Origin of the sequence: Streptomyces sp. (assembly GCF_019510245.1) — a bacterium.
GTDB lineage: Bacteria > Actinomycetota > Actinomycetes > Streptomycetales > Streptomycetaceae > Streptomyces.
Genome location: NZ_JAEKKT010000114.1, coordinates 112,635 through 168,247, shown reverse-complemented (window position 1 = coordinate 168,247; position 55,613 = coordinate 112,635). Strand labels below are relative to the sequence as shown.

The window sequence follows — 55,613 nt, the reverse complement described above, 5'->3', positions numbered from 1 at the left end:
CCGCGAGACCCTCGACCTGACCGAGCCGGTCGCCCTCACGGTGATCGCGATCGTCCACTTCGTCCTGGACGAGGACGACGCGGTGGGCATCGTCCGCCGTCTCCTCGACCCTCTTCCCTCGGGCAGCTACCTGGCGATGTCCATCGGCACCGCCGAGTTCGCGCCCGACGAGGTGGGCCGGGTCGCCCGCGAGTACGCGGCCCGCAACATGCCGATGCGGCTGCGCACCATCGACGAGGCCCACGAGTTCTTCGAGGGCCTGGAGCTGGTCGAGCCGGGCATCGTCCAGGTCCACAAGTGGCACCCGGACGGCACCGGCGAGCAGGGCATCCGCGACGAGGACATCGCGATGTACGGAGCGGTCGCCCGCAAGCCGTAGCACGGGTTCCGTGCCGGGGCCCGGCTCACCTTCCCGGCCCCGGCACGGTCGCTGCGCGGGTACTGTCGGATCCATGCACAGCACGCGTGTCAGCAGACGGGTACAGGCGCCCCCGGCCGCCGTCTACCGGGCCCTGCTCGACCCGGAGGCGGTCGCCGCCTGGCGGGTCCCGGACGGCATGACCGCCCGGGTGCTCGCATTCGACGCCCGGGAGGGCGGTGAGTTCCGGGTGTCACTGGACTACGACGACCCGGGCCGCGCCGGGAAGTCCGGCGGGCGCACCGACACCTACCGGGGGCACTTCGCCCGGCTGGTCCCGGACGAACTGGTCGTCGAGGTCGTCGAGTTCGAGACCGGCGACGAGACCGTGCGCGGCACCATGAGGATGACGACCACGCTCACCGGGGCGGACGGTGCCACGGATGTCGAGGTCCTGCACGAGGATCTCCCCGAAGGCATCCGCCCCGAGGACAACGAGCTGGGTACGCGGATGGCCCTCGACAGGCTGGCCCGGCTGGTCGAGGGCCCCGCCTGAGTCAGGCGTTCGGGTCGAACGAGATCCCGGACGGCATGGAGTAGCCCAGGTTGGCGTTGAACGAGCCGTCCTTGATCTTGATGGTGGCGTCGCCGAAGTCCGCGTTCATCAGCTTGTCGCGGTAGCCCGCCGGGTAGCCGTCCCAGCCCACCAGACGCGGGAAGAACCAGCCGCCGGTCACGTTCTCCGGCGGGTCGTCGTTGGAGTTGGCGAACCGGAAGTCGTGGGTGGACAGGCCGTCCTTGTGGTAGACGATCTTCGGGTGGGTGCCGTCGAACCGGATCGCCGAGGCCGGCTGCACCAGGTAGCTGCTGTGCTGGGACACCGAGACGTACTGCACCTGGTTGTTCTGGATCCACACGATCACGTGTTCCCAGTCGTGCCGGTGCCCGATGGCCAACGGCCCGTACGTCGCCTGGTCCTTCTCGAAGTAGCTGGCGTACATCACCGCGCACCAGCCGTTGTTGCACTTCTCGCGCGAGTAGGTGTTGGCGTTGGCGAGCTGCGCGTAGTCGTGGCAGTGGCCGTTGACGTCACCGCCGAGCTTCAGACCGGGGTTGATGGTGCCGTCCGCGCCGATGGCCGCGGTGGCGTAGCAGCCGTCACCGTCGTAGTCGTAGGCCGGGGAGAACGTCTGCTCCAGACCGTCGGCGTTCTGCGGCAGCAGGGTCAGGACGTCGGCGTGCGCGGTGGCGGGCACGGCGACGACCAGCGCGAGCGCACCGAGAGCGGCGGCGAGGGCCTTGCGGAGCGGCCGTCTGCGGGTGGGGGGTTGCAGTTCGGTCATGGGGACTCCCTGTCGGTGAAAGGCGAAGCGGAGTCTCGCAGTCGGCTCCCGCCGACGACCACCCTTACGACTTAACTTTGACCCAAAGACAATTGAACAGCTCGCCCAACCCGGTTGCTCTCGGAGGCTGTTGACCTGCTGTGAGTCCCGCGGATGCGGTTGCCGCGGGGCGTGGCCGGGGCCAGGCTGCTCGTCGGTCGTCCCGCCCCCCACCACCCGAGAGGGAACCTCGTGAGCGACACAGACAAGCCCTCGGCCCCGTTGAACCGGCGCGGCTTCCTCGGCGCCGCCGCGGCGGCCGGGCTGCTCGGCACGCTGCCCACACCGGCCGAGGCCAGGACGGCGGCCGCCACGGCGGTGTCCACGGAGTCCGGCCAGGTCACCGGAGTCCAGGGCAGCCTGCGCGGCGTCACCGTCTACAAGGGCATCCCGTACGCCGACACCACCGCCGGCGCCAACCGCTGGCGCCCGCCGCAGCCGGCCCCCGCCTGGGACGGGGTCCGCGCCGCCGACTCCTGGGGCCCCGCCTGCCCGCAGCCGGTCACGGGCATCCCCGGTGACCAGGTGCCCGAGTTCGGCGAGGACTGCCTGAACCTCAACGTCTGGACGGCGGCCACGGGTTCGGGGGACAGCCGCCCCGTCCTGGTCTGGCTGTACGGCGGTGACCGGGCCCTGTGGTCGGGGCAGGAGATCTACAACGGCTCCCTGCTCGCGTCCAAGGGCCTGGTCGTCGTCACCCCCGACTACCGCGTCGGCCCGCTCGGCGGTCTCGCCCACCCCGAGCTGACCGCCGAGTCCGCGTACGGCGGCTCCGGCAACTGGGGGGTCCTGGACGTCGTGGCGGCGCTGGAATGGGTCCAGCGGAACATCGCCGCGTTCGGCGGCGATCCCGACCGGGTCACCCTGGCGGGCTGGTCACTGGGCGCGTCCATCGCGCACATCCTGCTCGCGTCCCGGCAGGCCGGCGGCCTCTACCACCGCGCGCTGCTCTCCTCGGGCGTCCGGTACACGAAGGACCCGGCCCTCGCCCGGGGGCCCGGCCGCTACCGGACCCTCGCCGCCGCCGAGGCCGACGGCACCGGCTTCGCCGCCCGGCTGGGCGCAGCCGACCTCGCCGGCCTGCGCGCGCTGGACGCCGCCGACATCGTCGCCGCAGCGGCCGCCGACACCGCCGCCGACTTCGGTCACGTCCTCGACGGGCACGTCCTGCCCGACACCTACACCGCCGTCCTGAAGGCCCGCGCCGAGACCGACGTGCCCGTGCTGACCGGCGTCTGCAAGGACGCGAACGGCGCCTCGCCCGACCTGAAGCCGACCCTCGACGCGTTCCAGGCCTACGCCCGCTCCGAGTTCGGCCCGCTGGGGCTCGCGGACACCTTCCTGAGCCTGTACCCGGCGGACGGCGACACGGCGGCCGCCCGGCAGTTGAGCGCCTACGCCCGCGACGAGGAACGCGTCTCCACCTTCCTGTGGGCGACCCAGTTCAAGGACACGGCCGCCGACTCCAGCGCCGTCCACACCTACTTCTGGACCCGCGTCCCGCCCGGGTACGACGACACCAACCCCGTCATCGGCACCGCCGCGACCGGCGCCTTCGAGGGCTCGGACGTCTACTACCTGCTCGGCCACCTCTACAACACCGACCGCCCCTGGACCTCCAAGGACTACGACACCGCCGACACCACCACCTCCTACGTCGCCCGCTTCGCCGCCACCGGCGACCCGAACGGCGGCTCCCTGGCCGACTGGCCCGCCCTCGCCACCGACACCCCGCAGACCATGGAACTCGGCGCGGACTCCCGCACGCTCGCGGTGGCCGACAGCGACGCGAAGCTCGCCTTCCTGAAGACGTATCTGGAGTCGCAGACCACGGAGTTCTGAAGTCCGCTACGCCCGGGCCGAGTCGTGGCCGGGGACGCCGTGGTGGTGACGGCGGTGCACGGCCGGGGTGCGGTGCAGGGCGATCAGGGCCGCGTCGTCGCCGAGTCGGCCGCCGGCGTGCGCCAGCAGGTCCCGCCGGATGCGGTGCATCAGCGCCTCCGGAGCGGCGTCCGTCCACTGCGCGACCCGCTCCGCGAGCGGGTAGAAGCGGCCCTGCGCGTCCCGGGCCTCGACGACACCGTCGGTGTACAGCAGCAGGGTGTCACCGGGTTCGAACGAGAACACGTCCAGGGTGTGCTCGCTGCCGTCCGCCCCGGGCACACCGAGCGGCGGCGACGGGTGCAGGCTCGGCACGGTGACCACGTGCCCCGGGCTCAGCAGCAGGGGCGGCGGATGACCGGCGCTGGTCATGCGGGTCACCGGGTCCTGGTCGGGGATCTCGACCAGCAGCGCCGTGGCGAACCGCTCGCCGGCCTCCTCCCGGGGCTCCAGGTCCGCCGCGTACCGCTGCACGCTCTGCTCCAGGGCGGTGGCGAGGTCCGGCAGGGTGACATGCCGGTGGGCGGACTCCCGGAAGGCGCTCAGCAGCAGCGCCGCCTCGCCGATCGCGGACAGGCCCTTGCCCCGGACGTCGCCGATCAGGACCCGGACCTCCTTTTCGCAGCGGGTGGCCGCGTACAGGTCACCGCCGATCTGCGCCTCGTCCTCGGCCGCCAGGTACAGCGAGGCGATCCGCAGCGGGCCGATGTGCTCGGGCAGCGGCCACATCAGGACGTGCTGCGCGGCCTCGGCCACCGAGCGGACCTGCGCCAGCTGGGCACGGCGCCGCTCACGGACCGCGCTGTAGACAACCGTGATCACCGACAGCAGTACCAGAGTGACGATCTGCACGACGTGGTTGGCGGTGGTCAGCCCGCCGTGGAAGACCGCGACCAGCACCTGGGCGGCCACCGCCAGTGCCCCGACCAGCGCGGTCGACCGGGGCCCTGCGAAGGACGGGGTGAGCGCCGGGGCGATGACCAGGGCGGGGCCCAGATGGATGTCCTCCGGCGAGCGGAGGTCCGCCACCGTGATCACCACGATGAGCAGGACAGGGAGCAGCAGCAGCGCGTGCGACGACTGCCACGAGCGCCGCAGCCCCGTCGCACAGATCTGCAGCTTGCCCATGCCACCAGCGTGCGCCACCGCCGGTCGACCGGCCACCGCGAGCCGCACGGCTCCCCGGAGGCCGCACGGCATCCGGGGAGGTGTCCGGCCCCCTAGAGGTTCACGGAACGCATCCCCGCCTCGTCGTAGCGCTCGCCCGCCGCCCGGGGCACCTCGGCCTCGATCCTGGCCAGGTCCTCCTTGGTGAGCTCCACGTCGACCGCGCCCGCGTTCTGCTCCAGGTAGCCGACGCGCTTGGTGCCCGGGATCGGCACGATGTCCTCGCCCTGGGCCAGCACCCAGGCGAGGGCCAGCTGGGCCGGGGTCACGCCCTTCTCGGCGGCGATCTCCTTCACCTTGGCGGCCAGCCGCTGGTTGGCCTCCAGGTTGTCGCCGGTGAAGCGGGGACCGGTACGGCGCCAGTCGTTCGCGTCGAGGTCGTCCGGGGAGGTGAACCGGCCGGCGAGGAAGCCTCGGCCCAGCGGCGAGTACGGCACGAAACCGATGCCCAGCTCCCGGCAGGCGGGCAGCACCTCGTCCTCCGGGTCCCGGGTCCACAGCGAGTACTCGGTCTGCACGGCCGCGATCGGGTGCACGGCGTTGGCGCGCCGAATCGTCTCGGCGCTCGCCTCGCTCAGCCCGATGTGCCGCACCTTGCCCTCGGCGACCAGCTCGGCCAGGGCGCCCACGGTCTCCTCGATCGGCACGTTCGGGTCGACGCGGTGCTGGTAGTACAGGTCGATGTAATCGGTGCCAAGACGCTCCAGCGAGCCGTGGATGGAGCTGCGGACGTGCTCGGCCGAGCCGTCCTGCGGGCCGATGCTGCTCATGTCGCCGGGGACGGCGTTGTCCATCCGGTAGTTGAACTTCGTGGCGATCACGTACTCGTCCCGGTGCCCCCGGATCGCCTCGCCGACCAGCGACTCGTTGGTGAGCGGTCCGTAGAGCTGCGCGGTGTCGAGGAAGGTGACGCCGAGCTCCAGCGCGCGGTGGATGGTCCGCACGCCCTCGTCCCCGTCGGCGGTGCCGTAGAAGGCGGACATGCCCATGCAGCCGAGGCCGATGCTGCTCACCTGAAGATCCCGCAGATTGCGCTGTCGCATGTGACTCCCAGCCTTTCCCGCTGACTCGTTCTCTTCACGGACGCTACGACTTCAAGAGCACTCGAAGTCAAACGGGCGCCGCCGATCCAGTACACCTGGACCCGGACCCGAACGCCGTACACCTCGCCGAGACCTCTGCGGAGGCCGCATGCTGCTGCGCCAGCTCGAATACCTCGTCGCGCTCGCCCGGGAGCGGCACTTCGCCGGGGCGGCAGCCGCCTGCCATGTCTCGCAGCCTTCGCTGGAGGGCATGCACGTCGGGACCGTGGCCGCCGGCCGGATCGGGCTCGCGGTGCTGCGCCGCCTCGCGCCCTTCGACGCGAAGCTCCACTGCACCGACCGCACCCGGCTGCCCGAGTCCGTCGAGCGCGAGCTGAACGTGACCTTTCACGAGAGCGCGGCCGCCATGGCTCCGCACTGCGACGTCGTGACGGTCAACGCGCCCCTGCACCCGGAGACCGAGGGCCTGTGCGGCGACGAGCTGCTCGGCACGATGAAGCGCGGCGCGTGCCTCGTCAACACCGCGCGGGCCCAGATCGCCGACCGGGACGCCGTCGGCCGGGCGCTGCGCAGCGGGCGGCCGGCCGGGTACGCGGGCGACGTCCGGTACCCGCAGCCCGCACCCGCCGACCACCCCTGGCGCACCATGCCGCACCAGGGGATGACCCCGCACATCTCCGGCTCCAGCCTCTCCGCGCAGGCCCGTTACGCGGCCGGTACCCGGGAGATCCTGGAGTCCCGGCCGGCCGGCCGATCCGCGACGAGTACCTGATCGTCGACGGCGGCAGGCTGGCCGGCACGGGCGCCAGGTCGTACTGCGTCGGCACCCGTCAGGGGTTCAGCCGGACGGGCAGCTCGAAGAGGTCGTTCTGGGTGACCACCGGCTTGTTGCGGAGTTCGGACGCCGGTACCGCGAGGTCCAGGCCGGGGAAGCGGTCGTACAGCGCGGGCAGCGCCACGCCCGCTTCCAGCCGGGAGAGCGCCGCACCCGGGCAGACGTGCGGGCCGTGCCCGAAGGAGATGTGCCGGTTCGGCGACTCCCGCGTGATGTCGAACTCCCCGGCGCTCGGCCCGTGCGCCTCCTCGTCCCGGCCGATCGCGGCGTACGACACGATGAGCGCGTCGCCCGCCGGGAGCACCCTGTCGCCGACCGGCACGTCCTCGGTGGCGAACCGGATCAGCACGTGCGAGGTCGGGGTGGACCAGCGCAGGGTCTCCTCGACCACCGCCGGCCAGTCCACCTCCCCGGAGAGCACCTTGGCGCGCTGCCCGGGGTGGGTGGAGAGGTTGACCACCGCGTTGACGATCAGGGAGATCGTCGTCTCGTGGCCGGCCGCCACCATCAGCTGGAGGGTGGAGACGATCTCCTCGTCGGTGAGGTGGTCGCCGTCCTCGGAGGCCAGGATCAGTGCGCTGGTGAGGTCGTCGCCGGGCTCGGCCCGTTTGGCGGCGACCGTCGCCGCCATGATCCCGGCCAGTTCGGTCAGCGTCGCGATGACCTCCGCGGGCGGGGTCTGGGTGGAGAAGAACTTCTCGAACAGCACCTTCAGACGGGGCAGTTCGGCCTCGTCGATGCCCATCAGGTCGGCGACCACGTACATGGGCAGCGGGTAGGCGAAGGCCGCCTTGAGGTCGACGGTCCCGCCGTCCGCGGGGAGCGCGTCCAGCAGGTCCTGGGTGAGCTTCTGGATCCGCTCCCGCATCTGCTCCACCCGGCGCGGGGTGAGCGCCTGCGCGACCAGCGTGCGCATCCTGCGGTGGTCGGCCCCGTCGACGGTCAGCATCGAACGGCCGGGGTTGGCGAGGCCGATCAGCGGCCAGTCCGGCGCGATCTCCCCGCGCTGCCAGGCACCCCACACGTTGATGTCCTTGACCAGACGCGGGTCGGTGAGCAGCGCCTTGGCCTCGGCATGCCGGGTGACCGCCCAGACGGGCACCCCGCCGGGCAGCTCCACGGCCGCGAGCGGACCGGCGGCGCGCAGCCGCGCGCTCTCGCCGTCGAGGTCGGTGACGAAGGGGTCGAGGGCGATCCGGGCTTGTCCGGTACCGGTCGTCATCGTGACGTGCCTCCCAGGGCAGGGTCGGGTAACTGCGCCATTCGGTGTGCTGCGCCGGTCTGTCGATGCGGAGGTGCGGATCAGAGGGCGGGTACGGGCGTGAACCTGACGGGCAGTTCGGTCAGCCCCCGCAGCCACGGCGAGGGCCGCCGGGTGAGGGAGTCGGCGGGCACCGCGAGGTCGATGTCCGGGAGCCGGTCGAGGACGACCTCGATACCGGTCCGCGCGACCACCTCGGCGACCTCCTGGGCGGGGAACGGGCAGCGGTGCTCGCCGTGCCCGAAGGAGAAGTGCGCGTTGTTGCCGCCGGTCAGCGCGGCCGCGTCGGTGCGCACCTGCGGATCGGAGTTGGCGCCCTGCAGACCCAGGATCAGCAGGTCACCGGCGCGGATCCGGCGGCCGCCCAGCTGGGTGTCGCGGGACGCCCAGCGGCCGGCGATGTTCTGGCTGGGGGTGTCCTCCCACAGCACCTCGTTCATCGCCTCGGCGACACTGTTGCGGCCGCCGAACAGGGAGGCGGCGAACCGGTCGTCGGTGAGCATCAGGCGCAGCGAGTTGCCGATCCAGTCGGCGGTCGGCTGGTGCCCGGCCGCCATCATGACCATCAGGTCCTGCATGATCTCTTCGTCGGTGAAGCCGCTCTCGTTCCGGAGCATCCGCGACACGACGTCGTCGGCCGGGTCCGCCTTCCGGTCGGCCAGCAACTGCGCCATGGACGAGCCCAGATGCTGCTGCCCGGCGATCGCCCGCTCGCGCCCGTCGATCATGTCGTTGAGCGCGGTGACCAGGCCGGGACCCTCCTCGTCGGGGAACCCGTACAGCCTGGCCAGGACCCGCACCGGCAGCAGCATCGCGTACTGGCCGATCAGGTCCGCCTCGCCGCTGGTGCACAGGCCGTCGATCAGCTCGTCCGCGAACCGCTCGGCGTGACCGCGCAGTTCGAACGGGTCGACGGCCTCCAGCGCGTCGCTGATCATCCCGGCCCGCTCACGGTGCCGCTCGCCGACCGTGTAGAGGATCGAGGGCTGCTTGCGGCCGATCATCGGCAGCAGCGGCCAGTCGTCGGGGATCACGTCCCACTGGTTCCACAGCTCCGAGTCCCGGCTGAACAGCACCGGGTCCCCGGTCACCTGGTGCAGCTCGCGGTAGCCGACCACCAGCCAGGCCGGCACGTCCCCGTCGAGCACGACGGGGGTGACGGCGCCGTGGTCGCGCCGCATCTCGCGGTACAGGCGCGCCGGTTCGGTCTGGAACCGGGGGCCGCCGAGCGGCACGGCATCGGGGGTCACACGAACTCCTGTCGGGGCAGGTCCGCCGGCGCGGACGGGCCGGCGTACCGGTTCTTGACGTGCTGGACGAGAGTGATCAGCACCTGCTTGCCGGACTCCCGGGAGCGGGCGTCGCAGTTGACCAGCGGGACGTGCGGGTCCAGGTCGAGGGCGTGCCGGACGTCCCGCGGCGTGTGCACGGGGCCGCCGAAGTCGTTGCAGGCCACGATGAACGGGGTGCCGTGCCTCTCCAGCCGGTCGATGGCGTACCAGGAGTCGCCGATCCGCCGGGTGTCGACGAGCACGACCGCGCCGAGGGTGCCGGAGAACAGCCGGTCCCACAGGAACCAGAACCGCTCCTGGCCAGGCGCCCCGAACAGGTACAGCACGTTGCGCGCGTCCAGGGTGATCCGGCCGAAGTCGAAGGCGACGGTGGTCGCGGACTTGCCGCGCACCTCCCGGATGTCGTCGACCCCCTCGCCGGCCTGGGTCATCGTCTCCTCGGTGTTGAGGGGACGGATCTCGCTGACCGAGCGGACCAGGGTGGTCTTGCCGACGCCGAAGCCGCCCACGACCACGATCTTGAAACCGTGGTCGGCGGAGGCACCCAAGGGGGTGCGCACGTCAGAGGTTGCGGAGTCCAACGAGCACCTGCTCCAGGATGTCGGGGTCGGTGATGGCCGGCCGGTAGGGGTGGCGGGCGCTGACCCGGCCGGCCGCCTGCAGGTCGCCCAGCAGGATCTTGGTGATGCTCACCGGCAGCTTCAGCTCCGCGGCGAGCTCCACCACCGAGGTCGGGAACTCGGCCAGGCGCAGGATCGCCACGTGCTCCGACTGCATGCCGGGCGTCGGCTCCGACTCGGCGACGACCAGGGTGACCAGGTCGAAGGGGCTGTCGGGGCCGGTGCCGCTGCGGCCGCCGGTGATGGTGTACAGGCGGTCGGGCGCGTCGTCCCTGCCCGGGCGGCTCATGACGTACGGGGCTGCGCGGTCAGGTGCTCGCCGAGCTGCTCGACCAGTTCGCTCATGTTGTGCCCGACCAGCCCGGGGTCGGCGTCCTCGCTGGTCACCACGGCCAGATGGGCGCCCTCGCCGGCCTCCACGATGAACAGCACGCCCCCGTAGAACTCGGTCATCGCGGACCGCACGCCGCCGGTGCCGTCGCCGAACTCGACGGACGCCCCGTGCGACAGCGACTGGATGCCGGCGGCGATCGCCGCGAGCTGGTCGGCCTGGTCGACGGAGAGCTCCGGGGTACGGCACAGCTTCAGTCCGTCGCGGGACAGCACGAGGGCGTGCCGCGCGCCCGGGGTGCGCTCCAGAAGGCCTTCGATGAGCCAGGTGAGCTTGGAGTCGGCGGTGGTCCTGCCGGTCATGAAGTGGGGTCGCCTTCCGGGTACGCGTGCGGGTGGGACGTGAGCTCTGGACCGGACTCCGGGTGGGGTGCGGGGACCGGGTCGTGCGCGGGGGTGGGGGCGTGCGGGGCGGCCGGTACGTCGGCCGCGGCGGAGTCCGAGTCGTGCGCGGCCGGGCGGACGGCCTGCCGGAAGCTGTTGAAGCGGGCGGCACGGACCCGGGCGTCCGCGGCGGCGGGCGCAGGGCGCGGCTCCGCGGGCTGGGGCGCCGACCGGCGCTCGGCCTCGGCGAGGGTCCGGCCGCGGCGCCGCCGGGGCAGCCCGGTGGGCCCGTCCTCGTCCTCGTCCGGCTCGGCGGCGGACTCGTGCACCGGTACGGGGTCCGCGGCGGCCGGCACCGGCTGGGCCGGCTCCGTCGCCGGCTCCGCAGCGGCCGCGGGTTCGTCGGCGACCGGGCGGGTCAGGAGGTCCTGCGGGACCAGCATGAGCACCCCGGTGCCACCGCGCGCCGACGGCCGGAAGGACACCTTCAGACCGTGCTTGCGGGCCAGCCGGCCCACCACTGCGAGCCCCAGCCGGGTGCCGGTCAGACCGCCGAGCTCGGTGCTGTCACCGGCGACCGCCCGCTCGGCACGGCGCAGCTGCACGTCGCCCATCACCAGCCCGCTGTCCTCCACGGAGACGATGACCCCGGCCGGCACCTCCTCCACGTACACGTGGACCTCGGCCGTGGGGGGCGAGAAGTTGGCCGCGTTGTCGAGGAGTTCGGCCAGCGCGTGCATGACGCCCTCGGCGGCGTGGCCGGCGACGGCCGTCTCGCTCACCGAGTGCACGCGCACCCGGCGGTAGCCGCTGATGCGGCCCATCGCGCCGCGCAGGATCGACTCCATGCTGATCGGACGCGCCCAGCGGCGGCCGGAACGCGCCCCGGTGAGCACGGCGATGGAATCGGCGAGCCGGCCCGCCTGGGCGGTGCGGTGGTCGAGCTGGAGCAGGTCGGCGAGCACGTCCTCGTCGGTGTGCCGGTCCTCCATGGCCCGCAGGTCGGCGAGGGTGGCGGTGGCCAGGGCCTGCATCCGCCCGGCCGCGTTGCCGGCGGCGGCGATCGCGGCGGCGCGTTCCCGCAGGGCGCGCGCCAGTTCGGTGGTGAGCCGGGCGTTCTCCTGCTGGTACCAGTCCAGTTCCTGGCCGCTGTCCTGGTGGACGCGCGCCCGCTCCTGCTCGAGGGACTCGGCGAACTCGCTGCGTTGCTGCGCCAGTTCGTCGATCAGCCGCTGCTGCTCCTGGCGCGCCTCCTCGGTGGTCCGGGCCTGCTGCTGGAGCAGTCGCCCGATGTCCTGGCTCACCGTCTCCAGCCGGCGCCGGGCGGCGCGGGCGGCCCGCGCCGCGTGCACGGCCCAGGTCACCGCCGCGCACAGCAGCAGGGCGGCCGCACTCGCGCCGAGGGTGAGGGGCGCGCGTACCGAGGCCGGGGCGGCGGTCGCCGCGGCGACGACCGCGAGGGCCGACACCACCGCGGTCAGCGCGAAGGTGGGAACGAGCGTACGGAGGGCAGGTCGTTCGCCGGGATGCGTGGGCGCGGTCATCGGTCCGGTCTGGTCCTCGGAGCAGGTAGGGATGTGAGTCCGGTGAAGGAGTTGTGACGCACGGTGCTGAACTGGGCGTCACTATACGAGAGTTCGTGATCGAAACAGAACGGTTCCGGTCTCATCGCGGAAAACCCGCTGCCGGGAAGGTGACTTGCTGTGTTCCGGCTGTGAACGATCTTATGCGCCGCCCCGCCCGAAGGCGTCCGCCACGATCGCTGCGGCCTTCCTGACCAGCGCGGAGTCGGCCTCGGCGGCGGCGTCGGCGTGGGTGGAGAGGACGGCCACGACGAGCGGCGCGCGGCCCGGCGGCCAGGCGATCGCGACATCGTTGGCGGTGCCGTAGCCGCCCGTTCCGGTTTTGTCGCCGACCGTCCAGTCGCCGGGCAGCCCGGCGCGGATCCGTTCGCCGCCCGTGGTGTTGGCGAGCAGCCGGCCGGTGAGCCGCCGCCGGTCGCCACCGTTCAGGGCGTGACCGACCGTCAGCTTCGCGTAGGTCGTGGCGATGGCCAGGGGAGTGGTGGTGTCGGTGACCCGCCCCGGCTCCGCCGAGTTCAGCTCCGGCTCCCACCGGTCCAGGCGCGTCACCCCGTCCCCGAGCGAACGGCACAGCCTCGTCACCGCCACCGGCCCGCCCAGTTGCTCCAGCAACAGGTTGGCCGCCGTGTTGTCGCTGGACGAGATCGACGCTCCGCACAACTCCGCGACGGTCATTCCCGCGGCGAGATTCTCCGGTTTTCCGGTGACCGGGGCGCCGCCCGCCCGCTCCACATCGCTCTCGTCGTAGTGCACCACCTCGCCGAGCACGTCCTCACCGAGGTCGCGCAGGACAGCGGCGACCGCGAGCGGCTTGTGCACCGAGCGCATCGGGAAGAGTTCGCCGGACCGGTACCCGAGCCGCGCCCCCGAGGCGGTGTCCCGGGCGAACACCCCCAGCCGGGCCCCGCGTTCGCGCTCCAGGGCACGCAGTCTCCCGGTCGCTCCCGGGGTCGGCGGGGTGGTCACCGCCGCCCCCAGGGCCGAGGCTGGCACCGTGCGACGCGACGGGTTGCGCATGACCGCTCCTTCACCGGGACGACGCTCAGGGGGACGCGATTGCGGCCGTGCGGGTTCAGCCGTGGACGGGTGATAAATCCGACGTCGATATCCGACCGGTCGTAGCTCCCGCATCGTCGCAAATGATCCAAACGTCTATACGATGACGCGTGGAACGGCCCGGGCACGGAGAGCCTCTTGGAGTGCGCAGGCCGACGACGGGGACGGTGTCGAGGGGGCGATGCCTTTCATGAAAGGCGACTGGAGCCGGATGGCCGCGCGGGCGGGCCGGTTCACGAGCCGCACACTGCGCGGCGAATGGCACTCCATCGTGGTGGATCCGGTACGGCAGTTGGTACGGCGCGGACTGTCCGGGCTCGTGCTGGCGTTCGTGGCCGCGTTCGGCGTCATCTTCTTCCACGGCATCGCCCAGCACCCGTTCGGCCGCAGGGTCGTGTGGCACCTCGGCGGCGTCACCGCCGACCTGCCCCTGTGGCTCTCCCTGCTGCGCACCCCGGTGTCGCTCTACGTCCCGGCACTCGACCTGCCGGTCTGGGCCGGCATCACCCAGCTCTTCCTCGCCTTCGCGCTCGCCGAACTCACCCTCGGCCGCGGCCGCACCCTCGCCGTCGCCTACGTCACCACCCTGGCCGGCACCATGACCGCCCGGGTGATGGTCGCGCTGGGCCCCGGCTGGTGGGGTTTCGGCCTGCCGCCCGAGGTCGGCCGGATCCTCGACACGGGCCCGTCCGCCGCCGTGGTGGGCCTCTTCACCTACCTCGCGGTGGTCCGCCGCGCGCCCGTCGTCTTCCTGCTGACCGGCGGCTCGATGGTGTGGGAGTCCGTCGCCGTACCGAACCTCGCCGGCCGCGAGCACCTCGTCGCCGTGGCCGCCGCGATCGTCCTCGGGGTGCTGCACGGCCGTCGGCTGCCGCTCCCCGCCCGCCTCGTGGAACGCCTCGACGGCACACCGCCGCCACCCCGGTCCGACCCGCCGATACGCCAACCGGGCCCACCACGCCACCCCGTACCGTCCTTCCGGCTGCCCTGAGACCCCAACTCTCCCGACTTCCCCGGAACCCCGTATGTCACGCAGCCGACCCGCCGAACTGCTCAACGCCGTCAATGTGATGGTTTTCGCACTTCAGCCGGTCCGGTCAACCCCTAATGTTGCGCGGGCTACGGCAGGGCGCGGCTGACACCATGGTGTTCGTCGCCGGCAGGCTGAAGGGATCCAGGGATGTTCCGCAAGGTGCTGGTCGCCAACCGTGGAGAGATCGCCATCCGCGCATTCCGCGCGGGCTACGAATTGGGTGCGCGCACGGTCGCCGTCTTCCCCTACGAGGACCGCAACTCGCTGCACCGGCTGAAGGCCGACGAGGCCTACGAGATCGGGGAGCCGGGGCATCCGGTGCGGGCCTATCTGTCCGTCGAGGAGATCGTGGCCGCCGCGCGCCGGGCGGGAGCCGACGCCGTCTACCCGGGCTACGGGTTCCTCTCCGAGAACCCCGAACTCGCCCGCGCCTGTGAGGAGGCGGGCATCACCTTCGTCGGGCCCAACGCCCAGACGCTGGAGCTGACCGGCAACAAGGCGCGCGCGGTCGCCGCCGCCCGGGCCGCCGGGGTGCCGGTGCTCGGCTCGTCCCAGCCCTCCAACGACATCGACGAACTGGTCCGCGCCGCCGACGAGATCGGCTTCCCGGTGTTCGTGAAGGCCGTCGCCGGCGGCGGCGGCCGCGGCATGCGCCGGGTCGAGGACCCCGCCGCGCTGCGCGAGTCCATCGAGCAGGCCTCCCGGGAGGCGGCCTCCGCCTTCGGCGACCCGACCGTCTTCCTGGAGAAGGCCGTCGTCGACCCCCGCCACATCGAGGTGCAGATCCTCGCCGACGGCGAGGGCAACGTCATCCACCTCTTCGAGCGCGACTGCTCGCTCCAGCGCCGCCACCAGAAGGTCATCGAGCTGGCCCCCGCGCCCAACCTCGACCCCGCACTGCGCGACCGCATCTGCGCCGACGCCGTCCGGTTCGCCCGCGAGATCGGCTACCGCAACGCCGGCACCGTCGAGTTCCTGCTCGACCGGGACGGCAACCACGTCTTCATCGAGATGAACCCCCGCATCCAGGTCGAGCACACGGTCACCGAGGAGGTGACCGACGTCGACCTGGTCCAGGCCCAGATGCGCATCGCCTCCGGCGAGACCCTCGCCGACCTCGGGCTCTCCCAGGAGACGGTGAAGTTGCACGGCGCCGCCCTGCAGTGCCGCATCACCACCGAGGACCCGGCCAACGGGTTCCGGCCCGACACCGGCCGCATCAGCGCCTACCGCTCCCCGGGGGGCTCCGGCATCCGGCTCGACGGCGGAACCACCCACGCGGGTACGGAGATCAGCGCGCACTTCGACTCCATGCTGGTGAAGCTCACCTGCCGGGGCCGGGACTTCAAGGCCGCCATCGGGCGCGCCCGGCGTGCCGTCGCCGAGTTCCGCATCCGCGGTGTGGCCACCAACATCCCGTTCCTCCAGGCCGTCCTGGACGACCCGGACTTCCAGGCGGGCCGGATCACCACCTCGTTCATCGAGCAGCGCCCGCACCTGCTGACCGCCCGCTCCTCGGCCGACCGCGGTACCAAGCTGCTCACCTACCTGGCCGACGTCACCGTCAACAAGCCGCACGGCGAGCGCCCCCACCTGGTCGAGTCGACCACCAAGCTGCCCCCGCTGCCGGCCGGGGAGCCGCCGGCCGGATCCCGGCAGCGGCTGGTCGAGGCCGGCCCGGAGGGCTTCGCCCGCTGGCTGCGCGAGTCGCCCACCATCGGCATCACCGACACCACCTTCCGCGACGCCCACCAGTCCCTGCTCGCCACCCGCGTGCGCACCAAGGACCTCCTCGCCGTCGCCCCGGTCGTCGCCCGCACCCTGCCCGAACTGCTCTCCCTGGAGTGCTGGGGCGGCGCCACCTACGACGTCGCGCTCCGCTTCCTCGCCGAGGACCCCTGGGAGCGGCTGGCAGCCCTGCGCGAGGCGGTCCCCAACATCTGCCTCCAGATGCTGCTGCGCGGCCGCAACACCGTCGGCTACACCCCGTACCCGACCGAGGTCACCGACGTCTTCGTCCAGGAGGCCGCCGCCACCGGCATCGACATCTTCCGCATCTTCGACGCCCTCAACGACGTCGGCCAGATGCGCCCCGCAATCCAGGCCGTACGCGAGACGGGCACCGCGGTCGCCGAGGTCGCCCTCTGCTACACCGCCGACCTGTCCGACCCCGACGAGCGCCTCTACACCCTCGACTACTACCTGCGGCTCGCCGAGCAGATCGTCGAGGCGGGCGCGCACATCCTCGCCGTCAAGGACATGGCAGGCCTGCTGCGCGCCCCGGCCGCCGCCAAGCTGGTCTCGGCGCTGCGCAGCGAGTTCGACCTCCCGGTCCACCTGCACACCCACGACACCGCGGGCGGCCAGCTGGCCACCTACCTCGCCGCGATCCAGGCGGGCGCGGACGCGGTGGACGGCGCGGTGGCCTCCATGGCCGGTACGACCTCGCAGCCCTCCCTGTCGGCGATCGTCGCCGCGACCGACTACTCGGAGCGTCCCACCGGGCTCGACCTCAGGGCGGTCGAGGACCTGGAGCCGTACTGGGAGAGCGTCCGCAGGGTCTACGCCCCCTTCGAGGCGGGCCTCGCCTCCCCGACCGGCCGCGTCTACCACCACGAGATCCCCGGCGGCCAGCTCTCCAACCTGCGCACCCAGGCCGTGGCCCTCGGCCTCGGTGACCGTTTCGAGGACATCGAGGCGATGTACGAGGCCGCCGACCGCATCCTCGGCCGGCTGGTCAAGGTCACCCCGTCCTCCAAGGTGGTCGGCGACCTCGCCCTGCACCTGGTCGGCGCCGGGGTGCAGCCGGAGGACTTCGAGGCGACCCCCGACAGGTTCGACATCCCGGACTCGGTGATCGGCTTCCTCCGCGGTGAGCTGGGCACCCCGCCCGGCGGCTGGCCCGAGCCGTTCCGCACCAAGGCCCTCCAGGGCCGCGCCGCCGCCAAGCCGGCCCCCGAGCTGACCGCCGAGGACCGCGAGGGCCTGGCCAAGGAGCCGCGCACGACCCTGAACCGGCTGCTGTTCCCGGCCCCGACCCGCGAGTTCGAGACCCACCGGCAGACCTACGGCGACACCAGCGTCCTCGACAGCAAGGACTTCTTCTACGGCCTGCGCCCGGGCAAGGAGTACGCGGTCGACCTGGAACCCGGCGTCCGGCTGCTCATCGAGCTCCAGGCCGTCGGCGAGGCCGACGAACGCGGCATGCGCACGGTGATGTCGAGCCTGAACGGACAGCTGCGGCCGATCCAGATCCGCGACCGGGCGGCGGCCTCCGACATCCCCGTCACCGAGAAGGCCGACCGTGCCAACCCCGGCCATGTCGCGGCCCCGTTCGCGGGCGTGGTCACCCTCGCGGTGGAGGAGGGCGCGGAGGTCGAGGCGGGCGCCACGGTGGCCACCATCGAGGCCATGAAGATGGAGGCCACCATCACCGCCCCGAAGGCCGGCCGGATCTCCCGGCTCGCCATCAACCGCATCCAGCAGGTGGAGGGCGGCGACCTGCTGGTCGAGATCGCCTGAGGCCGGACGGCCCCGGGGAGCGGGGGAGGGCCGGGTCCGCCCGGCCCTGCCCGGCTACGAGCGGGAGAAGTGCGCGCCGAGCAGGGCCTTCACCAGGTTCGGGTCGCGCTGGGTGTAGTAGGCGGCGCTCGCCACGAACACGTCACGCCCGCGTACCGCCAGCGAGGTCGGGTTCGACAGCCCCTCCTGCACCGTCAGCACGCTGCCGTGGCTGCCGTCCGGGGCGACCAGCGCGACCTCGTTGGACGGGCTCAGGGCGGCGAGCACGAGGTCCGAGTGCCCGGGGAAGACGAAGTCGTCGACCCCGGCGAGGCCGGTCGCCCTCGTCCCGGCCGGCCCGGCCGAGCCGTCCGCGCGGACCGGGATGCGCAGCAGGGTGCCCCGGTCGGTGTTGGTGACCCACACCGCGTCCTTGTGCACCTTGATCCCGTTGGCGCCGAAGCCGGTGGCCGACGGGAGCCCGGAGAGTTCGGTGCCCGTGGCCCAGGCCGTGGGCGTGCCGCCCGACTGCGGGATGCGCCACACCGTTCCCAGCGCCGAGTCGGCGGCGTAGAGCATGCCGTGCTTCTCGTCGAGGGCCAGACCGTTGGGCAGGCCGTCGGCGGGCAGCTGGGCGATCTGCTCGGGCGTGCCGCCGCCCGGCGGGATGCGCCAGACGCCGGTCCTGTCGGTGCCGGTGGCGTAGTTGACGTACAGCGTGCCGTCGTGCGCACGGGCCAGGCCGTGCGTGACCGCGGTGCTCACCAGGGGCGTCCGGGGGTGCTTCTCGGCGGGCAGCGTGGCGAGGACCCGGACCCGGCGCTCCCGGGTGACCTTGACGACCTGCCGGGCGAACGCGAAGGACATGTCGACCGAGCCGCCCTGCTCGGCGACGACGCTCTCGGGCGTCTGTCCCTGGGCCAGGTCGAAATGGGCGACGGTGTGCGGGCGGGAGAGGACCGGCTCGTCGCTCGCGGCCGGGACCGCCGCGAGCAGGCCGATCGCGACCGCGGCCGGGGCGACGCCGGCCCGGCGGGGGAATCGGGGCATGTGACCTCTTTCGACGGGAGCACAAGGCTCCGGCGTACCGGTCACACCAACATGACGCTTCCGCGTCCCCGGGCCGCGGCAGCCGGGGCCGGTACGTCGCCCGCCCGGCGCACGGCGTGGCCCCGCATGCCGCGCAGCCGGGTGACGGCCCCGCTCAGTTCCACATGGGGTAGTTCATGACCTGCATGTATCCCTCCGGCCTGGCACCGGAGTAGGTCAGGTTCATCCGCGTGAAGTGCTGCAGGTTCGGGTGCTTCGTCCAGGCCGTGGGGCGGTCGAGCCGTACGGTCACCGGGTACTTGTGGAACCTGCCGGCCGCGCAGTACGGCTTGCAGTCGTTCACCAGGTTCACCCCCTGGGCGACCGCCGTGCTGTCGTTCCACTGGGTCCAGTGCATGCCGGTCAGGATGCTGTTGCCGTCGCCGCAGGCCAGTATGAAGTCGGTCGGCCGGTACCGCTGGTGCCAGAGGCAGTCGACGAGTACCGGGTGCTGGGCCGACGCCCGCGACGGGGACGGTGTCGGCGGAGTCGCGGAGGCCGTCGTCATGCCTGCCGTGAGCAGCAGGGCCGCCCCGAGTCCGATCGCCGTTCCCACCACTGGTCCGCGCATGGTCACTCCCGCCCGTTCCGTCGTACGTGTTCCCTTCGACGCTACGGCCGTCCCGCGAGATGTACCACTTGCGGCGTCATCACCCCCCAGAAGGGTGAAGTTCCCGGCCGGTGTTCCGGTGTTCCGGTGTTCCGGTGCGCGGCTACGCGTACAGCGCGACGGCTCCGCCCCACAGCGCGCCCGGGTTCAGGCGTTCGGGGAAGCGTTCCAGCATGGCGTGGAAGAACCCGAGCGCGTCTTCGTGCCTGCCGAGGAGTTCGTCGGTGGTGTCGAGGTAGAGCCGGGTCTCGGCGATCGCGCGGGCGGCGTCGCAGGCACGGTGCGTTCCTTAACTGGCAGGGTCGTCGCCGCGGGCGCGGTCGGACGACCGGCCGGCGGCCGCGAGGGCGGCGTAGTAGGCCGGGCCTCGGATGAGCGAGACGGTGTCCTGGTCGACCGGCTCACCGTGACCGTCACGGAACTCGAGGTGAACCGGCCGCTCCCCGTCGGTCGCGTAGCGGACGCCCTGTCCTGTCTCCTGCGGGCGGTGTCGGTCCCCCCACGCGCCGAGGGCCGCCAGCACCGGCAGCACGTCGCGGCCGGCCTCCGTGAGGAGGTATTCCTCCCGGCTGCGCTCCCCTTCCTCCTGATACGTCACACGCTCCATGAGCCCCGCGCACACGAGGTCGTTCAGGCGCCGGCCGAGGGTCGCGCTCGGGATGCCGATCCGCTGGAACTCCGCGAAACGGGTGCGCCCCAGGAAGGCCTCGCGAAGCAGCAGAAGGTTCCACTTCTGGCCCAGCACGGTCAGCGTGCGCGCGATGGAGCAGTTCTGATTCGCCGGCAGTGACATGGCGTCCATGGCTGCCACCACTACACACTGGCTCTGAAAAATGAACACAGGTGCTGGCATCAAATTGTGAATCCGGGTGGAGGTTCTGGCGGCTGTGCTTGCCGGGCGGACTCAGCCGTGCTTGACGGTCAGGCCGTAGAACGCGACCCGGGCGCCGTCGGTCGTGCTGTCGGAGGACGACTGGTTGTACGAGCCCGCCTTGAAGTACTGCTTGTACTGGTGGAAGGAGGACGGTATGGCGTAGTGGGTCGTGGTGCCGTTGACGGTCAGGTCGACGGTGTTCCCGCCGGAGACCGCGATGGTGTACGTCCAGGTCTTGCCGATCGGCACGTGGCCCACGCTGTGCGGGGTCTGGCCGCCGTCCGGGGAGTTCTCGGTGCCGAGGACGATGTCGCCGTCGGAGTGGTAGTACAGCTCCAGCAGCGGCTTGGTGGAGGAGCCGCCGGTGCCGAGGTGGATCTGGCCCACGCACACGTTCTTGGTCACCGAGACCACCCGCAGGGTCGCGCTCATCCTGTGGCTGCCGCTCAGCGGCCAGTCGGCGGCACTGCCGTCCCGGTTCATCTCGCGCAGTTCGGAGCGGGCGTAGCTGGAGTTCGGGGTGGTGACGCCCTTCTCGGGCGCCCAGAAGGTCATGGCCCCGTCGCGGGTGTCGGTGTAGAAGTACGCGTCCTGGTAGCCGTTCGCGCCCTGCAGCCGGGACGAGGGGATGGTGGTCGGCGAGCCGGGGGAGCCGACCGGTTCCTGGAGCTGCCATACGGACAGGTCGAAGTTGCCGCCGGGCGCGACGTCCGGGTTGGCCGCGTCCGCGCTGCCGCCGGACAGGACGGTGAGGGCGAGGGCGAGGCCCGCGGCGGCGGGCGCCGCGAGCAGCCGGGAAGGGTTCACGTGGGGGGTCCTTTCGTCAGAGGGCTGCCCCCGGAGCCCACCCGCCGATGTTCATATGGGTGAACTCCTGACGCATCCGTAACCGCCGATGACCCGTGAAGCTAAAGGTCCGGACCAGCCCCGTCAAGGGTTCAGCAGGCGCCCTCGTCCTGCCAGGGGCCCCACTCCGAGGCGCCGGGCACCTCGTTCTGGGTCCACCACTTGGCCTTCCAGTTGTGGCTGTTGTACGAGACCTCGTTCCCGGCCGTGTAGACGGCGGTCGCGCTCCAGGCGGTCTTGCACGAGGTGGGCGTGGGTGTCGGGGTCGGCGTGGGGGTGGGTGTGGTGGTCGGCGGGGTGACTCCGGCGAACTTCACCGAGTACTTGGCGAAGTCCCAGGCCCCCTGCGCCACGCTGGAGCAGGTCCCGGACGTGGTGCCGTTGTTGTCGACCGGGGTGCACTGGCGGTCGCGGTTCAGGGACCAGAACGTGAAGCGGTCCATGTTGTGGCTCGTCGCGTAGTCGAGCACGGTCTGGAAGTCGGCCTGGGTGAAGTACTCGCCGGTGTCGCTGCGCCCGTTCATCCCGGAGAAGCCCTCATGGGCGTAGGCGGTCGCCTGGTCCCAGCCGAAGGTGGACTGCAGGATCGAGTTGAAGTTGGTGAGCGCGCTGGTCTGCGAGGCGGCCCCGCTGAAGCCGCCGTCGAACGGCATGATGGAGAAGTTGTTGGGCGTGAACCCCTGCGACTTCGCCTCCAGCAGCATCTGCTTGCCGAACCAGCCGGTGCCGTCCGCCGTGCCGGCCGTCGTCACCGACACGTACAGGCCGGGGTTGTTCTGCTGGAGGATCTTCGCGGCGCCGATCTCGTTCTTGATCGCCGCGGTGTTCTCGTACTCCGGCTCCTCCAGGTCGAAGTCGATGGCGTGCAGCCCGTACTTGGTGACGACCTGCTGGTAGGCCGCCGCGGTGGAGGCCGCGTCCGCGCAGGTCTGGCCCAGCTTGGTGCCGCCGTAACCGCCGATGGAGACGGAGACGTCGCCGCCCTTGGCCCGGATCGTGTTGATCACCGACTGGACGGCGGTGTCCGAGGAGACCGCCGCCGTGCCGCCCCAGGTGGGCGAGCAGCCGCCGCCGTTCGGGGCCAGGACGAACGCCAGCTGAAAGGCCTTGAGGCCGGTGGCGTCCATGATGGCGGCCGCGTCCGGCGGGTTGTTGTCCAGCGGCATCAGATAGGGGGCGGCCGCGTACCACCGGTTGCTCAGCGCGTTGGTCGCGCCCGAGGCGTTGCTCGCGACGAGCGCGGTGGTGCCGGCGGCGGCGAGGGTGACGGCGGCGGCCGCGCCCAGACATGCGCGAAGGGGTCTCACTGGTGCCTCCAGGGGGCGGGGAGGTGGGGTGGTCCCAGCTTCCGGAGCTGTCGCGGGCACGTCAATGAATTGGACTGGACCAAAGCTCTCTTTGGACTAGACCATACGATTTCTTTACCCGGCCGGACGGAGCAGTTCCAGCGTCCCGAACCGCACCTTCACACCGGGTGACCAGAGCACGTTGACCGGCGGCCCGGCCATCGCGGGCAGGCCCGCCGCCGCCACCAGCTCGTCGTCCAGACCGAGGAGTTCCGCCCGGTGCAGCGGCCAGGGCGCATGCTCGTTCGGCAGGTGTGCGGTACGGCCGTGCCAGGTCACGTGCAGCCCCCAGCGGGCGGTCAGGAAGTGCTCCAGCGGCGAGGGCTCGGCGATCGGCGCCCCGATCCGCACGACCGCCCGGCTCGCGGCCGCCGGGCGCCGCCGCCGGCAGGTGTAGGTGATCACATCGCCTTCGCGGCGCAGCCGCATCGCGGACCAGGCGTACGGCAGCCGGAACCCCATCCGGCCCACCAGTACCGGGAGCAGCCGGGTCGCGTCGAGCGACCTGAACACCACCCCGCGCCGGCCGTGCCCGTCCACCGAGTACAGCCGTACGTTCGTCTCGCAGAAGGTGCCCAGGTACGGCAGCCCCGGCCCCGGCCCGAAGCCGGTGCCCCGCATCAGGAACGGGACGAGCCCGACGTAGGTGACCCCGTCCAGGGTGTCCGGCCGGGTGCCGGCGGGCAGCAGTTCCGCCACCTTCTCCGGCTCCACCGGCCAGTGCAGGAAGGTCAGCTGGTGCCACCCCTGCACCATCGTCGGCCGGCGCACGGGCCGCGGGGTGGAGGGGGTGGTGGGCTCGGTCGCCACGGTCTCCATGGCATCGGTGATAGCACGCCAGTGCGATCCGGCGGGAGCCTTCCGGGGCGCCGCTCGGGCATGCCCGGCGGAAAGGGCCGGGAAAGTCCGAGTCTCCCCGCCCCCGACCCGCCCCGGCAGTGGCACCCTTGACAGCGTGCGTACTGTTTCGCGACGTTTGAGCGACACCTCCGGACCGGCGATCCCGTCGCCGGTCGCGTAACGAGGGTGTACAGCGGGGAACAGGGGCTGTTCGTAGAAACGGCAGAACGCGGAACACGCGTTATGGGGGGAGCGGTCGCCATGCGATCCAGAGGCCAGTACAGAGGTCCTTCCGGGAGCCGGCCCGGAAGCCGTGCGTCGGACACCTCGTCAGCCGAAGGGCGGTTGATCTGAGGTGGACATCACGATCCACAGACCCGGCGAGCTGACCGAGCCGCTCCGCCGGGCCTGGCACCACGCGATGGACGAGTCGCCGGAGTACGCCAACCCCTTTCTGGCCCCGGAGTTCACGATCGGCGTCGGCAGACACCGGGCCGGTGTACGGGTGGCGGTCCTGCGCGAGGGCGGGGAGCCCGTCGGCTTCCTCCCGTACGAGCGCAATGCCCTCGGTGTCGGCCGGGCCGTCGGCCTCGGCCTCTCCGACTGCCAGGCGCTGGTGCACCGGCCCGGAGTCACCTGGGAGGCCCAGGAGCTGCTGAGCGCCTGCGGGATGTCCATCTTCGAGTTCGACCACCTGGTCGCCGAGCAGAGACCGTTCGCGCCCCATGTGACCGGCACCTTCGCCTCGCCGGTGATCGACGTGAAGCCCGGCGACGGCGGATACCCCGAGTGGCTGCGCGCCACCTACCCGGGCCTGGCGAAGACCACGCTGAAGAAGGAACGGCGCCTCGGCCGCGACATCGGCGACCTGCGCTTCGAGCCCGACGAGCGCGACCCGGCGGCCCTGCGCACGCTGATGCGCTGGAAGTCCGCCCAGTACCGGCGGACCGGCCGCATGGACCGGTTCGCCCGCCCGTGGATCGTCGACCTCGTGGACCACCTCTTCCACGTCCGCGAGGAACACTTCACCGGCGTGCTGTCCGTGCTCTACGCCGGTGACCGACCGGTGGCCGCGCACTTCGGACCGCGCTCGGCCACCGTACTCGCCGCCTGGTTCACCGCCTACGACCCCGAACTGCACTACTACTCGCCGGGGTTGATGATGCATCTGCGGACCGCCGAAGCCGCTGCGCGCGGCGGTGTCACCCTGGTCGACCTCGGACGCGGCGACAAGGAGTACAAGGACTGGCTCAAGACCCGCGAACTGCGGGTGGGCGAGGGCTTCGCCACCCGCACCCACCTGGTGGCCGCGGCGCACCGCATGTGGCGCCGGCCGGTCCGCGGGCTGCGCAACACCGTCCTCGCCCATCCCCGGCTGCGCCACCCGGCGGACCGGCTGCTCAGGAGGGTCGGCACGCTGCGCGCGTCCCGCCGCCCGGACGGCCTGCGCGAGGAGTGAACCGGCCGGTTCGGCGACGGCCGGCGGCATCCGGCCGTCGCCGCCGCGGCCGCCCGCCCGCCGTTCGCACTATGATCCTGTAAAGGTCGGAACGAGGGGTTTGCCCTGCTAGGGATGCAGCCTCGGCCGGAGTGATCCATGCCCCCCAAGCGTTCAACGGACGACGACGAGCTGCTGGCCAGACTGAGGTCGCTCACCGCCCAGGCACGCGAGCGGGCCGAGTACCAGCGTTCCCAGGTGGAGCTGGCCGTCGCCCTCCAGCGCGGCATGCTGCCCCGGGACCTGCCCGACACCCCCCGCTTCCATCTGGCCGTCCGGTACGCACCCGCCTGCTACGGGCTCAACGTGGGCGGCGACTGGTACGACGCGTTCACGCTGCCGGACGGCCACATCGGCCTGACCGTGGGCGACGTCCAGGGGCACAACATCGAGGCGGCCGCCTTCATGGGCCAGGTCCGGGCGGCCCTGCGGGCGCTGGCCTCGGTGACCGGCGAGCCGGGCGAGCTGCTCGCCCGCACCAACGACCTCCTGGTGTCCCTGGGCAGCGACCTCTTCGCGACCTGCACCTTCATGCGGCTCGACCCGGAGAGCGGGGTGCTGGAGAGCGCCCGGGCCGGCCACGTCCCGTTCGTGTGGGCCACCGCCGACGGGAAGTCCGGGCTGGGGGAGGACGAGGGCGGACCGCCGCTGGGCATCGAGCCGGGCGTCGAGTACCCCGTGGCCCGTTACCGGCTCACCACCGGCGGCATGGTCGTGCTGCTCACGGACGGGGTGGTGGAGGGGCCGTCGATGCCCATCGAGGAGGGCCTCGACCAGGTGGTACGGCTCGCCGGTGTCGCCGCCGTCGCCGGCCTCGAGGCGCAGTCCCTGGCCGCCGCCGTGATCAAGGGCGCGGAACGGGTGGGCCACGAGGACGACGCGGCCGTGCTGGTCATGCGCCACGACGCCCCGGACACCACGCCGTAGCCGCCGTAGCCGCCGTAGCCGCCGTAGCCGCCGTAGCCGCCGTAGCCGCAGGCGCCGGCCGGCGGCTCCGCGGGCTCGGGCGCGGGCGCGGGCCGCTCCCGCCTCGCCGGGGCGGCGCCGTCGGTGTGTGATGGCTGGTGTGGTGGGTAACCAGGAGCTGCACCGGACGGCCTTCCTCGCCCTCCGGACGCTGGCCGTCGCCACCTGCTACTTCGCGGCGGGACGGCTCGGCCTGCTGTGCCGGCTCACCGTCCAGGGCGCCGTCTTCACCCCCGTCTATCCGTCGACCGGCGTGGCGCTGGCCTGTCTGCTGGTCTTCGGCCTGGGCTGCTGGCCGGGCGTCTCGCTCGGCGCCCTCTTCCTCGTGCTGTCGATCGGCCCGCCCGGGCCCGACCTGGTGGGCATCCTCGTGGGCAGCACGGCCGCCCCGGTCTGCGCCTTCCTGCTGCTGCGCCGGGCCGGCTTCCGCACCGACCTGGGCCGGCTGCGCGACGGCCTCGCCCTGGTGTTCCTCGGCGCGCTCGCCGCCATGCTGGTCAGCTCCACCGTCGACGTGGTCGCGCTGATCCTCGCAGGCAAGCTCGAGGCGACCCACTTCTGGCCCATCTGGCTGGCGTGGTGGGTGGGCGACGCCATGGGCGTCCTGCTCGTCACCCCGGTCCTGCTGGTGCTGTTCGAAGCCCGCCGGCCCCTGTCCACGGCCCGCTGGAAGGAGGTCCTGGCCCTCGCGGTCGTCGCGGTCGTCCTGGTCACGCTCGCCACGCACAGCTCCTTGAGCGCGCTGTTCCTCGCCTACCCCGTGCTGATCTGGGCCGCCCTGCGGTTCCGGCTGGCGGGGAGCACGCTGTGCGCCCTGTTCACGTCGGTCATGGCCGCGGTCGCCGCCACGGACGGCGTCGGCGCCTTCGCCCGGCTCTCCCCCGTGCAGGTGATGGTGAAGCTCCAGCTGTTCAACGGCTCGCTGGCGCTGACCGCACTGCTGCTGTCGGCCGTCATCACCGAGCAGCACAACACCCGGCGCTCCGTCGCGGAGGCCTGCAAGGAACTGGCCGAGGCCCTGGAGCACCTCACCGCGCACGAATCCGCGACCGGGCGCGCCCCGCCGCGGGCGGAACCACGGCGCGAGCGCGGCGGGCGGTGACTGACGCCAGGGGGGACCGGGCGAGCCGCCCGGTCCCCTGTGGCAGAACGTTTGTCCGGGATCAGACGGTGCCGCTCGCCGTGATCTCGACCTTGGCCTTGGGGGTGCCGCTCTGGGTGCCGTAGCTCTCGATCCGGTCGACGATGTCCTGGCCCTCGACGACCTCGCCGAAGACCACGTGCTTGCCGTCCAGCCAGGACGTCACGACGGTGGTGACGAAGAACTGCGAGCCGTTGGTGTTCCTGCCCGCGTTGGCCATGCTGAGCAGGTACGGACGGTCGTGCTTGAGGTTGAAGTTCTCGTCCTTGAACTTCTCGCCGTAGATGCTCTTGCCGCCGGTGCCGTCACCCCGGGTGAAGTCACCGCCCTGGAGCATGAACTGGGGGATGATCCGGTGGAAGCCGGAACCGGCGTATCCGAAGCCGTGCTGTCCCGTGGCGAGCTCACGGAAGTTGCGGGCCGTGTCGGGCACCACGTCGTCGAACAGGTTGAACACGATCCGGCCGGCCGGCTCGTTGTTGATCGAGATGTCGAAATAAACGTTGTCGCTCATGCAGGTCAACCTATCGCGAACCGTCCTCCGCTCCCTCCCGTGGGGCCGCACAGCCGGGGTGTCGGGGAGCGGAGGCCGCTCGGGGGCCGGCCGGGGTGCCGAGGAACTTCCGGCCGACGGCCAGTCACCGAGCCCGCTCGCGGAGTTGAGCTGCCCCTGGGCGTGCACTCTCAGTAGCGCCGCTCCAGCCGGTCGAGCACCGCCTGGGCCATGGCCGCCTCGCCCTTGGCGTTGGGGTGGGCGGGGGCGGCCGGGGAGGTCGGCTGGAGGGGCTCGATCCAGCGGTCGGCGGGGGCCTTGCACATGTCGTGGCCGACGGTCGGGCCGTAGGTGTCCACGTAGTGGGCGCCGTTCCAGGCGGCGACCAGGCGCAGCATGAGGTTGAGCCGCTTGCCGGTGTCCCGGAGGTAGGGGAAGTCCTTGGCCGCGAAGGGCACCGTCGGGTAGCAGCCGCTGCCGTCGTCGGGCAGCAGGTCGGGGTAGCCGACGACCAGGATCCGGGCGTGCGGGGCACGGGCGCGGACCGCCCGCAGCACCTTGTCGACCTTGGGCGCGGTCTGCGCGACGGCGACCGTCAGCTGGTCGGTGCCGGAGGCGTTGTAGTACTGCTGGCAGGGATTGCCCGTCAGGTCCTTGGAGCTGAGGGCCGCGCAGGTGCCGATGATCGAGCTGAACCCGATGTCGTTGCCGCCGATCTGGACGGTCACCAGGTCCGTGCTCCGCTGCACGGCGTCGAGCTGGGGGCCGTTGGTGCCCTGCGCCTTCCACATCTCGGCGGTCGTCGCGCCGGCGCAGCTCACGTCCTTGAACGCGCTCACGTGCCGGGCCGCCGCCACCAGCGAGGGGTAGTTGTGGTCGGAGCGGGCGCAGCCCGCGTCGACCTGCGTCGGGATGGCCGGGCCCGAGGTGTAGGAGTCGCCGAGCGCCACGTAGCTGGTGCCGCGGTCGTGGCCGGGGCCGTGGCCGCCGCCGTGCGCCGCGGCCGGTGTCGTGGACGCGGCCACCAGGGCGCAGCCGCCCAGTGCCGCCGCCACGGTGGCCTTCCGCCGGTGCCGTCTCGCCGAACCGTCGGACGGGATGCCGTACGCCATGCAGATCCCCCCTGGAACCAGGACGCGCACGGAACCGGTCCCGACGGGCGGCCCGCACGCGTGTGTCGGGGGTCTGTATACCGCCCGGTAGGAGTCCGTAGCCAGAGGTCGGACGCAAGGAACTGGATCGAGTAACCGGCCGCGCCCGTAAGGGAATCCGGTCCGGGCGACGGCGCGGTGGCCCCTCCTGACGTCGAAGCTGTAAACCGATCGGTTTACGCTAGGCCGGATCCAGGGGAAACCGATCGGTTCCCGATCTCTGTGCACGTCTGGAGCGTGAGTGCCGTGACCGCGATCAAGGACTCCGTCGTCCTCGCCACCGGCGGCAGCCGGGGCGTCGGGAAAGGCGCGTACGCCCAGCGCGGGCTGTGACGGGGGGCGTCACTCCCGCGGCGGTCCCCGTGACCTGCCGCGGGACCGCGGCGGCCGAAAAACCCGCTCCCTAAGGCTTGTCGCCCAGTTGCCTCACCACTTAAATCAAAACCTGAACTAAGCCGTGGGGTGCGGTCCTTGTCCGCACCGCCCCGTCCACCTCAGGGAGCCGCTGATGAGACGACTGAGATCCTTGGGCGTAGTGCTCGCCGCCATGGCCGCGCTGCTCGCCCTGCCCGCCGCCCACGCGCCGGCGGCCCAGGCCGCCGACGCCCCGCTGTCGCAGGGGAAGACGGCCACCGCCTCCTCCGAGGAGAACGCCGGGACCACCGCCGCGAACGCGGTCGACGGCAACACCGGCACCCGCTGGTCGTCCGCGTTCACCGACGACCAGTGGCTCCAGGTCGACCTCGGCGCCACCGCCCAGGTCAGCCAGGTGGTCCTCACCTGGGAGACCGCCTACGGCAAGGACTACAAGGTCCAGATCTCCTCCGACGGCAGCAACTGGACCGACCTGCAGTCCGTGACCGGCGGCGACGGCGGCACCGACACGCTCTCCGTCTCCGGGCAGGGCCGCTACGTCCGGATGCTCGGCGTGCACCGCGCCACCCAGTGGGGCTACTCGCTCTGGGAGTTCCAGGTCTACGGCACCACCACCGGCACGCCCCCGGTCCAGGGCGGCGGCGACCTCGGCCCCAACGTGATCGTCGTCGACCCGTCCACGCCGAACCTCCAGGCGAAGTTCGACTCAGTCTTTGCCCAGCAGGAGTCGGCCCAGTTCGGCACCGGCCGCTACCAGTTCCTGCTCAAGCCGGGCACCTACAACGGCATCAACGCGCAGATCGGTTTCTACACCTCGATCTCCGGGCTCGGCCTCAACCCCGACGACACCCAGATCAACGGTGACGTCACCGTCGACGCCGGCTGGTTCAACGGCAACGCCACCCAGAACTTCTGGCGTTCGGCGGAGAACCTCGCCATCACGCCGTCCAACGGCACCGACCGGTGGGCCGTGGCTCAGGCGGCCCCCTTCCGCCGTATCCACGTCAAGGGCGGCCTCAACCTCGCGCCGAACGGCTACGGCTGGGCCTCCGGCGGCTACATCGCCGACTCGAAGATCGACGGCACGGTCGGCCCGTACTCCCAGCAGCAGTGGTACACCCGCGACAGCTCGGTCGGCGGCTGGACCAACGGCGTCTGGAACATGACCTTCTCCGGAGTCCAGGGCGCACCCGCGACCGACTTCGCCACCGGCTCCTACACCACGCTGGACAACACCCCGGTCTCGCGTGAGAAGCCCTTCCTGTACGTGGACGGCAGCACCTACAAGGTCTTCGTCCCCGCCAAGCGCACCAACGCCCGGGGCGTCTCCTGGCCGGCCAACGCGGGCACCTCCATCCCGCTCGACCAGTTCTACGTCGTCAAGCCCGGCGCCACCGCCGCCACCATCAACCAGGCCCTCGCCCAGGGCCTCAACCTCCTCTTCACGCCCGGCATCTACCACCTCGACCAGACCATCGACGTCACCCGCGCCAACACCGTGGTCCTCGGTCTCGGCCTCGCCACCCTGGTCCCGGACAACGGCGTCGACGCCATGCACGTCGCCGACGTCGACGGCGTCAAGCTCGCCGGGTTCCTCATCGACGCGGGCACCGTAAACTCCGACACCCTGCTGCGGATCGGCGACCCCGGCTCGACCGCCGACCACTCCGCCAACCCCACCACCATGCAGGACGTGTTCGTCCGCATCGGCGGCGCCGGACCCGGCCTCGCCACCAACTCGGTCGTGGTCAACAGCAACAACGTGATCATCGACCACACCTGGCTCTGGCGCGCCGACCACGGCAGCGGAGTCGGCTGGACCACCAACCGAGCCGACTACGGCCTCAGGGTCAACGGCAACGACGTCCTCGCCACCGGCCTGTTCGTAGAGCACTTCAACAAGTACGACGTCTACTGGAACGGCGAACGCGGCCGCACGATCTTCTTCCAGAACGAGAAGGCGTACGACGCGCCGAACGCCGCCGCCATCACCCACGACGGCGTCGTCGGCTACGCGGCCTACAAGGTCGCCGACACCGTGACCACCCACGAGGCCTGGGGCCTGGGAAGCTACTGCAACTACACGGCCGATCCGACGATCGTCCAGTCCAACGGCTTCCAGGTGCCGACCGGTGCGGGGATCAGGATGCACGACCTGCTGGTGATCTCCCTGGGCGGCATGGGCCAGTACGGCCACGTCGTCAACACCACCGGATCGCCGACTTCGGGCACCAGCACGACCCCGTCCAAGGTGGTCCAGTTCCCGTAGCCGGCCGGGCCGGAACCGGCTAGGCCGCCCGCCGCCGGGCCGGACGCCGTAGCAGCAGCCGTCGTGCGGGCCGTTCCACGCCTTCGTAGAGGAGCCAGGACAGGCCCAGCGCCACGGTGAACGCGACGGCGGTGACGACGGTGCCGGTGAGCAGGTGGAAACGCGGGCGGGTGCCGAGCAGATGGGTGCCCGCCCGCAGCACCAGCAGATGGACCATGTAGAACGCGAACGACAGTTCGCCGAGGCGGACCAGCCGGCGGCGCCGCCACAGCGAGGGCAGGCCGTGCAGGTCCGCCACGGCCGCCGCCGGGATGAGCAGCGCGAAGCCCGTGATGGTGCAGGCGGTGGCCGCGTAATCGGCAGTGACCTGCGGGACCAGGAAGTAGCCGATGATCGTCAGCGCCAGCGACGCCTCCAGGCCGGGGCCGCGCCACCGGCCGAGCAGCACCAGCCGTGCGGTGGCCGCGCCCAGCACGAACTCGGGCAGCCGGGCGGCCGGGAAGGAGCTGATCGGCTGCGCCCACCAGTGGTGCGCGTCCGTCCAGGCCAGGGCCAGCACGGTCAGCAGGGCCAGCGCGGCCAGCGCGGTGGCGCCCCGCCCGCCCAGGCGGCGCAGCAGCAGCGCCAGCAGCGGGAACGCGGCGTAGAAGAAGGCCTCGCACGCGAGCGACCAGCTGACCGGGTCCAGGGTCTGCCACCACGGCCGCCACCAGGAGTGCACCAGGAACACGTCGGCCAGGCCCTGCAGCGGGGTCGGCCGCGGTTGGCGGGGCAGCGTGCACACCATGACCAGCGCGACGGCGACGGTGACCAGGTGCACCGGGTAGATCCGGGCGACCCGCCGCCACCAGAAGCGTGTCGCCCGGTCGCCCGGCCGCGCGGACCACATCAGGACGAACCCGGAGAGGACGAAGAAGAACGACACCCCCGAGGCGCCGGCCTCGAACCCCCAGGCCATGATGCGGCCGCCGGTGCCGCCGAAATAGCGGAAGTTGTGCACGTGCAGCCCGAAGACCAGCAGCGCGGCCATCCATCTCAGTCCGGTCAGGGAGGGCAGCGAAGGGGCGGCGGCGGACGGCAGGGTGCGGGCGGGGGGTGCGGCGGCCGTAGCGGTCGGAGGGGCCTGGGTCGCCGTCGTCATCGAGTCACCTGCCGGAGGGTTCGCGCGTGGAGCATGAAACGGAGCGTTGCCCGTTCCACGTCTTTCATTCCGGCCTCGTACGAAACATCACACCAACGCCGAGGCGCAGCCTCGGCCATCCGGGCCGTCGGCCGCGCCGCGCCCCGCTCCCGCCGGAGTGGCGGCTTGACCCGCGCCTTTGGGGTCCGGGCAGTGCGTCGGAAGCGGCGGCACGGACGGATGACGCCGGCCGCCGCCGCGTTGACGCCGCTACGGGCGGGACGCCGTGGCGACGGCGCTCGGCCGGTCTTCGGTCGGGATGTCGCGCGCCGACGTCGACGGGGTCGTCGTGGGGGCCGCCGACCGTCCCTGGGTGGGCGTCGGTGTGGTCTCCCGTCGCGTGGGCGCGACGCTGGGACTCGGGCTGGGCTCGATCGGCGTCGGGGATGCCGACGAGCGGTGCGGGGCGGGGGAGGTGGCGGCCGGCGGTGCGAGGGGCGCCTGTGGGGTGGCCGGGGCCGCGGGTGCCGTCAGATGCAGCGACAGGGCGACGCAGACGGCGACGGCGCAGGTCAGCCCGGCTCCGGCCGCCGTGCGGACCAGGCGGCGGCGGCTCGCGGCACGCCGGATCTCCTCGTAGCGGCCCGGCGGCGGACCGAGGTGGGCGGCCGGCGGCCGAAGGATGACCGCCAGGGGATCGTCGGGGCCGTCGAACTCGGGCTCGTCGTCAAAGCGTGTGGTCAAGGCTTCTCCTCAGATGACCGCGGAGCAGTTCTCGGGCCGCGTGCAGGTCGGCCTTGACGGTTCCTTCCTTGCGCCCGGTCAGCGCGGAGACCTCCCGGATCGGCATGTCAGCGTAGTAGTGCAGCAGGATCGGCACCCGCAGCCGCTCGGGCAGCGACTGCACCAGCAGCCGTACCGACGGATCCGCCGGCTCGGTGTGCGGGCGGATCGCGGCCTCCGTACCCACCCGGCGCACCGCCCGGCGCTCGCGCTCCAGCTTGCGCCAGTGGTCCCGGACGAGGTTGGCCGCGGTGACGTAGAGGAAGCCGCGCGGCTCCTCCACCTTCGTCCACCGGGCCCACAGCCGGGTGAAGGCCTCCGAGGCGATCTCGTGCGCCGTCTCGTCGTCGTCGACCAGACGGCGGCACCAGCCGGCCAGGCGTGGGTACAGCGCGGCGAACAGCTCGGTGGCCGCCGTCTCACGGGACCGTTTCAACGTTCTCCAGGGTCGTGGGGGCTCGATCGTCGCACTCGTCGGGGAGGATGCGGGACCGGTGGCGTACGTTCCACCGGTCCCGCATCCGTTCCGGCGGGTCAGGGCGTCGTGCCGGTCAGCGTGGCGAAGACGATGACGTTGTCGAGGTAGCCGTCGCCGCCCCGCGGGCCGCCGCAGGTGATCAGCCGCAGCTCCGGGCGGTCCACGTCCCCGTAGACGTCCCGGGTCGGGAACGCGGACTTGGCGACCGTACGGACCTCGTCGACGGTGAACACCGCCGACCTGCCGTTCTCCAGGCGCGCCACGGCCTGCTCGCCCCGGCGCAGCTCCGCGAGCCGGCGGAACACCCCGTCTCCGTAGGCGCCGACCGTGACATGGCCGAGGATCACCGACGGGCCGGTCTGCCCCGGGGTGGGGGAGTAGCGGTACCAGCCCGCCCGGTCGTGCGCGGTGACCGGCGGCACCTGCACCGTGCCGTCGGCGGCCAGGCCGAGCCGCAGCAGCGGGGTGTCGACCCGGATCGCGGGGATGCGCAGCCGGACCGGCGTGGACCGGCCGAGGGCGTGGGCGGCGGACCCGGCCGTGGCCGTGCCCGCGGACGGCGGCGGCGAGGACGCCGTCCGCCGCCGGGCGGCTGGGGCCGTCCGGTCCGGTGCCCGGCCCGCGCAGCCCGCCAGCAGCGAGGCCGTCGCGGCGGTGACGAAGGCGCGCCTGGAGAGGGGGGTCATGCCCCGGTCGCCCGGCGGCGACGGACGGCGAACACCGTCGCGCCCGCGGCGAGCACGGCCGCCGCACCGCCGCCGATCAGCGCGCCCTCGGAGCCGGAGCCCTCGGACGGCTCCGTCACCCCGGTGTCGGGCGCACCCTTCGGCACCGCCGCGACCTGGCGCGAGTCCCGCGTCGGGGCGGGGGTCGCGCCCCGGGTGGGCGCGGCGGACGGCGCCTCGGACGGGACGGCGGACGGCTCGGCGGAGGCCGCGGTGGACGGCGCCACGGTGGGGACCGGGCTCGGGGTGGTGCTGTCGGCGAACGCGGGCACGGTGCCCGCCAGCACGGCGGTGCAGGCGAGTGCCGTGGCGCTCAGGACGGTTCGGCGCATGAGGACGCTCTCTTTCGTCGGCCCGCCGTGGTCGGGGCGGGCTGAGTTACGGATCGAGCGGAGAGACGACCCGGCACCGGGCCGGGTTGTAAAGAGATGGCAAAGCCGTGCGCCCGGAAGGTGCCCGGAGGGGGGGCTGTAGGGCCGCCCGGGGCGATCGGGCGGGCCGGGGGACGGTTCGCCACCAGACTTGAGTGGTTTGTTTTCTTGAATCATTCGTGTTTGAGACGGTAGGTTGGCGCCATGACCGCATCCCAGCCCCCGACGACCGCCGATGAGCTGCGCGGTGCCGGCCTGCGGGTGACGGCCGCCCGCGTCGCGCTGCTGGAGACCGTCCGCCACGGCGACCACCTGGGCGTCGAGGCGATCGCCTCGGGCGTCCGCGAGCGGGTGGGCCACATATCGCTCCAAGCCGTGTACGACGCGCTGCACGCGCTCACCACGGCTGGACTCATACGCCGTATCGAACCGGCCGGCAGCCCGGCCCGGTTCGAGGGACGCGTCGGCGACAACCACCACCACGTCCTGTGCCGGTCGTGCGGTGCCGTCGCCGACGTCGACTGCGCGGTCGGCGACGCCCCGTGCCTGACCGCTTCGGACGACCACGGCTTCGCGATCGACGAGGCCGAGGTCATCTACTGGGGCCTGTGCCCCGACTGTTCCACCGTCAGCAGTTCCTGAGTACGTCGATCCGCCCCTTCCGGAAGGATTTCCCCCATGTCTGAGGCCCAGGAGAACGCGGGCAAGTGCCCGGTCGCGCACGACCGCGCACCGCACCCCACCCAGGGCGGCGGCAATCGCCAGTGGTGGCCCGAGGGGCTCAACCTGAAGATCCTTGCCAAGAACCCCGCCGTCTCGAACCCCCTCGACGAGGGCTTCGACTACGCCGAGGCCTTCCAGAACCTCGACCTCGCGGCCGTGAAACGTGACATCGCGGAGGTGCTCACCACCTCGCAGGACTGGTGGCCCGCCGACTTCGGCAACTACGGCCCGCTGATGATCCGTATGGCCTGGCACAGCGCCGGCACCTACCGCATCTCCGACGGCCGCGGCGGCGCCGGCGCCGGCCAGCAGCGCTTCGCCCCGCTCAACAGCTGGCCGGACAACGGCAACCTGGACAAGGCGCGCCGTCTGCTGTGGCCGGTCAAGAAGAAGTACGGCCAGGCGATCTCCTGGGCCGACCTCATGATCCTCACGGGCAACGTGGCCCTGGAGTCGATGGGCTTCAAGACCTTCGGCTTCGGCGGCGGCCGCGAGGACGTCTGGGAGCCGGAGGACGACGTCTACTGGGGCCCCGAGAAGGTCTGGCTGGACGACCAGCGCTACACCGGCGACCGCGACCTGGAGAGCCCGCTCGGCGCCGTCCAGATGGGCCTGATCTACGTCAACCCGGAGGGCCCCAACGGCAACCCGGACCCGATCGCCGCGGCCCGCGACATCCGTGAGACCTTCCGCCGGATGGCGATGAACGACGAGGAGACCGTCGCCCTCATCGCCGGCGGCCACACCTTCGGCAAGACCCACGGCGCCGGCCCCGCCGAGAACGTGGGCGCCGAGCCCGAGGGCGCGCCGATCGAGCAGCAGGGCCTCGGCTGGAAGAGCACCTACGGCACCGGCAAGGGCGGCGACGCGATCACCAGCGGCCTGGAGGTCACCTGGACCACCAAGCCCACCCAGTGGAGCAACGATTTCTTCGGCATCCTCTTCGGCTACGAGTGGGAGCTGACCGAGTCCCCGGCCGGCGCCAAGCAGTGGGTCGCCAAGGACGCCGAGGCGATCATCCCCGACGCGCACGACCCGTCGAAGAAGCGTCTGCCCACGATGCTCACCACCGACCTGTCGCTGCGCTTCGACCCGATCTACGAGCCGATCTCGCGCCGGTTCCACGAGAACCCGGAGGAGTTCGCGGACGCGTTCGCCCGCGCCTGGTTCAAGCTGACCCACCGTGACATGGGCCCGAAGTCCCTGTACCTCGGCCCGGAGGTCCCGGCGGAGACGCTGATCTGGCAGGACCCGCTGCCCGAGGCCGAGGGCGAGGCCATCGACGCCGCCGACGTGACGGCCCTCAAGGCCAAGCTCCTCGACTCCGGCCTCACGGTCTCGCAGCTCGTCTCCACCGCCTGGGCGTCGGCCTCGACGTACCGCGGCAGCGACAAGCGCGGCGGCGCCAACGGTGCCCGCATCCGCCTGGAGCCGCAGCGCGGCTGGGAGGTCAACGACCCCGACCAGCTCGCCCAGGTGCTGCGCGTCCTGGAGGGCATCCAGCGCGACTTCAACACCGGCGCCAAGAAGGTCTCCCTGGCCGACCTGATCGTCCTCGGCGGCGCCGCCGCGGTGGAGAAGGCCGCCAAGGACGGCGGCGTCGACATCGAGGTGCCCTTCACCCCGGGCCGGGTCGACGCGACCGACGAGCACACGGACGCCGAGTCCTTCGCGGCCCTGGAGCCGACGGCCGACGGCTTCCGCAACTACCTCGGCAAGGGCAACCGCCTGCCCGCCGAGTACCTGCTGCTGGACCGCGCCAACCTGCTCGGCCTGAGCGCCCCCGAGCTGACCGTCCTCGTCGGCGGTCTGCGCGTCCTCGGCGCCAACCAGGGCGGCTCGAAGCACGGCGTCCTCACCGAGACGCCGGGCGTGCTGACCAACGACTTCTTCGTCAACCTGCTCGACATGGGCACGACCTGGAAGTCCACCTCCGAGGACCAGTCCACCTTCGAGGGCCGCGACGCGAGCGGCGCGGTCAAGTGGACCGGCACCCGTGCCGACCTGGTCTTCGGCTCCAACTCCGAGCTGCGCGCCGTCGCCGAGGTCTACGCGAGCGACGACGCCAAGGAGAAGTTCGTGAAGGACTTCGTCGCCGCCTGGACGAAGGTCGCCGACGCGGACCGCTTCGACCTGGTCTGACCGACCTGGTCTGACCGACCTGGTCTGACCGACCTGGTCTGACCGACCCGGTCTGACCGACCTGGTCCGACCGAACGGGGCCCGATGCCCGGGCCGGCTCCTCGTGAGCCGGCCCGGGCATTGCCGTCTTTACGGCTCGTTGGCCAACTCCCCACCGGGAGAAGCGCGTAGCGCGCTGCACATGAGTCGTTCTTTACCCCACCATGACCTCGACTCCCGCTGTTCATGCGACCTTCGCAGACTCTGCACGTCCTGAGCCATCCCCCGTACTGGTCGCCCGCGGGAGTTCCGAACATGAGCCACGGTCACAGCCACGACCACGGTCACGGTCACCACCACCATCACCACCACGGGGACGGCGACGCCGCCTCGTCGCTGCCGCCCGCCCTCGATCTGTCCGTCCCCGACGCCGAGCTGACGCCCGGTCAGCTCTCCCGCCGCTCGATGCTGCGCCGCACCGGACTGCTCGGCGCCGGCCTCGCGGCGGGCAGTGTCCTCGCCGGTGCGGGCCAGGCCGCCGCCGCGGTGTCCTCCGCCCACTCCCAGAACGGCCGTTCCGGCGGCTACCTGTGGCTGGCCGGCGACCACCACATCCACACCCAGTACAGCTCCGACGCCAAGTACCGGGTCATCGACCACGTCCGGCAGGCCAACGCGCACGGCCTGGACTGGATGGTCATCACCGACCACGGCAGCGAGACGCACGCCAAGATCGGTGTCGAGAAGGTCAACCCGGACATCGTCGCCGCCCGCGACCAGATCGAGGACACCCTGGTCTTCCAGGGCCTGGAGTGGAACATCCCGGCCGCCGAGCACGGCACGGTCTTCGTCCACCCCGGCAAGAACGAGGTCGCCGTCCTCAAGGAGTTCGAGAACTCCTTCGACGGCTCGGTCAAGGGCGCCTCCTCGAGCAGCCCCGCCAACGAGGCGCTGGCCATCTCCGGCCTCAACTTCCTCGCCGAGTAGGTGCAGCGCCGCAAGGTCAGGGACGCGCTGTTCCTCGCCAACCACCCGGCGCGCAAGGGCATCGACTCCCCGCACGAGATCCGCGCCTGGCGCGACGCGCAGCCGTCGATCGCGGTCGGCTTCGAGGGCGCCCCCGGCCACCAGGCGGGCGGCCTGCCCAAGCCGAACGGCCCCGGCTCGGCCCGCGGCATCTACGACAACAGCCCGAGCGCGGACTCCTTCGCCGGCTACCCGCTGGAGAGCTACCGCACCTGGGGCGGCTTCGACTGGATGACCGCCACCGTCGGCGGCCTGTGGGACAGCCTGCTCGCCGAGGGCAAGCCCTGGTGGATCACCGCCAACTCCGACTCCCACAACGTGTACGCCGACACCGCGGTGCGCGGCCCGAACAGCGACTTCAACGCCAACGGCCGCTACGAGGACCCGGTCTACGGCACCGGCATCAGCCTCACCGACACCGACTTCTGGCCCGGCCAGTACTCCCGCACCCACGTCGGCGCCTCGTCCTTCTCCTACAAGTCGGTCATGGACGGCATCCGTGCCGGCCGGGTCTGGGTGGACCACGGCGGCCTGATCAGCGGCCTGGACGCCCAGCTGCGCTCCGGCTCCCAGGCGGTGACCCTCGGCGGCGTGCTGCACGTCCGCAAGGGCAGCAGGGTCGACCTGGTCATCGAGATCAGCCTCGCCAACGGCCCCAACTGGGCGCAGTTCGTGCCGACGCTGGCCCGCGTCGACGTCGTCCAGGGCGATGTCACCGGCAAGGTGAGCGACAGGGACACCTTCGCCACGCCCGCCACCAAGGTCGTGAAGTCCTTCGAGGTCGACAAGGCGACCGGCACGGTCAAGCTGACGTACTCCCTCGGCCGCCTCGACAAGCCGGTCTACGTCCGGCTGCGCGGCACCGACGGCAACCGCTCCGCGGTCGGTTTCAACGGTGCCGCCGTGGACCCGGCCGGCCCGGCCATCGACGTCCTGGGCGACGCCGACCCGTGGAAGGACCTGTGGTTCTACTCCAACCCGATGTGGGTCCTGCCCGCATGACCTCCCCGCACCACGCGTCCGGCGTCCGCTCCGTCATCGGGGTGGACGCCGGTACGGCGACCCTGCGCGAGGCCGACCACCTGATCCACCGGCTGCTGGAGCAACGGGAGGCCACCGAGGGCGTGTTCGCCTGCACCCACCTGTTCCGCACCGACGAGCGGCGGGGGACGACGCTCTCGCTGGCCGTCCCCGGACCGGACGCGGACGTGCTCTGGCAGGAACTGGTCGACGTGCTCCCCAGGGGCACCGGCCTCGCCCTGGCCGACCGCACTCACGGCCCCGCCGACGCGGTGGGCACCGCCCGGCTGGCCGCCGCCGCGCCCCCCGCCTCCGGCCGGGCCGTGGCCTACCCCGGCGTGGCGCACCTGACCGGCACAGTCACCGTCGCGGACCTGCTCGACCGCACCGCCATCGAGCACCTCGTCGTACTCGGCGCACCCGGCGTCCAACCGCCGCGCACCGCCGAGGTGCTGACCCAGGACCACGTACGCCCGGAGTGGCGTGACGGCGTCCTCACCCTCACCCTGGTGCCGGCGGCGGGCGGCCTGCTGGCCCCCTTCGAGGTTCCCAACCCCACCCCCTGCTGCGTGGACCACGCCTGACGCGAGGGTAACCCCCTAGTGACATGCCCTGGTCAAATCTGTCAGGCTTCCGACTCGCACCACTTCTTCGTCATGCGTGAGGCCGCCACCGGCGCACCCCAGCCGGACCGGCGGCCACCGAGCAGGCCGGGACCCCGGCCTCCGCAAAGGAGTTTCGTGTGAGATCGACCCCCCACAAGGCCTTCGCCACCAGCGCGCTGGCCGTCGCGGCACTCGCCGCCGCCCTGCTGCCCGGCACCTCGGCGTCGGCGGCCGAACCGGCCGCCGCGGCCTGTACGTCGAGCCAGCTCATCACCAACGGCGACTTCGAGAGCGGCACGTCACCCTGGACCCAGTCCTCGACCGGCGTGATCACCAGCCGCTCCGGCCAGTCCGCCCACGGCGGTGCCGGCTTCGCCTGGCTGGACGGCACCGGCTCCACCCACACCGACACGCTCTCGCAGAGCGTCACCATCCCCTCCGGGTGCGCGGCGACGCTCACCTTCTGGCTGCACGTCGACACCGCCGAGACGACCTCGTCCACGGCGTACGACAAACTCACGGCCAAGATCGGCAGCACCACGCTGGCGACCTGGTCCAACCTGGACAAGAACACCGGGTACGTGAAGAAGTCCTTCGACGTGTCCGCGTTCGCGGGGCAGACCGTGACCGTCGCCTTCACCGGCACCGAGGACTCCAGCCTCCAGACCAGCTTCGTCCTGGACGACGTCGCCCTCGACACCTCGGCCGCCACCACCCCCGGCGACACCACCCGCACCCCTGCCTCCCCGGCGTACACCGTCAGCCTGACCAGCAACTCCGCCGGCACCGGCTGGACCGGCCACGAGAGCGTGACCTTCACCAACGCCTCCGCGACCGCGCTCAGCGAGGTCTACCTCAGGCTGTGGGACAACTACCACGGCACCTGCTCGGCCCCGCCGATCACCGTCAGCAACGTCACCGGCGGCACCGCGGGCGCGCTCTCGGTCGCCTGCACGGCGCTGGAGGTCGCCCTGCCGGCACCGCTGGCCCAGGGCCAGAGCACCACGATCGGCTTCGACCTGGGCATCACCGTCCCGAGCGGCGCCGACCGCTTCGGCCACGACGGCGCGTTCAGCATGATCGGCAACGCGCTGCCCGTCCTCGCGGTCCGGGACGGATCCGGCTGGCACCTGGACCCGTACACCAACAACGGCGAGTCCTTCTACTCGCTGGCCGCCGACTTCAAGGTGACCCTGGACCACCCCAGCAGCCTGCTGGTCCCGGCCACCGGCACCTCGGTCGACACCCCCGGCACCAGCGGCCGTACCGTCACCACGGCGACCGCCTCCAAGGTCCGTGACTTCGCCTGGGCGGCCGGGCCGTTCACCAAGATCTCCGGCACCTCACCCGGCGGGGTCCCGGTCAACATCTACTCCGTCTCGGGCATCAGCTCCTCCAGCGCCCAGTCGATGCTCACCACCGCCAAGTCGGCCGTCGACGCCCACGCCGGCCGCTTCGGGGCCTACCCGTACGGCGAGTTGGACGCGGTGATCGACAACAACTTCTGGTTCGGCGGCATGGAGTACCCGGGCTTCGTCCTCGACCTGGTCAGCACCACCGCGCTCACCCACGAGATCGGCCACCAGTGGTGGTACGGCATCGTCGGCGACGACGAGTACAACAGCCCCTGGCTGGACGAGGCGTTCACCGACTACGCCACCGACCTGGCACAGGGGCTGACCGGCACCAACTGCTGGAACAGCGTCTCCTGGGCCTCGTCGGCGGAGAAGATCACCAACTCGATGGCGTACTGGGACGCCCACTCGTCCCGCTACTCCACCGTCGTCTACGGCTACGGCAAGTGCGCCCTGCACGACCTGCGCCGGCTGATCGGCGACACCGCGATGACCACCCTCCTGAAGAACTACGCCAGTGCGCACTGGTACGGCGTCTCGACCACCGCCGAGTTCAAGGCGGCGGCCCAGGCGGCGACCAGCACGGACCTGACGTCGTTCTGGACCACCCACCGCATCGACGGCTGACACCCGTCCGCCGGGGGCGGGGAACCTCCCCGATGGGCACAGTGCACATCCGGGGATGTTTCCCGCTCCGCGCCCGCCCGGGTCAGGGGAGGGCCAGTTCGGCCCAGATGGTCTTCCCCGACCCGGTGTAGCGCGTGCCCCAGCGCTGCGACATCTGGGCGACGAGGAACAGGCCGCGGCCGCCCTCGTCGTCCCGGCGGGCCCGCCGCAGGTGCGGTGCCGTGTGGGCGTTGTCGGAGACCTCGCACAGCAGGCTGCGGTCCTTGATCAGCCTCAGCATCACGGGCCCGGTGGCGTACCGGATGCTGTTGGTGACCAGCTCGCTCACCACCAGCTCCGCGGTGAACGCCAGGTCGGACAGGCCCCAGGTCTCCAGCTGGAGCTCGGTGTCCGTGCGCGCCCGCGCCACCATCGCCGGGTCGGGCGGCAGCTCCAGGTCCGCCACCTGGCCGGTGCCCAGCCGCCGGGTGCGGACCAGCAGCAGCGTGGCGTCGTCCGCCTGCGGCCCGGGCGGCAGCGTCGACAGCGCCCGGTCGCACAGCTCCTCCAGCGGGCACCGCTGCCAGGTGAGCACATGGGCGAGGCGGTCGATGCCGCTGTCGATGTCGGTGCGCCGGTCCTCCACCACCCCGTCGGTGAAGAACGCCACCACGCTGCCGCTGGACAGGCTCAGCTCGACGTTCTCGTAGGGCAGGCTGCCCAGCCCCAGGGGCGGCCCCGGCGCCAGCGCGGACAGCGCCACCGAGCCGTTCGCGTCGGCCACGATCGGCGGGGGATGGCCCGCGCTCGCCCAGACACAGCGGCCGCTCACCGGGTCGTAGATCGCGTACAGGCAGGTCACCCCGAGCGCCTCGTCGCCCAGCCCGTCGTCCGCATGCGGCGCGGAGTCCTGGGCGACCAGGCCGTCTAGGCGGGTCAGCAGCTCCGCCGGATCGAGGTCCAGCAGGGCCAGGGTCCGTACCGTGGCGCGCAGCCTGCCCATGGTCGCGGCCGCGTGCACACCGTGGCCGACCACGTCGCCCACGGTCAGCCCCACCCGGGCACCGGAGAGCGGGATCAGGTCGAACCAGTCGCCGCCCACGCCCACCCGGCTGTCGGCGGGCAGGTAGCGGTAGGCCACGTCGACCGCGCTCTGCTCGGGCAGGTGCTGCGGCAGCAGGCTCCGCTGGAGCACCAGGGCCGCGGCGTGCTGGCTGGTGTAGCGGCGGGCGTTGTCGATGCCGACGGCGGCCCGCTCGGTCAGCTCCACCGCGAGGGTCTGCTCCTCGGGCCCGAACGGGTCGGGGTTGCTGCTGCGCCGGAACGTGGCGAGGCCGAGGACCGCGTCCCGGGCGAGCAGCGGCACGAACAGGCTGGAGTGCCGGCCGGCCGGTGTCCGGTCGTCCGGTGACCGGGGCGGGGCGGCGTCGACGACCGGGCGGCTGGTGGCCAGGCTCAGTGCCTGCGGCGACGACGGCGGATAGGAGACGGGACTGGTCCGGAACTCCTCCGGGGTCCGGCCGTGCATCCGCAGCAGGCTGTGCCCCGGCGCCGAACCCGTCGGCGGCTGCCGGCCCTCGATGACCGCCGGCGGGAGGTCGACCAGCACCTCGTCGGCCAGCTGCGGCACCGCCACGTCGGCGAGCTCCGCGGCCGTACGTCGCACGTCCAGCGAGGCGCCGATGCGTTTGCCCGCCCGCACGAGCAGCGACAGCCGCTCCTGGGCGCGGTAACGGTCGGTGATGTCCAGGGACTCCTCGAACAGCCCCAGCGGCTCGCCACGGGCGTCCACCAGCCGGTGGTACGAGCAGGACCAGACGTGCTCGCGCCCCGGGTCGGCGGGAGCCCGCCCCCGGTAGTGCATGCCCATGATCGGTTCGCCCGTCGTGAGCACGTGCTCCATGATCTGGTCCTCGTCCGGAGGGTGGTGGCGGGAGATGAACTCGCCTTCCGGGAAGAGGTCCGCGGCCGGACGGCCGACGTACTGGGCGACCCCCGCGAGCTCCAGATCGGTGGAGACGTTGCCCCAGACGACCCGCATGTCGGTGTCGAAGATCGTCAGCCCCACGGAGGACTCGGTGGCCAGCCCCTGCAACATGGCCAGCTGCGCCTCCCAGGAGCGCAGCGCATCCAGCTCGGCCGCGACCACGACGGTCGCGGCCAGGCCCTGGGACACCAGCGGGCTGAAGGTCACGGCCGCGCGCAGGGTGCGCCCGTCCCGGCGGACCAGGTCCAGGACCGTGCTGCGGGGCCGGTGCGCCGTGCAGAGCGAGGAGGGCCGCCCGCCGGACTCCGTCGCCAGCAGCAGGGCCGCCGGCCGGCCGAGCACCTCCTCGGCCGGATGTCCGAGGAGGCACTGGGCCGAGGGGCCCCAGCCCGCGATGCGGCCGTCGGCGTCCAGCACCGCGGCCGCGGCCTTGGTGAGGTCCAGAGGACTGTGGAAATCGACGTCGGCCGCGTTCGGAAAACGATCCATGGGCACCGCTTCCCTCCGTGCTCCCTCAGCATCCCGTGCCGCACGGCGGACGACAACCGCACGGACCGCCGTCGCCCCCGGGTACCCGAAGGCGGCTGCGGCGGACAACACCCTGCGAGCCGCTCGGGGGCCCGGGGCCGTCCGGTGCCGCCCTGCCCGGCGGCCGCCCGTGCGGATGCGAAACGCCGCTCGGCACGGTCCGGGGAGGGGGACCGTGCCGAGCGGGTCAGGGCGGGGCCGGCGTCAGGCGCCGGTGCGCTGCCTGCGGCGGAGCGTCAGGTACGTGCCGGTGGCGCCGGCGGCCACCAGCGCGCCCGCGCCGAGGCTGACCGGAAGGGCCGGGAACTGGCCGGAGCCGGTCGTCGCGGCCGTGTTCACCATCGCCGGGCCCGGGGTGATGTGGGTGGTCACCGCGGAGACGTGACGGATCGGGCCGACGTGCCTGACGGAGCCGTCCGAGTTCAGCAGCACCTGCTTGTTGTTCGGGTGCCGGAAGTCGAACATGTTGGTCAGCGAGCCCGCGGTCGCGTCGAAGGAGTGGTCGCCGACGCGGCCGGTGCGCCAGTTGTCCTCGATGAAGCGGGTGATGGAGGACTGGTCGGTCTGGGTGTGGTCGACCTTGTTCACCTTGCTGTACGGCGAGATGACCAGCAGCGGCTGCCGGGTGCCGGGGCCGCAGCGGTCGGCGTAGCCGCCGGACGCGGCCGGACCGGACTGGCAGGCGGCACTGTCGAGGGCCTTGCCGTTGGAGCCGACCGTGGTGTCCTTGGAGCCGTTGCGCGGCTTGGCGTAGGCGTGGTCGTACCAGCCGTCGGAGTCGTCGTAGGCGACGACGATCGCGGTGGACTTCCACTGCGGCGAGCTCTGGATGGTGTTGATCTCGTTGACGAGGAAGTGCTGCTCGTCGATCGGGTCGGAGTAGCCGGCGTGGCCGTCCTGGTACTCACCGGCCTTGAGGAAGCTGACGGCCGGGAGCTTGCCCGCCTTGGCGACCGCGGTGAAGTCGGTCAGGTCGTAGTTGTGGTTCGCCCGGCCGTTGTGACCGATCTCGTTCACGTTCTTCGGCGCCACGTGATGCGGGTTGGACGTCGACTTGTAGTACGAGAACGGGTTGTGGTGCGGGCTGTAGTCGACCACCGAGGCGCCGCCGACGTTGGTGTGCGTGGTGTCGCACTTGGCGTAGGAGCCGGACGTGCCGTTGTAGGCGGTCGAGGGACGGAAGCCGCCCTGGAACCAGCCCCACGTCACGTGCTTGGAGTTGAGCAGGTCACCGATGTTCCTGCCCTGCAGCGCCGCCAGCGCGCTGGTGCTGGTGTGGTCCTTGTCGGAGCAGTCGTCGTAGGCCGGGTCGGGGTCGTTGACCACCGTGCCGACGCCCTTGGCGTTCGGGGAGGCGATGGCGTACGAGTCCGGGGTCGACGTCTGCTTGCCGGTGACCGGGTCCACGGAGATCGCGCCGTGCGTCTGGCCCGAGACCAGGTTGAGCGCGCCGGGCGTGGAGGGGCCGTAGACCGAGCTGTAGGCGCGGTCGTTCAGGGCGTACTGCTGGGCGTAGTTCCACAGACCGGTGACGGTGTTGCCGTCGTAGTAGTCCATGACCAGGCCCGGCTCGCCGAACAGGCCGCCGGAGCACTTGTCGACCTCGGTGTTCTGCACGAACTGGTCGGCCTTGCCGCCGTCGTAGGCCAGCTGCTCGGGCCCGTAGGAATGGTTCTGGTCGCAGGTCATCGCCTGCGACGGGGAGAGCCGCTTGGGCGCGTACTGGTTCGGGTTCTTCGTCAGCAGCCCGGCGTGCGCGACGGTGTCGATGTCCTTCGGGGTCTTCTTGGACGCCGTGAACTTCGTGCCGTCGGTGTTCGCGGCCTTCGGGTAGGTCGCGAAGTAGTGGTCGAAGGAGATGTTCTCGTCGAACAGCACGACCACGTGCTTGATCGGGGTCGCGGTCGACGAGCCGCCGCCGTGCCCGGCGGGTACGGCGGCCCAGCTGGGCGCGGTGCCTCCGAGGACCGTGAGCGCGGCGGCCCCCGCGAGAGCGCCGAGGCTCCTCGTCGCCGTTCGTCTTCCTGTGCTGGCCATGCTGGTTCCCCTCCGGGCATGAACGTCACTGCGTCGTACAGCCAGGGATGCTTCGCCCGCTTCCCGGCGCTCCGGCGGAGCCATGATGGCGGGTGAATGAACTCCGGGTCAGGGATGCTGGGGCAAATCTTGACTGTGTATTGACCGTTCGGGCTACGGAATTGTCCAGGAGTTGTTCGAACAAGCTCAGCCGAGCAGAGCGCGTCCGTACCAGTCGTCGCGGTCCCGGACCCCGGGCAGGGCGAAGAAGTAGCCGCCGCCGAACGGCGAGACGTAGTCGACCAGCGGTTCGCCGGCCAGCCGCTTCTGCACGGTCTCGAACTGCCGGGCCAGGTCCTGCTGGTAGCAGCAGAACAGCAGGCCCATGTCGAGGTTGCCGTTGCTGTCCATGCCTCGGTCGTAGTTGTAGGCGCGGCGCAGGAGGCGCTGGTCGGCGGTGGCCGGGGTGCGCGGGTTGGCCAGCCGGATGTGCGCGTCCAGCGGGATGACGTCGCCCTTCGGGTCGTCGGCGTAATCAGGCGTGTCGTGCTCGGCGTTGCCGTCCAGAGGCGCCCCGGACTCACGGGAACGCCCGAACATCCGCTCCTGCTCGCTGAGCGAGACCCGGTCCCAGAACTCCACCAGCATGCGGATCAGCCGGACCACCTGGTAGCTGCCGCCGACCGCCCACTCCGGCTCGCCGGAGTCCTTGCCGACCCACACCAGGCGGTCCATCTCCCGGGCGCTGGTGGTCTCCGGGTTGGCGGTGCCGTCCTTGAAGCCCAGCAGGTTGCGCGGGGTGCCGGACGGGCGGGGCGGGCTGGTGAAGCCGTCCAGCCGCCAGCGGACCTGCATGCCGCCCCGGGTGTGCCGGGCGATGTCGCGCAGTGCGTGCAGCACGGTGTCCGTGTCGTCCGCGTGCAACTGCAAACTGAGGTCGCCGTGGCACCACTCGGGCCGCAGGTCGTCGTCCGGGAACGCCGGCATCGTCGTGAGCCGACGCGGTCTCAGTTTCCCGAGCCCGAAGCGGTCGTCGAAGAGCGAGCCGCCGACGCCGACGGTCACCGCCAGCGCACCGGACGGCACCTTCTCACCGAGGACGCCCGAGTCGGCGGGCGGGGCGGTGATGCCGACCGGGTCCGGGGTGCCGCCCGAGGTCAGGAAACGGGCGCGGTCGGTGAGCGTGTGCAGCAGTTCGGTCAGCTCGGCGCGGCTCCCGGCGGTGACGTCGAAGGACGTGAACACGGTCGTCCGGCGGGGTGCGGCGATCGCTGACTGCTGGCGGGCACCGTGGAACGGAGCGACCGTGCCCGGGGTGGCGGTATCCGGGGCAGGGGCGGCCGCGCCGCCGGCGGCCAGCCCGGCCCCCGCGAGGGCCGCGCCGCGCAGGAACCCGCGGCGGCCCACTCCGCCCCTGCCGGCCGTCTCGTTCGCGCTCATGCCGTCCTCCGCGGATCGCACAGGGTCGCCACCGACGCCAGCCGCTCCACCAGGTCGCCGAGGACGGCGTCGACGTCCTCCCGCTGCCGGTGACCGAGTTTGTCCAGCGGTGTCCAGGTGCCGCCGAGGCCGAAGCCGTCGAGCACCGTGCCCGCCTGCTTCAACCCGCCCTCGAGCCCGGCCAGATCCGCGTACCGGGTGGCGAGCAGCGGGTGCAGCCGGGACATGACCTCCACGGTGCCGTCCAGGTTGGCGCGGGCGGTGGCGAGGTTGCTGCCGCTGCCGTAGTCGGTACGGCCGGTCAGCTCGAACTGCACCGTGTTCTCCAGGATCTCGTGCGCCCGCAGCCCCAGCTGGGCGGGGTCCATCCGGGTCTGTGCCCAGCCGTCCCGCAGCGCGGTGACCGCCTTCACCAGGCCGGTGGCCGGGCCGCGCAGGCCGGCGGCGGACTCGCCGTGCCACAGGCCGTACTCGATGCGGTGGAAGCCGGTGAAGTCCTTGTCGTGCACGCCGCCGGGCAGCCCCGCGTCGGTGCCGTCGATCGCGCCGTCGGCGTCGCCGAAGGCGTCGTACGCGGCGCCCAGCCGCTCGTACTCCAGGTGCGCCGGCAGCCAGGCGGTGCGGGCGGCGGCGAGATCACTGCGGTCGATCGCGTCCCGCAGGGTGGTCGTCAGCCGTACGACGTCGGACAGGCCGCCGCCGACCCACTTCTGGTAGGCGAGCGCCGGCGGGATCAGGTCGTGCTCGGTGACCGGGGCCGCGGCCGGGCCGCTGCCGCCCCTGGCGATCCGGACGATCGGCCCGGTGACGGCGTCGGCGTCGTCGGGCACGCACTTGAACGCGTACGCGCCCTTGCCGAGCCGGACGGTCAGCTCCCGGGTCGTTCCGGGCCCGACGTCCTCGACCTCGCCGTACACGGCCTGGCTCTTCGGGTCCTCCAGGAGCACCTCGGCGGCGCCGTCGGTCGGGTTGTGCAGGTCGAAGACCTGGACACCGGGAACCGGCGCGCCCCAGCCCCGGCCGCAGCGGCTTGCGGACACCTCCACGGTGGTGTGCGGCAGCGTGGCCGGTTCGGCGTGCGCGGGGCGTGAGTCGTGCGTGAGCGCCAGCACCCCGGCCACCAGGCACACGACGGCGACACCGACGACCGTCCAGGGACGCAACGACCTCCAGCTGAGGCCGGACAACACCATCCCGAGCTCCCGGGGTTCGTACCGTTCGTGATCGCCTCATGTTAGGCAGCCCTTTGTACTCGAACGGCCGTCCAGGGAAACCCGTGACCAAGAGTTCCCTGCCGGTTCACCGGACCTCCCGAGGAGCCGCTCAGTCGGTGCCGGGCTGGACCAGCCTGAAGAAGGCGCGGGCACCGGCACGCCGTAGGGACTGCCGCAGCCGTGCCGGGAACGGACGCGGGGCGGCGGCCGGGACGCGGGCCTGTGCCAGGCGGGGGAAGAGCACTTCCGCGTTGCCCCGGTCGACGGCCGCGAGGGTGCCGGCGTCGACGCCGCTGTCCAGTCCGTTGGCGAAGTACTGGCCCGCGGCGGCCGGTGCGAACGGCCAGTCGCGACCGGCGCCTGCGACGCCTGCCGGTGCCGACCCTGGTGCTGTGGGGCGCCGCGGACAAGGTCAACCGGCCCTCCGGCGGCCGGATGCTGGCCGACCGCATGCCCAACTGCGACCTGTACACGGTCGCGAACACCGGGCACTGGGTGCAGTGGGAGCGTGCCGAACTGTTCAACGGCCTGTGCACGGACTTCCTGGCAGGCCGCCGATGACCCCCCAACCCGACGTCTTCGGCTCCGTGCACCTGGGTCACCTGGTCGTCGAGACGCAGCGGTTCGCCGACTGGCGCCGGTTCGGCACCGACGCCATCGGCATGCACCACGACGACCTCTCCCGCGACCTGATGCGCTTCCGCCTCGACGACCACGAGTGCCGCTTCCTGCTGCGGCGCGGGCCCGCCGAGGACGTCGTCGCCGTCGGCTGGCACCTCGACGACCACATCGCTTTCGAGCAGGTCGAGGCCCGGGTCCGCGCCCACGGCGTCCCCGTCGCCGTGGGCGCCGCCGAGGAGGCGGCGCTGCGCGGCGTCGAACGCCTGCTCCGCTTCGCCGGCCCCAAGGGCATCACCCAGGAGATCTGCATCACGCCCGTCCGTTCCACGCAACTCCTGCGCATGCTCGCGTCCGGCTGGGTCACCGGTGACTTCGGGATGGGGCATGTCGCCATCACCTCCGCCAAACCCGCCCTGACGCGCGGCTACTTCCACACCGTCTTCGACGCCCGCCTCACCGACCACATCGACGAGACCATCAGCGGCGTCAGACTCAGGATCCGCTTCCTGCGGGTCGACGAACGCCACCACTCCATCGCCGTCGCCGCCGTCCGCGGCCTGCCCGTCGACCCCGTCCGCACCTCAACATCCAGTGCGCAAGCCTGGACGACCTGGCCCGCAGCTACCAACGCGTGCACGAACTCGGCTTCGACATGGCCCTGTCCGTCGGCCGGCACACCCACGACAAGGAACTCTCCTACTACGCCCGCACCCCCTCCGGCTTCGAGTGGGAGGTCGGCTGGAACCCCGTCGTCGTCGACGAGACGACCTGGGAGCCCACCACCCACCAGGGCATCAGCATCTGGGGCCACACCCCGGTCGGCCAGACCATCGTCGACAGACTCGACCGGTTCCGCCTCGGCGCCCGCTCCCTGCTGCACCCGGAGAAGTCCGTCCCCGCGCTCGGCGGCACCGGGATCCCCGACGACTGACGGGCCCGGCCGGCGCCCGGTCACAAGGCCGTCGGCGTGTCCCCGTATCGCTCCCGCAGTGCCGTCAGCGTCTCCCGCAGTCCCGGCAGCACCCAGAACCCGCACGACTTCGTCCCCCTCCTGCTCGGCCGGCGGGCGGCGGGCCGTTTCCCCGTCGAACGCCTCGTCACCGCCTTCCCGTTCACCGCGATCGACGAAGCGGTCGCACGCACGAAGGAGGACGTCGTCAAACCGGTGCTGACCTTCTGACCCGCCGCCGCCCGGAGGCGCTACCGGTCTGTGCGGCGGACACGAGAAGATCGTCCCAGACCCATGTGTCCACCCGTCCTGGAAGGAACCGAGAGATCATGCGCCTCATCGCGGCCCGCGGCCCGGCAAAGGTGTCCGGATGACCGGCGCCGAGGAACACGTCCTGCTGCACGTCGACGGACGGGCCGCGCACATCACGCTCAACCGGCCTAAGGCCATCAACGCGCTGTCCCACGCCATGGTGCGCCGCATCGACGAGGCGCTCACGGAGTGGGAGCACGACCCCGCCGTCGAGACCGTCGTCCTCACCGGCGCGGGGGAGCGCGGCCTGTGCGCGGGCGGGGACATCCGCGCCGTCCACGACGACGCCCGGGACGGCGACGGGTCGGCCGCGGCCGCGTTCTGGCGGGACGAGTACCGCCTCAACGCCCGCATCGCCCGGTACCCGAAACCGTACGTCGCGCTCATGGACGGCATCGTGATGGGCGGCGGGGTCGGTCTCTCGGCGCACGGCAGCGTCCGGATCGCCACCGAACGGTCGCGGATCGCCATGCCGGAGACCGGGATCGGCTTCGTGCCCGACGTCGGCGGCACGTACCTGCTCGGCCGCGCGCCCGGCGAACTCGGCACCCATCTCGCCCTGACCGGCGGCCGGATCGGTGCCGCCGACGCCGTGCTCTGCGGACTCGCCGACCACTGCATGCCGTCCGGCTCGATCCCCGCGTTCGTCGCCGACCTGGCCGGCCTGCCCGTGCCCGAGGCGCTCGCCCGGCAGGTACGGCAGGCGCCCGGCGGGGAGTTGGCCGGGCACCGGGACTGGATCGACACCTGCTACGCGGCCGACACCGTCGAGGAGATCGTCCGGCGGCTGCTCGCGCACGGCGACCCGGCGGCGAAGGAGACGGCGGACACCCTGCTCACCAGGTCGCCCACCGCCCTGAAGGTCACGCTGGCGGCGCTGCGCCGGGCCCGGCGACTCGGCTCGCTGGAGCGGGTCCTGGACCAGGAGTACCGCGTCTCCTGCGCCGCCCTGACGACCCACGACCTGGTGGAGGGCATCCGTGCCCAGGTCGTCGACAAGGACCGCACCCCGCACTGGTCCCCGGCCACCCTCGCCGGGGTCGCCGACACCGAAGTCGACCGCTTCTTCGCCCCGCTCGGCGAGCGCGAACTCGGCCTCGCCCCACCCGTCTGATCCGCCCCACCGGCCGCCCACCAGGCGCGAGACGAAGATCACGCCTGGGGACGCGGTCTTGGCCGTGCCCCTGACACGCGGTACGGTCGGTCCGATATCGACGACGGCGAGACGGAAGCCGGTGGGAATCCGGAACGGTCGCGCCACTGTATGCGAGAGCCCCAGGGCTGCTCGTGAGTCAGACCCGTGGCCGTCGTCCTGTGCACCACCGAGTTGGGACGCGAACTCCCAGAGGAGGTCCTGCCATGGCGCAGACCGTCGCTCCGCCGACAGCCAACACCCCCGCCGTTCCCGCCAAGCTGCCGCTGTCCGCGATAGCTCCCTGGGCGGTCTTCTTCGGCATCCTGATGCTGATCCTGCTCTACTTCGTCGGCGCCGAACAGGGCGCCACCTCCGTGTTCAGCGGCACGGACGTCCACGAGTGGGTGCACGACGCCCGTCACCTGCTCGGCTTCCCCTGCCACTGACACGAGGGACGCCGTACCGCCCATGAACTCCGCAACGGTCCGGAACCTCCTGGTGCGGGGCATGCTCGCCGGCCTGGCCGCCGGCCTGCTCGCCCTCGTCGTCGCCTACGTACTCGGTGAGCCGAACGTCGACAAGGCGATCAGCTTCGAGGACGCCCACTCGCACGAGCACGAGATGGAGGTCGTCTCCCGCTCCCTGCAGTCCACCGCCGGCCTGGCCACCGGTGTCCTCGTCTACGGGGTCGCCTTCGGCGGCATCGCCGCCCTGGCCTACAGCTTCGCCCTCGGCCGCGTCGGCCGCTTCTCGGCGCGGGGGACGGCGCTGCTGCTGTCCGGCTGCGCCCTGGTCGCCGTGTACGTGGTGCCGTTCCTGAAGTACCCGGCCAACCCGCCGTCGGTGGGCGACCCGGACACCATCGGCAAGCGGACCACGCTGTACTTCCTGATGATGCTGCTCAGCGTGCTCCTCGCGGTCGCCGCCGCCATCCTCGGCAAGCGGCTCCGGCCAAGGCTGGGCACCTGGTGGGCGACCGTGCTCGCGGTGGCCGCGTTCGCCGTCGTCATCGGGCTGGCGTACCAGTTCCTGCCGGTCGTCAACGAGGTGCCGAAGGACTTCCCGGCCACCCTGCTGTGGCGGTTCCGGCTCTCGGCGCTCGCCATCCAGGTGGTGCTGTGGGTCGGATTCGGCCTGCTGTTCGGCGAGTTGGCCGAGCGCGTCCTCAACCCGAAGCCGGCGAAGGCGGCGGCCGCGGCGCGCACGGTGCCCGCTCCGCACTGACCGGTGCCGCGCCGCACCACGGCACCCCGAACGACACGAGAGGGCCCACCGGCACCGCCCGGGGGCCCTCCCGCGTTCGCCCACCTCCGCTCCGCGCGGCGGACGGACGACCTCGAACAGCGCGCGCCGGGTGCGGTACCCCTGCCGTGAACCGGCCGTGAACCAGCCGTGTCGTCGGCGCGCGGCCGGTGCCGTACTCGCGTTCGTGGCCGCTGACAAGGAAAGATGGGCGGCGAGCGATCGATCAACGACTGCGGAGGAAGTGGACTCATGCCGCATGAGCGAGCGGGCCGGCCGGCGGCTCCGGAGGACCTCGTCGACGTGGCCCGGCTGGTCACGGCCTACTACGCGCTGCACCCCGACCCGTCCGACCCCGGCCAGCGGGTGGCGTTCGGCACCTCGGGACACCGCGGATCGTCGCTGACGACCGCGTTCAACGAGGACCACATCGCCGCCACCAGCCAGGCCATCTGCGAGTACCGGAGCGGCCAGGGCACCGACGGCCCCCTCTTCCTGGGCGCCGACACCCACGCCCTGTCCGAGCCGGCCAAGGTCACCGCGCTGGAGGTCTTCGCCGCCAACGGCGTCACCGTCCTCGTCGACAGCGCCGACGGCTACACCCCCACCCCCGCCGTCTCGCACGCCATCCTCACCCACAACCGGGGCCGCACCACCGGCCTCGCGGACGGCGTCGTGGTCACCCCCTCGCACAACCCGCCCGCCGACGGCGGCTTCAAGTACAACCCGCCCAGCGGCGGCCCCGCCGCCTCCGACGCCACCTCCTGGATCCAGGACCGCGCCAACCAGATCATCGCGGGCGGGATGAAGGACGTGCAGCGCATCCCGTACGAGCGCGCGCTCGCCGCGCCGACCACGGGCCGCTACGACTTCATGGGCGTCTACGTCGACGACCTGCCCAGCGTCCTCGACCTCGACGCGGTCCGGGCCTGCGGACTGCGCATCGGCGCCGACCCGCTCGGCGGCGCCTCCGTCGCCTACTGGGGCCGGATCGCCGAACGGCACAGCCTCGACCTGACCGTGGTCAACCCGTACACGGACCCCACCTGGCGGTTCATGACGCTGGACTGGGACGGCAAGATCCGCATGGACTGCTCGTCTCCGTACGCGATGGCCTCGCTCATCGAGAAGCGGGCCGAGTTCCGGGTCGCCACCGGCAACGACGCCGACGCCGACCGGCACGGCATCGTCACCCGCGACGCCGGCCTGATGAACCCCAACCACTACCTGGCCGTCGCCATCTCCTACCTCTACCGCCACCGCGAGCAGTGGGCGGCGGAAGCCGGCGTCGGCAAGACCCTGGTCTCGTCCTCGATGATCGACCGGGTCGCGGCCGACCTCGGCCGTCGACTCGTCGAGGTCCCGGTCGGGTTCAAGTGGTTCGTGGACGGACTGGTCAGCGGTGCCATCGGGTTCGGCGGCGAGGAATCGGCCGGCGCCTCCTTCCTGCGCCGGGACGGCTCGGTGTGGACGACCGACAAGGACGGCATCCTGCTCGCCCTGCTCGCCTCCGAGATCACGGCAGTGACGGACAGGACCCCCTCCGAGCACTACGCCGACCTCACCGCCCGCTTCGGCGAACCCGCCTACGCCCGCATCGACGCCCCCGCGACCCGCGAGGAGAAGGCCCTCCTCGCCAAGCTCTCCCCGGCCCAGGTCACCGCCGAGACCCTGGCGGGCGAGCCGGTCACCGCCGTCCTCACCGAGGCTCCGGGCAACGGCGCGGCGATCGGCGGCATCAAGGTGACCACGGAGAACGCCTGGTTCGCCGCCCGCCCGTCCGGCACCGAGGACGTCTACAAGATCTACGCCGAGTCCTTCCAGGGCCCCGACCACCTGGCCCGGGTGCAGGAGGAGGCCAAGGCGGTGGTGGACACCGCACTCGGCGGCTGACGACGGGGGGCGGCCCGGTGCCGGGCCGTCAGGTCGCGAAGGTGCGACGGCGGGCCCGGTTCCGGGCCAGGTCCGCCACGGCCCGGCGGGCGTCGGCCGCGAGGTGGGCCGAACCCCAG

At 72.1% G+C, this 55,613-nt stretch carries 47 protein-coding genes, 4 pseudogenes and 1 riboswitch (1 of these 52 only partly in view); of the genes and pseudogenes, 23 read left to right on the top strand and 28 right to left on the bottom strand.

The genetic code is table 11. The features are described from left to right. Window positions 1–379 (top strand): SAM-dependent methyltransferase (locus tag JF597_RS07235; RefSeq protein WP_293990761.1); only part of this gene is annotated, 379 nt, incomplete at its 5' end. A gap of 73 nt (window positions 380–452) precedes the next feature. Then, window positions 453–914 carry an SRPBCC domain-containing protein gene (locus tag JF597_RS07230; protein WP_293990759.1) on the top strand — a complete coding sequence of 154 codons (462 nt, stop codon included), beginning with the start codon at window positions 453–455 and terminating at the stop codon, window positions 912–914. A 1-nt stretch (window position 915) separates the two neighbouring features. Here the strand turns inward: JF597_RS07230 and JF597_RS07225 are convergent, their stop codons facing one another. Continuing rightward, entirely contained in the window at window positions 916–1,701 is a 786-nt protein-coding gene (locus JF597_RS07225; RefSeq protein ID WP_293990758.1) for an NPP1 family protein, read from the bottom strand. A 231-nt stretch (window positions 1,702–1,932) separates the two neighbouring features. Here JF597_RS07225 and JF597_RS07220 point away from each other — a divergent pair, with 231 nt between their 5' ends. Then, entirely contained in the window at window positions 1,933–3,582 is a 1,650-nt protein-coding gene (locus JF597_RS07220) for a carboxylesterase family protein (RefSeq protein ID WP_293990756.1), read from the top strand. A gap of 6 nt (window positions 3,583–3,588) precedes the next feature. On the opposite strand, the gene JF597_RS07215 is transcribed toward JF597_RS07220, so the two are convergent. Together JF597_RS07215 and JF597_RS07210 are read right to left on the bottom strand one after the other, a co-directional pair. Further along, window positions 3,589–4,749: a PP2C family protein-serine/threonine phosphatase gene (locus JF597_RS07215; protein WP_293990754.1), complete on the bottom strand. Its 1,161-nt coding sequence runs from the start codon at window positions 4,747–4,749 to the stop codon at window positions 3,589–3,591. 92 nt (window positions 4,750–4,841) lie between these two features. Further along, complete coding sequence (locus JF597_RS07210) at window positions 4,842–5,831, bottom strand: aldo/keto reductase (protein ID WP_293990752.1); 990 nt, start codon at window positions 5,829–5,831, stop codon at window positions 4,842–4,844. Between the two features lie 148 nt (window positions 5,832–5,979). On the opposite strand from JF597_RS07210, the pseudogene JF597_RS07205 reads away from it, so the two are divergent. Then, window positions 5,980–6,033 (top strand): annotated as a pseudogene (locus tag JF597_RS07205) (hypothetical protein); the annotation flags it as partial. Between the two features lie 9 nt (window positions 6,034–6,042). Continuing rightward, window positions 6,043–6,647: pseudogene (locus JF597_RS07200) on the top strand (NAD(P)-dependent oxidoreductase); the annotation flags it as partial. 14 nt (window positions 6,648–6,661) lie between these two features. Here the strand turns inward: JF597_RS07200 and JF597_RS07195 are convergent. From JF597_RS07195 to bla, 7 genes are all read right to left on the bottom strand, one after another. After that, on the bottom strand, window positions 6,662–7,888 hold the full coding sequence (locus JF597_RS07195) for a cytochrome P450 (RefSeq protein ID WP_293990750.1): 1,227 nt from the start codon (window positions 7,886–7,888) through the stop codon (window positions 6,662–6,664). Between the two features lie 80 nt (window positions 7,889–7,968). Next, a complete protein-coding gene (locus tag JF597_RS07190; protein WP_293990748.1) occupies window positions 7,969–9,177 on the bottom strand; it encodes a cytochrome P450 in 1,209 nt (402 codons plus the stop codon). Beyond that, a complete protein-coding gene (locus tag JF597_RS07185; protein ID WP_293990775.1) occupies window positions 9,174–9,767 on the bottom strand; it encodes an ATP/GTP-binding protein in 594 nt (197 codons plus the stop codon). The genes JF597_RS07190 and JF597_RS07185 overlap by 4 nt, the downstream gene beginning before the upstream one ends. 13 nt (window positions 9,768–9,780) lie before the next feature. Then, window positions 9,781–10,128 carry a DUF742 domain-containing protein gene (locus JF597_RS07180; protein WP_293990746.1) on the bottom strand — a complete coding sequence of 116 codons (348 nt, stop codon included), beginning with the start codon at window positions 10,126–10,128 and terminating at the stop codon, window positions 9,781–9,783. Then, a complete protein-coding gene (locus JF597_RS07175; RefSeq protein WP_293990744.1) occupies window positions 10,125–10,532 on the bottom strand; it encodes a roadblock/LC7 domain-containing protein in 408 nt (135 codons plus the stop codon). The genes JF597_RS07180 and JF597_RS07175 overlap by 4 nt, the downstream gene beginning before the upstream one ends. Beyond that, entirely contained in the window at window positions 10,529–12,097 is a 1,569-nt protein-coding gene (locus JF597_RS07170; protein ID WP_293990742.1) for an ATP-binding protein, read from the bottom strand. The genes JF597_RS07175 and JF597_RS07170 overlap by 4 nt, the downstream gene beginning before the upstream one ends. A 180-nt stretch (window positions 12,098–12,277) precedes the next feature. Further along, on the bottom strand, window positions 12,278–13,153 hold the full coding sequence (gene bla / locus JF597_RS07165; RefSeq protein WP_293990740.1) for a class A beta-lactamase: 876 nt from the start codon (window positions 13,151–13,153) through the stop codon (window positions 12,278–12,280). Between the two features lie 220 nt (window positions 13,154–13,373). Here bla and JF597_RS07160 point away from each other — a divergent pair, with 220 nt between their 5' ends. Together JF597_RS07160 and JF597_RS07155 are read left to right on the top strand one after the other, a co-directional pair. Then, complete coding sequence (locus tag JF597_RS07160; RefSeq protein WP_293990738.1) at window positions 13,374–14,183, top strand: hypothetical protein; 810 nt, start codon at window positions 13,374–13,376, stop codon at window positions 14,181–14,183. Window positions 14,184–14,372: 189 nt separating this feature from the next. Then, complete coding sequence (locus tag JF597_RS07155) at window positions 14,373–17,747, top strand: pyruvate carboxylase (RefSeq protein ID WP_293990736.1); 3,375 nt, start codon at window positions 14,373–14,375, stop codon at window positions 17,745–17,747. A gap of 54 nt (window positions 17,748–17,801) precedes the next feature. Here the strand turns inward: JF597_RS07155 and JF597_RS07150 are convergent, their stop codons facing one another. The 6 genes from JF597_RS07150 to JF597_RS07125 form a co-directional block, all read right to left on the bottom strand. Then, complete coding sequence (locus JF597_RS07150) at window positions 17,802–18,776, bottom strand: hypothetical protein (protein ID WP_293990734.1); 975 nt, start codon at window positions 18,774–18,776, stop codon at window positions 17,802–17,804. A gap of 154 nt (window positions 18,777–18,930) precedes the next feature. After that, complete coding sequence (locus JF597_RS07145) at window positions 18,931–19,386, bottom strand: hypothetical protein (protein ID WP_293990732.1); 456 nt, start codon at window positions 19,384–19,386, stop codon at window positions 18,931–18,933. A 328-nt stretch (window positions 19,387–19,714) separates the two neighbouring features. After that, entirely contained in the window at window positions 19,715–20,227 is a 513-nt protein-coding gene (locus JF597_RS07140; RefSeq protein WP_293990730.1) for a helix-turn-helix domain-containing protein, read from the bottom strand. Window positions 20,228–20,329: 102 nt separating this feature from the next. Next, window positions 20,330–21,106: a polysaccharide lyase family 7 protein gene (locus JF597_RS07135; protein WP_293990728.1), complete on the bottom strand. Its 777-nt coding sequence runs from the start codon at window positions 21,104–21,106 to the stop codon at window positions 20,330–20,332. 131 nt (window positions 21,107–21,237) lie between these two features. Then, window positions 21,238–22,452 carry a carbohydrate-binding protein gene (locus tag JF597_RS07130; RefSeq protein ID WP_293990726.1) on the bottom strand — a complete coding sequence of 405 codons (1,215 nt, stop codon included), beginning with the start codon at window positions 22,450–22,452 and terminating at the stop codon, window positions 21,238–21,240. Window positions 22,453–22,566: 114 nt separating this feature from the next. Next, window positions 22,567–23,310 (bottom strand): DUF2071 domain-containing protein, encoded by a 744-nt coding sequence (locus tag JF597_RS07125; RefSeq protein WP_293990724.1) that lies wholly within the window; start codon window positions 23,308–23,310, stop codon window positions 22,567–22,569. Between the two features lie 376 nt (window positions 23,311–23,686). Here JF597_RS07125 and JF597_RS07120 point away from each other — a divergent pair, with 376 nt between their 5' ends. The 3 genes from JF597_RS07120 (at window position 23,687) to JF597_RS07110 (ending at window position 26,897) form a co-directional block, all read left to right on the top strand. After that, on the top strand, window positions 23,687–24,790 hold the full coding sequence (locus tag JF597_RS07120; protein WP_293990722.1) for a GNAT family N-acetyltransferase: 1,104 nt from the start codon (window positions 23,687–23,689) through the stop codon (window positions 24,788–24,790). 138 nt (window positions 24,791–24,928) lie between these two features. Further along, the gene (locus JF597_RS07115) at window positions 24,929–25,756 is read left to right on the top strand and encodes a PP2C family protein-serine/threonine phosphatase (protein ID WP_293990720.1); all 828 of its coding nucleotides are present in this window, start codon (window positions 24,929–24,931) and stop codon (window positions 25,754–25,756) included. 130 nt (window positions 25,757–25,886) lie between these two features. Next, window positions 25,887–26,897, top strand: a complete 1,011-nt coding sequence (locus tag JF597_RS07110) for an MASE1 domain-containing protein (RefSeq protein WP_293990718.1) — start codon at window positions 25,887–25,889, stop codon at window positions 26,895–26,897. Between the two features lie 61 nt (window positions 26,898–26,958). On the opposite strand, the gene JF597_RS07105 is transcribed toward JF597_RS07110, so the two are convergent. Both JF597_RS07105 and JF597_RS07100 read right to left on the bottom strand, forming a co-directional pair. Then, on the bottom strand, window positions 26,959–27,450 hold the full coding sequence (locus JF597_RS07105) for a peptidylprolyl isomerase (protein WP_293990716.1): 492 nt from the start codon (window positions 27,448–27,450) through the stop codon (window positions 26,959–26,961). A 170-nt stretch (window positions 27,451–27,620) separates the two neighbouring features. Further along, a complete protein-coding gene (locus JF597_RS07100) occupies window positions 27,621–28,541 on the bottom strand; it encodes an SGNH/GDSL hydrolase family protein (RefSeq protein ID WP_293990714.1) in 921 nt (306 codons plus the stop codon). Between the two features lie 547 nt (window positions 28,542–29,088). On the opposite strand from JF597_RS07100, the gene JF597_RS07095 reads away from it, so the two are divergent. Next, window positions 29,089–31,224 carry a discoidin domain-containing protein gene (locus JF597_RS07095; protein ID WP_293990712.1) on the top strand — a complete coding sequence of 712 codons (2,136 nt, stop codon included), beginning with the start codon at window positions 29,089–29,091 and terminating at the stop codon, window positions 31,222–31,224. A 19-nt stretch (window positions 31,225–31,243) separates the two neighbouring features. Here the strand turns inward: JF597_RS07095 and JF597_RS07090 are convergent, their stop codons facing one another. From JF597_RS07090 to JF597_RS07070, 5 genes are all read right to left on the bottom strand, one after another. After that, window positions 31,244–32,365: an acyltransferase gene (locus JF597_RS07090; RefSeq protein WP_293990710.1), complete on the bottom strand. Its 1,122-nt coding sequence runs from the start codon at window positions 32,363–32,365 to the stop codon at window positions 31,244–31,246. A 249-nt stretch (window positions 32,366–32,614) separates the two neighbouring features. Beyond that, complete coding sequence (locus JF597_RS07085; protein WP_293990708.1) at window positions 32,615–33,088, bottom strand: hypothetical protein; 474 nt, start codon at window positions 33,086–33,088, stop codon at window positions 32,615–32,617. Then, a complete protein-coding gene (locus tag JF597_RS07080) occupies window positions 33,072–33,563 on the bottom strand; it encodes an RNA polymerase sigma factor (RefSeq protein WP_293990706.1) in 492 nt (163 codons plus the stop codon). Before JF597_RS07080 ends, JF597_RS07085 begins: the two co-directional genes overlap by 17 nt. Window positions 33,564–33,661: 98 nt before the next feature. After that, the gene (locus tag JF597_RS07075) at window positions 33,662–34,291 is read right to left on the bottom strand and encodes a class F sortase (protein ID WP_293990704.1); all 630 of its coding nucleotides are present in this window, start codon (window positions 34,289–34,291) and stop codon (window positions 33,662–33,664) included. Continuing rightward, a complete protein-coding gene (locus JF597_RS07070) occupies window positions 34,288–34,662 on the bottom strand; it encodes a sortase-dependent protein (RefSeq protein WP_293990702.1) in 375 nt (124 codons plus the stop codon). The genes JF597_RS07075 and JF597_RS07070 overlap by 4 nt, the downstream gene beginning before the upstream one ends. 243 nt (window positions 34,663–34,905) lie before the next feature. Between JF597_RS07070 and JF597_RS07065 the strand changes: the two genes are divergently transcribed. From JF597_RS07065 to JF597_RS07045, 5 genes and pseudogenes are all read left to right on the top strand, one after another. Then, complete coding sequence (locus JF597_RS07065; protein WP_293990700.1) at window positions 34,906–35,343, top strand: Fur family transcriptional regulator; 438 nt, start codon at window positions 34,906–34,908, stop codon at window positions 35,341–35,343. Window positions 35,344–35,379: 36 nt separating this feature from the next. Then, complete coding sequence (gene katG, locus JF597_RS07060) at window positions 35,380–37,566, top strand: catalase/peroxidase HPI (RefSeq protein WP_293990698.1); 2,187 nt, start codon at window positions 35,380–35,382, stop codon at window positions 37,564–37,566. 294 nt (window positions 37,567–37,860) lie between these two features. Continuing rightward, window positions 37,861–39,573: pseudogene (locus JF597_RS07055) on the top strand (PHP domain-containing protein). After that, window positions 39,570–40,175, top strand: a complete 606-nt coding sequence (locus tag JF597_RS07050; RefSeq protein WP_293990696.1) for a hypothetical protein — start codon at window positions 39,570–39,572, stop codon at window positions 40,173–40,175. The pseudogene JF597_RS07055 and the gene JF597_RS07050 overlap by 4 nt, the downstream one beginning before the upstream one ends. 158 nt (window positions 40,176–40,333) lie before the next feature. Next, entirely contained in the window at window positions 40,334–42,178 is a 1,845-nt protein-coding gene (locus tag JF597_RS07045) for a M1 family aminopeptidase (protein ID WP_293990694.1), read from the top strand. Window positions 42,179–42,260: 82 nt separating this feature from the next. Here JF597_RS07045 and JF597_RS07040 read toward each other — a convergent pair whose 3' ends face one another. From JF597_RS07040 to JF597_RS07025, 4 genes are all read right to left on the bottom strand, one after another. Continuing rightward, window positions 42,261–44,633 (bottom strand): SpoIIE family protein phosphatase, encoded by a 2,373-nt coding sequence (locus JF597_RS07040; protein ID WP_293990692.1) that lies wholly within the window; start codon window positions 44,631–44,633, stop codon window positions 42,261–42,263. A 243-nt stretch (window positions 44,634–44,876) separates the two neighbouring features. Then, window positions 44,877–46,709 carry an alkaline phosphatase family protein gene (locus JF597_RS07035; RefSeq protein ID WP_293990690.1) on the bottom strand — a complete coding sequence of 611 codons (1,833 nt, stop codon included), beginning with the start codon at window positions 46,707–46,709 and terminating at the stop codon, window positions 44,877–44,879. Window positions 46,710–46,895: 186 nt separating this feature from the next. Beyond that, complete coding sequence (efeB, locus tag JF597_RS07030) at window positions 46,896–48,128, bottom strand: iron uptake transporter deferrochelatase/peroxidase subunit (RefSeq protein ID WP_293990688.1); 1,233 nt, start codon at window positions 48,126–48,128, stop codon at window positions 46,896–46,898. Next, entirely contained in the window at window positions 48,125–49,321 is a 1,197-nt protein-coding gene (locus JF597_RS07025) for an EfeM/EfeO family lipoprotein (RefSeq protein ID WP_293990686.1), read from the bottom strand. Before JF597_RS07025 ends, efeB begins: the two co-directional genes overlap by 4 nt. 201 nt (window positions 49,322–49,522) lie before the next feature. Between JF597_RS07025 and JF597_RS55485 the strand changes: the two genes are divergently transcribed. The 7 genes and pseudogenes from JF597_RS55485 to pgm all read left to right on the top strand — a co-directional run bounded on the left by JF597_RS55485 (window position 49,523) and on the right by pgm (window position 55,494). Next, window positions 49,523–49,903 carry an alpha/beta hydrolase gene (locus tag JF597_RS55485; protein WP_366916386.1) on the top strand — a complete coding sequence of 127 codons (381 nt, stop codon included), beginning with the start codon at window positions 49,523–49,525 and terminating at the stop codon, window positions 49,901–49,903. After that, window positions 49,900–50,894, top strand: a pseudogene (locus tag JF597_RS07015) (VOC family protein). The gene JF597_RS55485 and the pseudogene JF597_RS07015 overlap by 4 nt, the downstream one beginning before the upstream one ends. A gap of 36 nt (window positions 50,895–50,930) precedes the next feature. Beyond that, entirely contained in the window at window positions 50,931–51,143 is a 213-nt protein-coding gene (locus JF597_RS07010) for a hypothetical protein (RefSeq protein WP_293990684.1), read from the top strand. A 139-nt stretch (window positions 51,144–51,282) separates the two neighbouring features. Beyond that, on the top strand, window positions 51,283–52,338 hold the full coding sequence (locus JF597_RS07005) for an enoyl-CoA hydratase/isomerase family protein (protein WP_293990682.1): 1,056 nt from the start codon (window positions 51,283–51,285) through the stop codon (window positions 52,336–52,338). A 70-nt stretch (window positions 52,339–52,408) separates the two neighbouring features. Next, window positions 52,409–52,548: riboswitch (cobalamin riboswitch) on the top strand. Window positions 52,549–52,583: 35 nt separating this feature from the next. Further along, window positions 52,584–52,805, top strand: coding sequence for a CbtB-domain containing protein (locus JF597_RS07000; protein WP_293990680.1), 222 nt, complete (start codon window positions 52,584–52,586; stop codon window positions 52,803–52,805). Between the two features lie 22 nt (window positions 52,806–52,827). Continuing rightward, window positions 52,828–53,583, top strand: a complete 756-nt coding sequence (locus JF597_RS06995) for a CbtA family protein (RefSeq protein WP_293990678.1) — start codon at window positions 52,828–52,830, stop codon at window positions 53,581–53,583. Between the two features lie 270 nt (window positions 53,584–53,853). Beyond that, window positions 53,854–55,494 carry a phosphoglucomutase (alpha-D-glucose-1,6-bisphosphate-dependent) gene (pgm, locus tag JF597_RS06990; protein WP_293990676.1) on the top strand — a complete coding sequence of 547 codons (1,641 nt, stop codon included), beginning with the start codon at window positions 53,854–53,856 and terminating at the stop codon, window positions 55,492–55,494. A 28-nt stretch (window positions 55,495–55,522) separates the two neighbouring features. Here pgm and JF597_RS06985 read toward each other — a convergent pair whose 3' ends face one another. Further along, window positions 55,523–55,613 carry the 3' portion of a BTAD domain-containing putative transcriptional regulator gene (locus tag JF597_RS06985; RefSeq protein ID WP_293990674.1) on the bottom strand. The gene runs 3,236 nt beyond the window's last position, so 91 of the gene's 3,327 nt are visible here — the last part of the coding sequence; its start codon lies off the right edge, out of view — the gene reads right to left on this strand; its stop codon occupies window positions 55,523–55,525.

Bases quoted from the DNA above. Each gene is read 5' to 3' on its own strand.
- JF597_RS07195 (WP_293990750.1), bottom strand. From the start codon at position 7,888: ATGACGACCGGTACCGGACAAGCCCGGATCGCCCTCGACCCCTTCGTC.
- katG (WP_293990698.1), top strand. From the start codon at position 35,380: ATGTCTGAGGCCCAGGAGAACGCGGGCAAGTGCCCGGTCGCGCACGAC.
- JF597_RS07175 (WP_293990744.1), bottom strand. From the start codon at position 10,532: ATGACCGGCAGGACCACCGCCGACTCCAAGCTCACCTGGCTCATCGAA.
- JF597_RS07000 (WP_293990680.1), top strand. From the start codon at position 52,584: ATGGCGCAGACCGTCGCTCCGCCGACAGCCAACACCCCCGCCGTTCCC.
- JF597_RS07180 (WP_293990746.1), bottom strand. From the start codon at position 10,128: ATGAGCCGCCCGGGCAGGGACGACGCGCCCGACCGCCTGTACACCATC.
- JF597_RS07155 (WP_293990736.1), top strand. From the start codon at position 14,373: ATGTTCCGCAAGGTGCTGGTCGCCAACCGTGGAGAGATCGCCATCCGC.
- JF597_RS07025 (WP_293990686.1), bottom strand. From the start codon at position 49,321: ATGGTGTTGTCCGGCCTCAGCTGGAGGTCGTTGCGTCCCTGGACGGTC.
- JF597_RS07040 (WP_293990692.1), bottom strand. From the start codon at position 44,633: ATGGATCGTTTTCCGAACGCGGCCGACGTCGATTTCCACAGTCCTCTG.
- JF597_RS07050 (WP_293990696.1), top strand. From the start codon at position 39,570: ATGACCTCCCCGCACCACGCGTCCGGCGTCCGCTCCGTCATCGGGGTG.
- pgm (WP_293990676.1), top strand. From the start codon at position 53,854: ATGCCGCATGAGCGAGCGGGCCGGCCGGCGGCTCCGGAGGACCTCGTC.
- efeB (WP_293990688.1), bottom strand. From the start codon at position 48,128: ATGAGCGCGAACGAGACGGCCGGCAGGGGCGGAGTGGGCCGCCGCGGG.
- JF597_RS07125 (WP_293990724.1), bottom strand. From the start codon at position 23,310: ATGGAGACCGTGGCGACCGAGCCCACCACCCCCTCCACCCCGCGGCCC.
- JF597_RS07070 (WP_293990702.1), bottom strand. From the start codon at position 34,662: ATGCGCCGAACCGTCCTGAGCGCCACGGCACTCGCCTGCACCGCCGTG.
- JF597_RS07230 (WP_293990759.1), top strand. From the start codon at position 453: ATGCACAGCACGCGTGTCAGCAGACGGGTACAGGCGCCCCCGGCCGCC.
- JF597_RS07145 (WP_293990732.1), bottom strand. From the start codon at position 19,386: ATGCGCGGACCAGTGGTGGGAACGGCGATCGGACTCGGGGCGGCCCTG.
- JF597_RS07115 (WP_293990720.1), top strand. From the start codon at position 24,929: ATGCCCCCCAAGCGTTCAACGGACGACGACGAGCTGCTGGCCAGACTG.
- JF597_RS07100 (WP_293990714.1), bottom strand. From the start codon at position 28,541: ATGGCGTACGGCATCCCGTCCGACGGTTCGGCGAGACGGCACCGGCGG.
- JF597_RS06995 (WP_293990678.1), top strand. From the start codon at position 52,828: ATGAACTCCGCAACGGTCCGGAACCTCCTGGTGCGGGGCATGCTCGCC.
- JF597_RS07110 (WP_293990718.1), top strand. From the start codon at position 25,887: ATGGCTGGTGTGGTGGGTAACCAGGAGCTGCACCGGACGGCCTTCCTC.
- JF597_RS07140 (WP_293990730.1), bottom strand. From the start codon at position 20,227: ATGGACGCCATGTCACTGCCGGCGAATCAGAACTGCTCCATCGCGCGC.
- JF597_RS07095 (WP_293990712.1), top strand. From the start codon at position 29,089: ATGAGACGACTGAGATCCTTGGGCGTAGTGCTCGCCGCCATGGCCGCG.
- JF597_RS07065 (WP_293990700.1), top strand. From the start codon at position 34,906: ATGACCGCATCCCAGCCCCCGACGACCGCCGATGAGCTGCGCGGTGCC.
- JF597_RS07150 (WP_293990734.1), bottom strand. From the start codon at position 18,776: ATGCCCCGATTCCCCCGCCGGGCCGGCGTCGCCCCGGCCGCGGTCGCG.
- JF597_RS07090 (WP_293990710.1), bottom strand. From the start codon at position 32,365: ATGACGACGGCGACCCAGGCCCCTCCGACCGCTACGGCCGCCGCACCC.
- JF597_RS07225 (WP_293990758.1), bottom strand. From the start codon at position 1,701: ATGACCGAACTGCAACCCCCCACCCGCAGACGGCCGCTCCGCAAGGCC.
- JF597_RS07160 (WP_293990738.1), top strand. From the start codon at position 13,374: ATGCCTTTCATGAAAGGCGACTGGAGCCGGATGGCCGCGCGGGCGGGC.
- JF597_RS07210 (WP_293990752.1), bottom strand. From the start codon at position 5,831: ATGCGACAGCGCAATCTGCGGGATCTTCAGGTGAGCAGCATCGGCCTC.
- JF597_RS07035 (WP_293990690.1), bottom strand. From the start codon at position 46,709: ATGGCCAGCACAGGAAGACGAACGGCGACGAGGAGCCTCGGCGCTCTC.
- JF597_RS07215 (WP_293990754.1), bottom strand. From the start codon at position 4,749: ATGGGCAAGCTGCAGATCTGTGCGACGGGGCTGCGGCGCTCGTGGCAG.
- JF597_RS07075 (WP_293990704.1), bottom strand. From the start codon at position 34,291: ATGACCCCCCTCTCCAGGCGCGCCTTCGTCACCGCCGCGACGGCCTCG.
- JF597_RS07170 (WP_293990742.1), bottom strand. From the start codon at position 12,097: ATGACCGCGCCCACGCATCCCGGCGAACGACCTGCCCTCCGTACGCTC.
- bla (WP_293990740.1), bottom strand. From the start codon at position 13,153: ATGCGCAACCCGTCGCGTCGCACGGTGCCAGCCTCGGCCCTGGGGGCG.
- JF597_RS07105 (WP_293990716.1), bottom strand. From the start codon at position 27,450: ATGAGCGACAACGTTTATTTCGACATCTCGATCAACAACGAGCCGGCC.
- JF597_RS07005 (WP_293990682.1), top strand. From the start codon at position 51,283: ATGACCGGCGCCGAGGAACACGTCCTGCTGCACGTCGACGGACGGGCC.